We start from the raw sequence: 54,125 nt of genomic DNA on the forward strand, positions 1-54,125 counted from the left end.
CTACCACCTCGGCCCGCTGGAGGTCGAGGTCAAGGAGGGCGTGGCCCGCCTCGTCGAGGGCGGCTCCATCGCCGGTTCGACCCTGACCCTGGACACGGCCTTCAAGCGTTCGGTCACCCTGGACAAGCTGCCGGTGGAGTCCGTGGTCCAGGCGATCTCCGCCAACCCGGCCAAGCTGCTCGGCCTGTACGACGAGATCGGCTCGCTGGAGCCCGGCAAGTACGCGGACCTGGTCGTCCTGGACGCCTCGTTCGACCTCAAGGGCGTCATGCGGCGCGGCGAATGGATCGTCAGCCCGGTCCCCGGGGACGGTTCCTGACGGCCAACCGGCTGTACGGAGGAAGGCGGTCGCCCCCAGGACTGGGCCGACCGCCTTCTCTTTGGCATGATCCCGGCAGCAACAGACCCGGGGGTGCCCATGATCCTGACCGTGACGCTCAACACCGCGCTCGACGTGACCTACCGCGTGCCGAGGCTGCTCCCGCACGCCTCGCACCGGGTCGCCGCGGTCTCCGAGCGCCCCGGCGGCAAGGGGATCAACGTGGCCCGCGTCCTGGCCGCCCTCGGCCACGAGGTGACGGCCACCGGCTTCGCGGGCGGCCCGGTCGGTGATGTCGTCCGGGAGCTGCTCGCGCAGTCCCCGGGCGTGGTGGACGCCCTGCTCCCCTGCGCGGGCACCACGCGCCGCACCCTGGCCGTGGCCGACGACGCCTCCGGCGACACCACGCAGTTCAACGAACCGGGCCCGCTGATCACGCCCGCGGAGTGGGCGGGCTTCCTGGCCCACTACGAGGCCCTGCTGGCCGGAGCCCGCGCCGTGGCCCTGTGCGGGAGCCTGCCGCCCGGCGTGCCGGTGGGCGCGTACGCGGTGCTCGTTCGGGCCGCCCGCGCGGCCGGGATCCCGGTCCTCCTGGACACCAGCGGCGAGGCCCTGCGCCGCGGGGTCGCCGCCCGCCCCGAGATGATCAAGCCGAACGCCGCCGAGCTGGCCGAGCTGACCGGATCGCGCGAACCGCTCCCCGCCACCCGCGACGCCCGCCGCCGGGGCGCCCACGCGGTGATCACCTCGCTCGGCCCGGCCGGGCTGCTGGCCGCCACCCCCGAGGGCACCTGGCAGGCCGCCCCGCCGCGCGCCCTGGCCGGCAACCCCACCGGGGCGGGCGACTCCGCGGTCGCGGGCCTGCTGTCGGGCCTGACGGAGGGCCTGGACTGGCCCGAGCGCCTCGCCCGCGCGGTCGCCCTCTCGGCGGCCACGGTCCACGCCCCGGCGGCGGGAGAGTTCGACCCCCGCACCTACGAGGAGGTACGGGGGTCGGTGAAGGTGACGGCGGCCGGCTAGGGCCTCCGTCTCACCCCTTTTCGAGCCAGAGCTGGTCGAGGTTCACGTCGCACTGGTTGCCGGCCTCGCACGAGATCCTGATCGTGTTCGAGCCCTGCTTGAGCTGCACGAGCGAGTACGTGTTGGTCCAGCCCTTGGCCCAGTCGCCCTCGGGGGCCTTCGAGAAGTTCTTCATGTTGATCGGCCGGGTCTGCACCTCGCCGTTGATGGTCAGCGTGGTGTTGGCGTCCTTGCCCGGCACCCCGTAGGTCATCTTCAGCTTGTACTGGCCCGCCTTGGGGACGTCCAGCGTCCATGTGGCCGCCGCACCCAGCTGGTTCAGGCCGCCCACGTACTGGCCTCCCGAACTCTTGGCGCCCGGCACCGTGTTCTGCAGCAGCGCACCGCCCGTGAGGGACATGCCGGCGCCGGCGAAGTCCGCCTTCGGCAGCTCCGCCTCGGTCGGCTGCGGGGAGTCGCTCGGGGCCGGGGACGACGGGTTCTGCGGGGCGGCCGACTGCTGCTTGCCGCCCGTCGCGTTGTCGCCCTTCTTGTCCTTGTCCTTGTCGCCGAAGGCGACGGCCGCGCCGATGCCGATCACGACCGCGCCGACCACCGCGACGGCCGCGATGAGCAGACCCTTGCGGCTGGAGCCGCCACCGCCGCCGTGGCCGCCGTGGCCGCCAGGGGGCGCGATCGTCTGCGTCTGGTGCTGCGGGGACTGCTGCTGCGGCGGAACGCCGTAGCCGCCCGCCTGGAGCGCCTCAGGGGCCTGGTACTGCGCCTGGTAGGGCGGCTGCTGCGCGGGCACCTGGCCGCGCTGGGCGCCGGCGTTCCTGCGCTCGCCCACCGTCCGCACCTGGTGGTGGGAGGTACGGGGAACACCGGGCTGCGCGCCGGAAGGACCGCCTGCCCCGGGCCCCGGGTAGCCGTATCCACCGCCCGACGTGGGCGGGGCGGCTCCGGCCTCCTGGCCGTCCGCGTAGAGATAGCCGAACGGATCGTCGTCCTCGGGCTTGTTCGCCCCACCGTGCGGGCCGTTGTTCGCGGGCGTAGTCATCGCAGGTCACTCCTTTCGACCCCCGGGAGCCTACCCCGAACAGGTGCGCCCACGGGCGCCCGATCGCCTCAGCCGGCCCGGCGGTGCGCCTTGGAGCGGGACCTCTTCTCGATGTACATCCGCTGGTCGGCCGAGCGCAGCACCTCGTCCGCCGACATGCCGCAGCTGGCCCAGCCGATGCCGAAACTGGCTCCGACACGCACCGCACGGCCGTCGACCCGGATCGGCGGGATGATCGCGCTGCGCAGCCGGACGGCGAGATCGGCGGCGTCCGCCGCGCCCAGCCCGTCGGCGAGGACGACGAATTCGTCACCACCCAGCCGGGCGACGGTGTCACCGTCCCTGACGCCCGTCGTGAGCCGTCGGGCCACCTCGATCAGGACCGCGTCGCCCGTGTGGTGCCCGAACCGGTCGTTGATCGACTTGAAGCCGTCGAGGTCGCAGAAGAGCACCGCGAGCCCCTTCGTCCCGTCGTCGATGTCCGTCGTCGGCGCCACGGTGTGCACGTGGTGGTCGTACGGGCCGTCCGCCTGGGCGGGCAGCGTCCCGGCGTACTCCAGGGGCTCGGACCCCGTGAACCGGTCGGGGCCGTCGGCCTGAAAGCGGTGCTCACCGGCACCACCCGCCTCGCCCCGTACCTCGTACCCGTCGACGTGCCCGGCGTGCGCCTCGCGCCCCTCGTAGGCCGCGTCCAGGGCCTCCACGGCGGTGGCCCGCACCGACTGCGGCCTGCGGCACAGCCGCGCGCCGAGCCGGGACCGCAGCTCGGCGCTGTTGGGCAGGCCGGTCAGCGAGTCGTGGCTGGCGCGGTGGGCGAGCTGGAGCTCGTGCCGCTTGCGCTCCTCGATGTCCTCGACGTGCGTGAGCAGGAACCGCGGGCCGTCGGCGGCGTCGGCGACGACCGAGTTGCGCAGGGAGACCCATACGTACGTGCCGTCGCGCCGGCCCAGGCGCAGCTCGGCGCGGCCGCCCTCGGCGGAGGTCCGCAGCAGGGTGCCGATGTCCTCGGGGTGGACCAGGTCGGAGAAGGAGTAGCGGCGCAGCACCGACGCCGGGCGGCCCAGCAGCCGGCACAGCGCGTCATTGGTCCGCAGCAGCCGGCCGTGCTGGTCCCCGCCCATCTCGGCGATGGCCATGCCGCTCGGCGCGTACTCGAAGGCCTGGCGGAACGACTCTTCACTGGCCCGCAGTGCCTGCTGCTCGCGCTCCAGCCGGACCAGGGCGCGCTGCATGTTCGCGCGGAGCCGGGCATTGCTGATCGCAATCGCCGCCTGGAAGGCGTACATCTGGAGCGCCTCGCGGCCCCAGGCGCCGGGCCGGCGGCCGTTGCGCGGTCTGTCCACCGAAATGACACCCAGAAGTTCCCCTCCGGACGCATACATCGGCGCATAGAGCCGGTCCTCGGGGTGCCACTCGTCCTCGAAGCGCGGCTCGGGGCCCTCCGTGTGCCACTGGGGGACGTCGTCCTCCATGAGCACCCAGCCCTCGGTGTGCGGGATGAAGCGGAGGCCGTCCCAGTTCTCACCCATCGTCAGGCGGCGTTCCCAGGAACTGCGGGAGCCGACGCGGCCGGTGATGAGGGCCTCAGCGGCGGGGTCGCCCGCGAAGGCGGCGACGACCAGATCACCGTCGGGGCGTACGAGGTTGACACAGGCGAGTTCGTAGCCGAGGCCCACGACGATGCCGTCCACGACGGTCTGCAGAGTGTCCGCCAGGCTCCTGGCCGTATTGAGCTGGGCCACCACCCGGTGCAGCTGCCGCAGGGTCGCAAGACGGACGTACGGCTCCGACTCGGTCTCCATTGCTCGCTCTCCCCGAGACCTCGACAGCAACTCCAGGTTTGTCATCGGCGTTTCGTTGCGGTGTCCCGTCCACTGAATCACAGTGAGCTGTGCCGCAGGTACACAGGGTCAACAAATCTTGCCTTCTGTGACTCAAGTCACATGAGATGAATAACGGCGCGCTGCTGGGCGTCACCACGGGGAGCGCTCCCTCGTATTTTCGTGAGCAAACGATACGCCGGGGCCTAGGCCGAGGGGCGGGGACGCGACTCGGACCAGGGCCCGATGTGCGCGCCGGAGGGCGGGATTAGCGTTCCAGCGTGCTGAAGACGACGCCCGTGACCACCCTGCCCGATGCCAGCCCCCATGCTGAGGGGGTGAGCAACGACGAGTTCCGGGCAGCCATGTCCCGGCTGGCGGCGGGCGTGTGCCTGATCACCGCGCACGAGACCCCCCTGACGGCGGACGGCCCGCGCGGCGAGGACGTCGGCATGACGGCGACCGCCTTCATGTCCGTGTCCCTGGATCCGCCCCTCGTGGTGGTGAGCCTGCGCGAGGGATCCCGGATGGACGACCTGCTCGCGGAACAGCCGCTGTGGGCGGTCTCGCTCCTCGCGGACCACCAGCTCCAGGTCGCCGGCCGCTTCGCCATGAAGGGCCGGATCAGCGACCGGCTGCTCTTCGCCGACCTCCCCTGCGTACGCGGCGAGGCATCGGGCGCACCGCTGCTGAGCGGCGCGCTGGCCACCCTCGAATGCCGTACGGAGAACCGCGTCGAGGCGGGCGACCACACCCTGGTCATCGGTCGCGTCCTGACCGCCGCCATGCCCTCTCCGGACGGACAGCCGCTGACGTACTTCCGCGGCCGCTACCGGCACCTGGGCCAGTAGTCCCGCGCAGGGGCGGCCCTACCAATCCCGCCCGGTCCGGCCCCGCTTGGTCTCGGCCCGCGCCTTCTTCTCCCGCAGCCGCCGCTCGTTGATCCCCCGGGGGATCTTCGTCGGCCGGCGCGGCTTCGGCGGCGGCGCCGTCGCCTCGGCCAGCAGCGAAGCCAGCCGGACCAGCGCCATCTCCCGGTTGCGGAACTGCGAGCGGTGCTCGGAGGCCCGTACGGTCACCACCCCGTCGACCAGACGGGAGGCGAGCCGCTCCAGCGCCCGCGCCTTCCACACCTCGGGCAGCGCGTTCGTCGCCGCCAGGTCGAAGAGCAGCTCCACGCGGGAGTCCGAGGTGTTCACGTGCTGGCCGCCCGGTCCGGAAGACCGCGAAAAACGCCAGGCGAGCTCGCCCTCGGGGAGCACGACCGAACCGCGGATGACATGGGGACCAGACATGCCTCCTATGATCCGTGCCCGCCCCCGCCCCGTCACCCTGATTTCACACGGGAACCCGCCGGGCCCCTCGTGGCGTTATAGGGGTGAGCGGTAACTTGACCGCCTGTACGTGCATGTCGGATGAGGAAAGGGACATTCCCATGGCTGTCAGCCTGTCCAAGGGCGGCAACGTCTCGCTCACGAAGGAGGCCCCCGGCCTCGCTGCCGTCACGGTCGGCCTCGGCTGGGACGTCCGTACGACCACCGGTGTCGACTTCGACCTCGACGCCTCGGCCATCGCCGTCAACGCGACGGGCAAGGTCGTCTCCGACGGCCACTTCGTCTTCTTCAACAACAAGTCCACCCCGGACCAGACCATCGTCCACACCGGTGACAACCGCACCGGCGAGGGCGCGGGCGACGACGAGGCCATCAAGGTCAACCTCGCCGGCCTCCCGGCCGACGTGGACAAGATCGTCTTCCCGGTCTCCATCTATGACGCCGAGGCCCGCAGCCAGAACTTCGGCCAGGTCCGCAACGCGTACATCCGCGTCGTGAACCAGGCCGGCGGCGCCGAGATCGCCCGCTACGACCTCTCCGAGGACGCGGCGACCGAGACCGCCATGGTCTTCGGCGAGCTCTACCGCAACGGCGCCGAGTGGAAGTTCCGCGCGGTCGGCCAGGGCTACGCCTCCGGCCTCACCGGCATCGCGCAGGACTTCGGCGTCAACGTCTGAGTCCCGCCCCGCGGCGGACGTCACCGCCGCGGCACAAGCCCCCTCCCGGCCGGGGAGGGGGCTTCGCCGTGGGGCGGCCAGGCGGGTGATCGCCCGTGAGGGCTACCTGGGGCGGTCCGTCCCGTACAGCCACACGTCCCAGACCTTCTTCAGGTCGTGCCCGGTCTTCTCCTCGGCGTAGGCGGTGAAGTCGGCCGTACTCGCGTTCCCGTGCCGGTGGTCGGCCGCCCAGCCGCGCAGCAGGGCGAAGAACTTCTCGTCGCCCACCTCCTGGCGGATCCGGTGCAGCACCATCGCGCCGCGCGCGTACACCGGCCTCGCGGAGATGTCCCCGGGCCCGGGCGGGGCGGCCGGCGGGAAGGCGTCCCAGCCGGGGCCGGCGTCCTCGTCGACGTCCGTGTCGCCGGCCAGGAACGCGTCGAACTCCTGCTGTGCGGTGGTCCCGCCGTGGTCCTCGGCCCACAGCCACTCCGCGTACGTCGCGAAGGCCTCGTTGAGCCACATGTCCTTCCAGGACTTCGGCGACACCGAGTTGCCGAACCACTGGTGGGCGAGCTCGTGCACCAGGGTCTCCTCGTCGGTCGCGCCGGGGAAGACGGGCTTGGTCTGGGTCTCCAGCGCATAGCCGAGGGTCCCGGCGGGCAGCACGACCGCTCCCGCCGTACCGAAGGGGTACGGGCCGAACCGGCCGGCGCCCCACTCGACCATCTCCGGCAGCCGCGCGAGGACCTTCCCGCTCGCCGCCGCCTCATCGGGCGCCACCGCGTTGTACAGCGCGATCCCCGACGCGGTCCGCCCCGTCTCCACCCGGTACCTGCCGACGACGGCGGTCGCCAGATAGCTCGCCATCGGCTCCGGGCTGTGCCACGCGAACACGGTCCGCCCGTCGGCGTCGGTGGTCCGCGAGCGCAATTCGCCGTTCGACACGGCCTCGTAGCCCTGGGGCACCGTGATCGTGATGTCGTACGCGGCCTTGTCGCTGGGGTGGTGGTTGCCCGGGAACCAGGCCATCGAACCCACCGGCTCGCCGACGCCCACCGCGCCGTCGTCCGTGGTGATCCAGCCCTCCTTGGCACCGTCGGTGTCGGTGAGGGCCTTCGGCCTGCCGGAGTAGTCGACCTCCGTGACGAAGACCTCGCCCTTCTTCAGGTCCTCGGCCGGGCGCACGGTCAGCTCGTTGCCGGTCCGGTTGTACCGGGCCCCGGCGCCCTGCACGGTCACGCCCTCGACGTTCAGGCCGCTGAGGTCGAGGTTGAAGGCGCTGAGCCCCTGCTCGGCGCGGGCAGTGATCACCGCCGTGCCGTGCAGCCGGCCGTCGGCGGGGTCGTAGTCCAGGTCCAGCCCGTAGTGCTCGACCTGGTAGCCGCCGTTGCCGGCCTTGGGGAAGTACGGGTCGCGCAGCCCGGAAGCACCCGGCCGCCCCTGCACGGCGCCGCCCGTACACCCCGTGGTGAGGGCGAGCAGGACGGCTGCGGCAAGGGCGGCGAGGCGGGGAAGAGCGCGGTGTTCCACGCACTCGATCCTAGGCTGGCGGGATCCTGACTACTTGGCGAGGGCGTCGACGCCGGCCTTGGCGAACTTCTCGTCCAGGTCGCCGCTCGGGGCGCCGGCCACGCCGATACCGGCGACCGGGGCGCCGCCCGCCTGCACCGGGGCACCGCCGCCGAGGAAGAGGGTGCCGGGGATGTCCTTCAGGTTCGGGGTCTGGGCGAGGCGGCCCACGAGCACCGAGGTCGGGGCGTTCCAGGACACGGCGGTGAAGGCCTTGCGCTGCGCCGACTCGTAGGACTGCGGGCCCGCGCCGTCGCCGCGGAGCGTGACGATGGTGTTGCCGTTGCGGTCCACGACCGCGACCGTCACCTTCTGGTTCTCGCTCTGGGCGGCCTGCAGCGCGGCCTGGGCGGCGCGGGTGGCGGCGTCGACGGTCAGGTGCGTCGAGGTGGTGAAGTTCTTGTCGCTCGGCTCGGCCTTCTTCGCGGAGGCGGCGGCCGGAGCGGCGGGGGTGGCGCTGGCGCTGACGGCGCCGAAGGTCCCGGCGCCGAGCAGGGCGACGAGGGCGGTACCGGTGAGGACGCGGGTGCGGGTGTTCATCTCTGCTCCTGAGGACGGTGACGCGGTGACTGGTACAAGCCTGTCGCCGGACCCCCCGCCACCCCGTCGGCGTACCGGCTCCCACCGGCTGCCGCAGCGGCTGACCCGGGGGTCATCCGATCGGTCGATGCGCATCGCCGCCACGACCGTATTGGCTGGTCACGCCGGACGGACCGGCCCGGCCGGTCCGTCCGGCCCCGCCGGAGGCGGAGCCCGGGCAACGGCGCCGCGGGCGAGAATGGACGTACGCCCCCACCCCAGGAGCCCCCGGTGAACCACCCCGCGCGCAAGCCAGACACCCGCACGCTGGCCACGGTCGCGCACACCGCGTTCTTCCTGCTCCTCGGCGCCTCGCTGGCCCGTTTCCTCCTCCACCACCCCGGCGAACCCCGCACGCCGTGGGTCATCGCCCTCAGCATCACCCTGGCCCTCCTGTACGTACTCGGCCCCGCGGTCGGCGCCGCCCCGACCGCACGGCGGACCCTCTGGCTCGGGCTGATCGTCAGCACCTGGGTGGTCCTGGTCGTCCTCGCGCCGAGCTTCGCCTGGTGCGCCGTACCGCTCTTCTTCACCGCCCTGCGCACCCTCCCCTCGCGCGCCGCGATCGTCCTCGTCGCCCTCCTCACCGCCTTCGTGGTGATCGCCCAGCTGAAGCTGGCCGGGTCCTTCGACCCCAACCTCCTCCTGGCCCCGCCCGCCGTCGCCGCCCTCGCCACCGCCGTCTTCGTGCACATGGAGCGCCAGACCCAGGCCCAGAGCGCGCTGATCGACGACCTGATCCGCACCCGCCGCGAACTGGCCGCCACCGAACGCCGCGAAGGCACGCTCGCCGAACGCCAGCGGCTGTCCATGGAGATCCACGACACCCTCGCCCAGAACCTCTCCAGCCAGCAGATGCTCCTCCAGGCCGCCGACCGCACCTGGGACACGGACCCCGCCACGGCCCGCGCGCACGTCCGCACCGCCACCGGCATCGCCGCCCGCGGCCTCGCCGAGGCCCGCCGCCTGGTCCACGACCTGGCCCCGGCCGAACTCGCGGACGGCACCGGACTCGCCGACGCCCTGCGCGGCCTGGACGCCGGCCCGGACATCGAGGTCCGCTTCCACCTCGAAGGCACCCCGGCCGCACTCCCCGACCGGGTCCAGTCCGCCCTGCTGCGCATAGCCCAGGGCGCGCTGGCCAACGTCCGCGAACACTCGGACGCCCGGACGGCCGCGCTCACCCTGAGCTTCCTCGGCGACCAGGTGGTCCTGGACATCGCCGACGACGGCCACGGCTTCACACAGCCCCGGGGCGAAGCCGGGGACCGCGGCCACGGCCTCCCCGCCATGCGCGCCCGCGTACGCCAGCTCGGCGGCACCCTGACCGTCGAATCCACGCCGGGCGAGGGCACCGTCCTCTCCGCGGCCGTCCCCCTGGAGCCCACCGGATGACGACGATCCTGCTCTGCGACGACCACGTGGTGGTCCGCGCCGGACTCCTGGCCCTCCTGGGCAGCGAGCCCGACATCGAGGTCCTCGGCGAGGCGGGCAGCGGCGAGGAGGCAGTCGCCCTGGCCGCCAAGCTCCGCCCCGACGTGGTCCTCATGGACCTCCAGCTCGGCGAGGGCATCGACGGGGTCGAGGCCACCCGCCGCATCACCGCCCTCCCCAGGCCGCCGCACGTACTGGTCCTCACCACCTACGACACGGACGCCGACATCACCCGCGCCATCGGCGCGGGCGCGACGGGTTACCTCCTCAAGGCGGAACGCCCCGAGGAGCTCTTCGCCGCCATCCACTCGGCGGCCCAGGGCCGCACCACCCTCTCCCCGCCCGTGGCCAGCCGCGTCATGGCGCACATGCGCGGCACCCGCCCCACCCTGACCGACCGCGAACTGGACATCCTCGGCCAGCTGGCCCGCGGCCTCGGCAACCGCGACATCGCCCGCGCCCTCTTCATCAGCGAGGCCACCGTCAAGACCCACCTGGGCCGCATCTACGACAAACTCGGCGTCGACACCCGCGCGGGCGCCGTCGCGGTGGCGAAGGAACAGCGCCTCCTGCCCTGACCGGCGGGGGGGCACCGGAGGTCGGGACGCGTCCGTACCCGTGACACCATCGGATACGTGCTCGACATCGGCTACTCCCTCTCCCGGCGCTTCCCCGACCCCCCGCAGACCGACTACCGCTCGGCGGACGTCCACACCCTGCGTCACGACCTGTTCTGCGGGGACGTCTACCTCGCCGACACCAACGCGGACCGGGAAGTGTCCACAGCCTGGGGATGGGTACCCGTACTGGACTTCGCCTGGGCCCTGTGCGACATCGTCGAGCAGCTCGACCAGGACCCGCGCGGCAGCCGCTCCGCCAACCGCCAGTACGCCGAACTCGACTTCACCGAGTCCACCGACCGGATGCTCTTCGAGCGCCGCTTCGGCTGGGTCGACGTCGAGGCCGACTGGATGCCGGGCGACGAGGAGCCGCTGACCTTCAGCCACCGCCTGCTGCGCCGCGAGGCCCGCGACTTCCTGCACGACCTCATCGCCGACCTCGTCGACATGCACGACGCCCTCGCCGACAACCCCGCGATCTGGATGCTCCAGTCCCGCTTCCCCCGCGTCCCGGCCTGACCCGTACCCCGGCCTCGCCCGCCCGGCCGGCCTCGCCCGGCACGGCACGGCACGGCACGGCACACGCTGGGGCGCGGCTCCGCCGCCCGGGCCCGAGGGCCCGCTACGCGATCACCCGCACCCCCAGCTGCGCCGCCATCGCGGGGGCCAGCTCGAACAGCTGCCCCGGGCTGATCACGGCCCCGGCCAGGGCCTCCACACCCCGGGCGATCTCCAGCACACCGGCGGGCCGCAGATCCACGTCCGTCATCCGCACCCCGTTGAAATCCACCCCCCGCAGCGCGCAGTCGCGGAACTCCACCCGCTCCAGCACCGCGCCCGCGAAGTCCGGCTCCACGAGCACGCACCCCTCGAAGACCACGTCGCGCAGCCGTGCCTCCCGCAGGTTCAGGTAGTCGATCTTGCCGCCCCGGACCACCACCCGCTCCAGCACCGCCCCGTGCAACTGCACCCCGCCCAGCCGCGCGTCCACCAGCTCCACGTCCCGCAGCGAAGCCCCCGACAGGTCGGTCCCCACCCCCCGGACCCCCTCCAGCACCGAGTCCAGGATCCGCGCCTTCGCCAGGCCCGCCTCGTCCAGCGCGCACCTGCGCACCGCGCAGTCCATGAACCGGGCCCCGACCCCCTCCTGCCCCGCCAGGTCCAGATCCGCGAACTCCAGCCCGTCGTAGTCCCCGTCCGGCTCCAGCCCGGCCCCCTGCCACACCGCCAGCTCCGGCAGCCGCACCTGCGGCCGCCGCGCCGCCTTCACTGTCTCCTGCTGCCCTTTGCGCGCCATGGATCCATCGTGGCGCAGCGCACTGACAACACCCGGCAGTACCGGCAGCGCCTTGACCTCAACCGCGGTCGAGGTCCAAGGCTTGCGCCATGGACACCACGGGCACCATGAACGCCATCCGCCTGCACGCCTTCGGCCCCGCCGAGAACCTCACGTACGAGGCCGTCCCCACCCCCGTCGCGGCCCCCGGCCAGGTCCGCATCGCCGTGGCCGCCGCCGGCGTCCACCTCCTCGACACCACCCTCCGCCAGGGCATCCAGGGCCCCGCCCCCGCCCTCCCCGAACTGCCCACGGTCCCCGGCCGCGAGGTCGCCGGCACCGTCGACGCCCTCGGCCCCGGCACCGACCCCTCGTGGCTCGGCCGCAGCGTCGTCGTCCACCTCGGCTTCGCTCCCGGCGGCTACGCCGAGTACGCCGTCGCCGACGCCGACCGCCTGCACCCCGTCCCGCCCGGCCTCGGCCCCGCCGAGGCCGTCGCCATGATCGGCACGGGCCGCACCACGCTCGGGATCCTCCAGTTCGCCGGACTCGGCCCGGACTCCACCGCCCTGATCCCCGCCGCCGCCGGCGGCATCGGCACCCTGCTCGTCCAGTACGCGAGGAACGCCGGAGCCACCGTCATCGCCCTCGCCGGAGGCCCCGCCAAAACCGCCCTCGCCGCCGCCAACGGCGCCCACCTCGCCGTCGACTACACCGCCCCCGACTGGCCCGACGCCGTACGCGCCCACGCGCCCGGCGGCGCCACCGTGCTCTTCGACTCCGTCGGCGGCGCCACCGCCCGCGCCGCCCTCGGCCTCCTCGCCCCCCGCGCCCGCCACCTCGTCTTCGGCTGGTCCGCCGGCCCGCTCACCCTCACCGACGCCGAACGCGCCGACCTCACCGCCCGCGGCATCACCACCCGAAACGTGCTGGGCCCCGCCATGCTCGAGGCCGTCGGCGCCCCCGACCCGCTGCGTGTCCTGGAGACCCGCGCCCTCGCCGAAGCCGCCGCCGGCCGCCTGCGCCCGGCCGTCCAGCGCCACCCCCTCGCCGAGGCCGCGTCCGCCCACCGCGCCCTTCAGACCCGCGCCACGACCGGCAAGGTGGTCCTGGAGCCCTAGGAAGTGCCCTGTCGGCCGCCCGCGCCCAGCTCGGCCAGCGGCCCGTCCGTCAACCGGTACACCGACCACTCGTCCTGCGGCCGCGCACCCAAGGCCTCGTATAACGCGATCGTCGGCGCGTTCCAGTCCAGCACCGACCACTCCAGGCGCCCGTAGCCGCGCTCCACGCAGATCCGCGCCAACTCCCGCAGCAGCGCCTTCCCGTAACCGCCTCCGCGCGCGCCCGGCCGCACGTACAGGTCCTCCAGATAGATCCCGTGCACGCCGCGCCACGTCGAGAAGCTGAGGAACCACACCGAGAATCCGACGACCTCCCCCTCGGGCGACTCGGCGACGTGCGCGAACGCCGCGGGCCGCTCCCCGAACAGCGCCTCGCGCAGCTGCTCCTCGGTCGCCCGCGCCTCGTGCGGCACCTTCTCGTACTCCGCGAGCTCACGGATCATCGCGCGAATGGCGGGAACATCGGTGACTTGAGCGCTACGAATCATCCCCGCACCCTAGAGCCGGCCGCCGCACCCCGCCCCAGCAGCACGTCGGCCATGGTCAGTTGCTCCTCCTGGAGCCGCAACTCCCCGTCCGCCACGTCCCACAGGCAGTTCTGCAGCACCCGCCCCAGGGTCCACGCCCGCGCCCGCTCACGGTCCAGGCCCAGCACCTCCGTCATCAGGTCGAACCGCCACCGCACCTCGTCCACCGCGAAGTTGTTGCCGATGGCCGGCAGCAGATCGAAGCCCGGGTCCCCGGCCAGCGGCTTCGGATCGATCGCCAGCCACGCCCCCCGACCGCCGCCGTCGGCGCCGCCCAGCACGTTGTCGTAGTGCAGGTCCCAGTGCAGCAACCGGTCCCCGGGCTCCCCCACCACCTCGGCCACCGCCGCCGCGCAGTCCCGCACCACCCGGCGGTCCCGTACGTCCTCCAGCCGCGCCAGCGCCCCCGGCACCGCCTCCAGCATCCCGGCGGCCATCGCGCCGAGCCCGCGCAGCCCCACCGGGGCCGGCACCGCCGTCAGCCGGGCCAGCAGCTCCGCGACCACGTGGACCGCCCGCCGGGAATCCCGCTCCGCGACCGCCGACAGGTGCCGCCCCTCGTCGAGCCGCTCCAGCAGCATCGCCCCGGTCGCCTCGTCGTGCTCCAGCAGCCGTACGGCGCCCGCCCCGCCCCACGCGCGCAGCGCGACCGGCTCCCCCGCGCTCTCCTCGTCGACCAGTTGCAGCTTCAGCGCGGCCGGCGTGCCGTCCGGGCGCTCCACCGGCAGCACCAGAGCCGTCACCCCGTGCATCCCCGGCCCCGTGCGCCGCAGCTCCCACCGCTCCAGGAACCGGCCCGCCAGCGCGGGCAACCCGGCGATGAACTCCCGCCCCGCCGCCCCGTTGAACCTGGCCTGCGCATCGGCCAGGGCCTCCGGAACCTCCACCACGTCCGCCATGTCCGCCCTGCCCCACGTATGTCGGCCACGAACCGAAACCCTCATCCAAAACGCAGCAAACCCCCCACCACCCTACGGCCCCCGCCACCCCTCCCACATCGACCATCCGGCCTGGAAACACGCCCCGAAGCACGACAACCAGTCCCTGGACACCCGTCCGAAACGGGGTGTAGCAACTCCCCCATGACGATCAACGGCGGCATTTCCTTCTGGTACGCGACCGACCACACCACCCCGGCCGCCCCACCCCGCGCACCCCTCACCGCCGATGCCGCGGCCGACGTCGTCATCGTGGGCGGCGGCTACACCGGCCTGTGGACCGCCTACTACCTCAAGGCATCCGCGCCCGACCTCCGCGTCACCGTCCTGGAGCAGAAGTTCTGCGGCTACGGGGCCTCCGGCCGCAACGGCGGCTGGCTCTACAACGGCATCGCCGGCCGCGACCGCTACGCCACGCTCCACGGCCACCAGGCCGCCCTCCGCCTCCAGCGCGCCATGAACGAGACCGTCACCGAGGTCATCGACGTCGCCGCCAAGGAAGGCATCGACGCCGACATCCACCGCGGCGGCGTCCTCGAAGTCGCCCGCACCCCCGCCCAGCTCACCCGCCTCAAGGCGTTCCACGACGCCGAACTCTCCTTCGGCGAGACCGACCGCGAGCTCTACGACGCCACCGACACCCGCGCCCGCATCGACATCGCCGACGCCGTCGGCTCCACCTGGACCCCGCACGGCACCCGCATCCACCCCCTGAAGCTGGTCAAGGGCCTGGCCGCGGCCTGCGAACGCATGGGCGTGGTGATCCACGAATCCACCCCGGTCACGGACATCTCCCCCCGGAAGGCGGTCACCCCGTACGGCACGGTCCGCGCCCCGTACGTCCTGCGCTGCACGGAGGGGTTCACCGCCGCCCTCAAGGGCCAGAAGCGCTCGTGGCTCCCGATGAACTCCTCGATGATCGTGACGGCCCCGATCCCGGAGTCGACCTGGAAGCAGCTGTCCTGGTCGGACGCGTCACTCCTGGGCGACATGGCCCACGCCTACATGTACGCCCAGCGCACCGCCGACGGCCGCATCGCGATCGGCGGCCGCGGGGTCCCGTACCGCTTCGGCTCCCGCACGGACAATGACGGCCGCACCCAGCCGGCCACCATCGACTCCCTGCGCGACCTCCTCTTCTCCTTCTTCCCGGCCCTCACCGGAACGGAGATCACCCACGCGTGGTCGGGCGTCCTCGGCGTCCCGCGCGACTGGTGCGCCACCGTCACCCTGGACGCCACCTCGGGCCTGGGCTGGGCGGGCGGCTACGTCGGCTCGGGCGTGGCCACCACCAACCTCGCCGGCCGGACCCTGCGCGACCTGGTCCTCGGCGACTCCACGGACCTGACCACCCTCCCGTGGGTGGGCCACCGCGTCCGCCGCTGGGAGCCGGAGCCCTTCCGCTGGCTCGGCGTCCACGCCCTCTATGCCGCCTACCGCGAGGCGGACCGCCGCGAAAGCCTCACCCACCGCCCGGCGACAACGCCCCTGGCCCGCCTGGCGGACCGCGTCTCGGGCCGCCACTGACCCCATGGAAAAAGGCCCCGGGTGATCACCCGGGGCCTTCCCCTTCCGCACGGATCCCCTTGGCCGTCAAGCCGCTGAGCTGGGATGGAGCCCCCTGTCGGATTCGAACCGACGACCTACGCATTACAAGTGCGTTGCTCTGGCCGGACTGAGCTAAGGAGGCACGACACCCACCCGCGAACCCACCGCGAGCGGAGCCGCCATCACTCTACACAGGGCCCGATTCCCCAAGCCATCGCATTGAAGACGCACCCGGAACCACCCACGCGCACGTTCGCCGGACGGACTGGTGTACCGCCGTAGCGGCTCGGAAACCCGCCGGGCACCCGGCCCCCACCGCGCCCGGTCCGACAAATCGGGAGCCCTGGGGTGCTGACAGGAGGCGTCGCGACGGGTAGCGTCGAGCGGAGTCCAGTTGGCTGGACTAGACCTTCCACTCGGATCGTCCGGCACGTTCCTGCCGGTAGAAGGGATTCATCACTCATGGCTTCTGTCACTTTCGACAAGGCGACCCGGCTGTACCCCGGCGGCGACAAGCCCGCCGTCGACCAGCTGGAGCTGGAGATCGAGGACGGCGAGTTCCTCGTCCTCGTCGGTCCGTCCGGCTGCGGCAAGTCCACCTCGCTGCGCATGCTCGCCGGCCTGGAGGACGTCAACGGCGGCGCCATCCGCATCGGCGACCGCGACGTCACGCACCTGCCGCCCAAGGACCGGGACATCGCGATGGTGTTCCAGAACTACGCGCTCTACCCGCACATGTCCGTCGCCGACAACATGGGCTTCGCGCTCAAGATCGCAGGCGAGGACAAGGCCACCATTCGCAAGAAGGTGGAGGACGCGGCGAAGATGCTGGACCTCACCCAGTACCTCGACCGCAAGCCGAAGGCACTGTCCGGCGGCCAGCGCCAGCGCGTCGCCATGGGCCGCGCCATCGTGCGCAAGCCGCAGGTGTTCCTCATGGACGAGCCGCTGTCGAACCTCGACGCCAAGCTCCGCGTCTCCACCCGTACGCAGATCGCGGCGCTCCAGCGCGACCTCGGCATCACCACCGTCTACGTCACCCACGACCAGGTCGAGGCCATGACCATGGGCGACCGCGTGGCCGTGCTCAAGGACGGGCTGCTCCAGCAGGTCGACACCCCGCGCAACATGTACGACCGCCCGGCGAACCTCTTCGTCGCGGGCTTCATCGGCTCCCCGGCCATGAACCTGGTCGAGGTCCCGATCACCGACGGCGGTGTGAAGTTCGGCGACAGCGTGGTCCCGGTGTCGCGCGAGGCGCTGTCGGCTGCGGCCGACGCGGGCGACCGTACCGTCACGGTGGGCGTGCGCCCGGAGCACTTCGACATCGCCGAGTCCGGCGGTCTGACGATCGTCGTGAACGTGGTCGAGGAGCTCGGCGCCGACGGCTACGTGTACGGATCGACGGCCTCGGCCGCGGGTTCGCAGGACCTCGTGGTCCGGGTGGGCGGCCGCCAGGTGCCCGAGAAGGGTTCGAGCCTGCACGTGGTGCCGCGGGCCGGCGAGATCCACGTGTTCTCGACCTCCTCCGGCGAGCGGCTCTCCGGCTGACACCGCCCGGACGGTGAAACGGTGGGAAGGGGCGTTCCGTTGGACGGGACGCCCCTTTCCGTGTCGCGCCGCCGCCGTGCCGGAACCCCGGCAGACCGGGCCATTCGGCCCCACCCGTCAACCCTCAATTCGAAAAGCCACGTCGAACCATCCCCCGTCAGGGTGACTAAATGTCGCCCGTTCTTCACCGAGCGCTACTCTCGCCTTCGTGACCCACACTGCCCGCCGTATCGGCCGTTCCCTCGCCCTGGTCCTGCCCGTCGTCCTGGTCCTGTCCGGGACCCTCGCGGTCACGATGGTTCCCTGGGCGGACACTTCGTCCTCCCAGATCCTCACCGCCGCCGCCGAGGACGTCTCCGTCCCCGCGAAGCCGCGCGCGGCGCAGGACCTGCTGCGCGACAAGCTCGTCGGCGAGATCCAGCAGGGGCAGGAGCCGGGTGACGTCCTGACCCACCTCCAGCAGGAGGTGGACAAGCGGCCGTCGCTGGCCGCGCACTGCGTGGGTATCGCGCGGGCGCTGGGACGGGCGGCCGTGGACGCGTACGGTCCGACGAAGGCCCAGTCCTTCTCCCGCCCCGTGTGCGACACCTCGTACGCGACCGGTGTCGCCTCCATGGGCTGAGCCGCCGCGTCCCTACGCTGGCCGGCATGACCGACGCCGAACCCGCGCCTCCCGCACGCCGATCCGCCCGCTCCGCCCGCTCCACCGGCTCCGCTTTTCCCGCAGCCGCGTTCCCCGCAGCGCCCTCCCAGGCAGTCGTCCTGGCGGGCGGCCAGGGTTCGCGGCTGCGGCCGTACACGGACGACCGCCCCAAGCCGATGGTCGAGATCCCGGGGACGGGGGTGCCGATCATCGGGCACCAACTGGCCTGGCTGGCCTCGGAGGGGGTCACGGACGCCGTGGTCTCGTGCGGACATCTCGCCGGTGTGCTCCAGGAGTGGCTGGCGGAGGCGGTGTTGCCGCTGCGCGTGACGACGGTGGTGGAGGAGGAGCCGCTGGGGCGGGGCGGGGGCCTGAAGTACGCGGCGCGCCATCTCCCGTACCCGGACCGGCCCTGGTACGCGACGAACGGGGACATCTGGACCCGTTTCTCGCTGCGCGAGATGGCCGCGTTCCACGCGGAGCGCGGCGCGGTGGCGACGCTCGCGCTGGCCCGGCCGCGGATTCCGTGGGGGGTGGTGGAGACGAACGAGTTCGGGCAGGTGCTGGACTTCATCGAGGCTCCGCCGTCGCCCTATCCGGTCAATGCGGGCGTGTACGTCTTCGGGCCCGAATTCGCCGCGCTGCTCCCGGACTTGGGGGACCACGAGCGGACCACGTTCCCGCGGCTGGCGCGCGAGCGCCGGCTAGCGGGCTTCCCGCTGCCCCAGGGGGCCTACTGGCGGGCGATCGACACGGCGAAGGACCTGATCGAGGCCGCACGGGAGTTGGAGGCGCAGACGGGCCCCTGAAGCCCTTCACAGGCCCACGTGCCACATGTCGCACGGCACACGCGGAGGGGCCCGGCACGCCGTGCGTGCCGGGCCCCTCCGTCCGTCGAGGCTGCCAGAAGTGGTCAGCCGGTGCTCAGCCGATGATTCCGCCGATGAGGCCGGGCTGCTTCGTCGGGGACCCACCGCTCGTGGACCCCGAGGAAGTGACCGGCGCCTTCGGAGAGCTGGACTGCCGCGGCGTGCTGCGCGGGGTCTGCCTGCTGGTGGTGCCCTTCGACGCGCTGGGCGACTCGGAGCGGGATCCGGCGGTCTCACGGGCGGGGGCGCCGGAAGCGGTCTTGCCGGACTTCGCGGCCGGTTCGGACGGGGTGGCCGAGGGCTGCGGCTCCTTGGACGACGGCTGTTGGGTGGGCTGCTGGCTGGGCTGCTGCCTGGCCGGCGCCTTCGGCAGCGGGCGGCCCGGCAGGTAGTTGCTGGGGGCCTGGCCCGGTCCGGGCACGGTGACCACGGTCGTGGAGCGGACGGCGCCGCCGAGCAGCGAGCCGATGAGCAGGGTGAGCCCGCACACGACGGTGGCCATGACGGCTCCGCGGCGCAGTACGCGCCGACGCAGCCGCCAGACCTCTGAGCGCGGCCCGAGGGTGCGCCAGGCTTCGCCGGCGAGGCGGCCGTCGAGGGAGTAGACCGGCGCGCCCGCGATGATCAGGGGGCTCCAGGCGGCGAGGTAGATGATGTCCGGCGCGTCGTAGGCCGGGACGGTCTTCCAGCTCACCGTCATCAGCAGCGCGGCGGAGAGCAGCGCCCCGAAGCAGGCGGCGAACCGCTGCCACAGGCCGAAGACGGTCAGCACGCCGACGATGACCTGGAGGAACGCCACCGTGAGGCCGGCGCCGACCGGGTGCGCGAGCGCGAAGTCGCGCAGCGGTTCGGCCAGGGCCCAGGGGTGGAGGGTGTGCAGCCAGGTGACCATGGAGCCGCGTTCGCCGCCGTCGAAGTAGACGGGGTCGCACAGCTTGCCCATGCCGGCGTAGATCGAGATGAAGCCGAGGAAGACGCGCAGCGGGAGCAGCACGACGCCGAGGTTCATCCGGCGGCCCGGGTAGTAGGAGGCCTGTGCACGGGCGTCGGGGCCGGGGCCGGGGCCGGGGCCGGGCCGCCGGGAGTCCTCGCCGGGACGGGTGCCGTGCGGATCGCCGTACGGCAGGTCCCGTACGGGGGCCATCGGGCGCGTCTCGTCGGGGTACCCGTAGGTGCGCTGGCCGATGACGGTCGGCGTGGCCAGCGTGTCCTCGGCGAGGTCGTGGGCCAGGTCGAGGCGCGGGATGACCTGGGTGGCGACGCCGTCGTACTCGTCGTGGCCGCGAACGGCCTGGAGGAGTCCGCCCATGGCCGCGGAGTCGCCCGCCTCCGACCTGCCGCTCCAGACCACGGGTGATCTGCGGCGGGTGGCTCCGGCGGCGGCGACCACGGCGCCGCCCAGGACGGCTGCCCGGCCGGGGGCGTTCGCGGGCTTGGAACGCGCGCTCGGGCTCGGTGCGAGCCGCACGCGGAAGCTGGCGTGGTTGACGATGACCTGTGCGGGGTCGCACGGCACCTTGACCATGCTCAGCGCGGGCTGGTCGTCGAACCCTGACGTTCTGGTGTCCACACTCATCTAACCGAGTGATCAGTGTTTAGGACACTGCCTTGACACCAGGGATGTGTCCGAGACCCGTCAAGATCAAGCCACCCCGCCCATAACGGGCGGGGTGACACGCTCACGGGTCTCTTTTCGTGAGCCAAGTGGATCAAGCGGATCGCGCGGATCAGGGCCGGTCAGACCCATCCGGGCCGATCCGGGCCGATCCGGGCCGATCAGACGCGACCGCGGCCCGCCCGGCGGCGCGCGGCCTCGTAGAGCACGACGCCGGCGGCGACACCGGCGTTGAGGGACTCGGCACCGCCCGGCATCGGGATGCGGACGAGGTAGTCGCAGTTCTCGCCGACGAGGCGGCCGAGGCCCTTGCCCTCGGAGCCGACGACGATGACGACGGGGCCGCCCAGCACCTCCAGGTCCTGCACCTCGTGCGTGCCCTCGGCGGCGAGGCCGACGACGGTGATGCCGGCCTTCTTGTAGTCCTGGAGGGCGCGGGTCAGGTTGGTGACGCGGGAGACCGGGGTACGGGCGGCGGTGCCGGCCGAGGTCTTCCAGGCGCCGGCGGTCATGCCGGCGGCGCGGCGCTCGGGGATGACCACGCCGTGGCCGCCGAAGGCGGAGACGGAGCGGACGATCGCGCCGAGGTTGCGCGGGTCGGTGACGCCGTCGAGGGCGACGATCAGCGGCTCGTCGCCGTTGTCGTACGCGGCGGCCGTGAGGTCCTCGGGGTGCGCGTACTCGTACGGCGGGACCTGGAGGACCAGGCCCTGGTGGTTGAGCCCGTTGGTCATGCGGTCGAGCTCGGGGCGCGGGGCTTCCATCAGGTTGATGTTGCCGCGCTCGCCGGCGAGCTGGAGGGCCTCGCGGACGCGCTCGTCGTTGTCGATGAACTGCTGGACGTAGAGGGTGGTGGCGGGAACGCCGTCGCGCAGCGCCTCGAAGACCGGGTTGCGGCCGACGACCATCTCGCTGGTGCCCTTGGGGCCGCCGCGGCGGGGGGCGGGGCGGCGCTTGGCGGCCTGGCGGGCCATGGCGTTGGCGATGCGGTTCGCCTTGTGCTTCTTGCGGTCCTCGGCCTTGGGCGTGGGGCCCTTGCCTTCCAGGCCCTTGCGCCGCTGGCCACCGCTGCCGACCGTGGCGCCCTTCTTGTTGGACGTGCGGCGGTTCCTGCGCTGGCTGTTCCCGGCCATGACCTCTACCTGTTTCGTTGATGCTGCGATATGTACGTATGAAGAGTGTGCCGCCCGGAGCGCCGGGCGGCACACCAAGTTCAGCTGCGCGGGCTCAGCGGGGGCCGAGCGTCCAGCGCGGACCCGTCGGGCTGTCCTCGATGACCAGTCCGGACTGCTGGAGCTGGTCGCGGATGGCGTCGGCCGTCGCCCAGTCCTTGCGGGCGCGGGCGGACTCGCGCTGCTCCAGGACGAGGCGCACGAGGGTGTCCACGGCGCCGTGGAGGTCCTCGCCGCGGTCGGCCTCGCCGGCCCAGTGCGGGTCGAGCGGGTCCAGGCCGAGGACGATGAGCATGGCCCGCACCTCGGACAGCCGGGCGATGGCCGCGTCCTTGTCGTCGGCGGCGAGCGCGCTGTTGCCCTGGCGGACGGTGGTGTGGACGATGGCGAGCGCCTGCGGGACGCCGAAGTCGTCGTCCATGACCTCGGCGAAGGCGGGCGGGACCTCGGCGGCGGGCTCGACGGCCCCGCCGGCCTTCTCGATCACGCGCTGGTAGAAGCCCTCGATGCGGGCGAAGGCGGACTCCGCCTCGCGCAGGGCCTCCTCGCTGTACTCGATCATCGAGCGGTAGTGCGGGGTGCCGAGGTAGTAGCGCAGGACGATCGGGCGCCACTGCTTGACCATCTCGGAGACGAGGACCGAGTTCCCGAGGGACTTGGACATCTTCTCGCCGGACATGGTGACCCAGGCGTTGTGGACCCAGTACTGGGCGAACGCGTCGCCGAAGGCCTGGGCCTGCACGATCTCGTTCTCGTGGTGCGGGAAGATCAGGTCCAGCCCGCCGCCGTGGATGTCGAAGGCGCTGCCGAGGTACTTGTGCGCCATCGCGGAGCACTCCAGGTGCCAGCCGGGACGGCCGCGGCCCCACGGGGTCTCCCAGTCCGGCTCGCCGGGCTTGGACGCCTTCCACATGGCGAAGTCGCGGGGGTCGCGCTTGCCGGTGATGCCCTCCTCGGCGGGCTGGCGCAGGTCGTCGATGTCCTGCTTGGACAGCGCCAGGTAGCCGGGGAAGGAACGCACGTCGAAGTAGACGCTGCCGTCCGCCTCGTACGCGTGGCCGCGCTCGATGAGGCCGCGCATCATCTCGATCATCTCGGGCACGTGGCCGGTGGCGCGCGGCTCGTAGGTGGGCGGGAGGCAGCCGAGCGCGTCGTAGCCGTCGTTGAAGGCGCGCTCGTTCTCGTAGCCGATGGACCACCAGGGGCGGCCCTGTTCGACGCCCTTCTTGATGATCTTGTCGTCGATGTCGGTGACGTTGCGGATGAAGGTGACGTCGAGGCCGCGGTAGGTGAACCAGCGGCGCATGATGTCGAAGTTCAGGTAGGACCTGACGTGCCCGATGTGCGGGGCCGCCTGCACCGTGGCGCCGCACAGGTAGATCGAGACGCAGCCCGGAGTGAGCGGGGTGAAGTCGCGGATCTGCCGGGCGCTGGTGTCGTACAGGCGAATAGTCACGGCATCCAGGGTAGTGCGCGTATAGCAGTGCCCCGCGACCCTTTGGGGCCCCGGGGCACCTTTGTTGCCGAAGAAGTGCCGACTCCGGGCGTTTTCAGGCCTGGTTCGTCCGGTACACGAGGGCTGTGGCGATCGCGGCGAGCCCTTCGGCCCGGCCGGTGAGGCCCAGTCCGTCGGTTGTGGTGCCGGAGACGGAGACGGGGGCGCCCGCCGCGGCGGCGAGCGCCTTCTGCGCCTCTTCGCGCCGTTTGCCGATCTTCGGGCGTACGCCGATCACCTGGATGGCGATGTTGCCGATCTCGAAGCCCTCGGCGCGGACGATGCGGGCGGCCTCCGCCAGGAGGGTGACGCCGGCGGCGCCGGACCACTCGGGGCGGGAGGTGCCGAAGTGCGCGCCGAGGTCCCCGACGCCGGCGGCGGAGAAGAGGGCGTCGCAGGCGGCGTGCGCGGCGACGTCGCCGTCGGAGTGTCCGGCCAGGCCGTCCTCGCCCTCCCACAGCAGCCCGGCGCACCACAGCTCGCGTCCGGCCTCGAAGGCGTGCACGTCGGTGCCGATGCCGACGAGCGGGATCAGGGGACTAGTAGGCATCGGTGGCCCTCCTGCGGGCGAGTACGGCCTCGGCGAGGACGAGGTCGAGGGGGCGGGTGACCTTGAAGGCCTCTTCGTGGCCGGGGATCACCACGACGGTGACGCCGAGGCGCTCCACCATGCCGGCGTCGTCGGTGGCACCCTCGCCGTCGGCCGTGCCCGCCGCGAACTCGTCGTGCGCGCGGCGGAGGGTGGTGAGGTCGAAGCCCTGCGGGGTCTGTACGGCGCGCAGCCGGGCCCGCTCGGGAGTGCCGAGGACGGGCTCGGGGTCACCGGGCTTGCCGGGCTCGACCTCCTTGACCGTGTCGGCCAGCGGCAGGGCGGGGACCACGGCGGGGGCTCCGTCGCGGACGGCGTCGACGACGGAGTCCACGGTGTCGACGGGGACCAGGGGGCGGGCCGCGTCGTGCACGAGTACGGAGGTGATGTCCGGGGGAAGGGCGTCCAGGCCGGCGCGTACGGACTCCTGGCGGGTCTCCCCGCCGGGGACGACCAGGATCTCGGTGCGGTCGGGCAGCGCGTGCTCGTCCAGCAGCAGCCGCACCTCGGCGGCGCCGTCGGACGGGGCGACGACGACCACGAGGGAGACCGCGCGGGAACGGGCCATCGCGCGGACGGCGTGGATGAGCATGGGGGTGCCGCCGATGGCCCGCAGGGCCTTGGGGGCGCCGGGGCCGAGGCGTACCCCGCGGCCGGCGGCCGGGATCACGGCGGCGGTGCGGTGGGGGCGCGTTTCGTCAGACATCAGTAGCTCCGAGCCAGGTTTGTGACTTCGGCCGACATGGGTATGGCCCTGGGGGTACCCCCCGGCACGCCAGTGAAGAAGATCATGGAAACAGACATGCCGCAGCGCCCGGCGACAGCCCCTCGTGAAGGAGAGGCAGCGTCATCGGGCACCACGGCACAACTGTGTACACACTGTTTTGATGAACTTCGATGAACGGGAACTCGCGTCAGGACGCGAGAACCTCGTCGAGGAGGGCCTCGGCCTTGTCCTCGTTCGTGTTCTCGGCGAGCGCGAGCTCGCTCACCAGAATCTGACGCGCCTTCGCGAGCATGCGCTTCTCACCCGCGGAAAGCCCGCGCTCACGCTCACGACGCCACAGGTCACGCACCACTTCGGCGACCTTGATGACATCGCCAGAAGCGAGCTTCTCCAGATTTGCCTTGTAGCGCCGGGACCAGTTCGTCGGCTCTTCTGCATACGGTGCGCGGAGCACCTCGAAGACCCGGTCCAGCCCGTCCTGGCCGACTACGTCGCGAACGCCGACGAACTCCGCATTGTCCGCAGGCACACGAACCGTCAGGTCGCCCTGAGCGACCTTGAGCACCAAGTAGGTCTTGTCCACGCCTTTGATCTGACGAGTCTCAATGGCCTCGATCAGCGCGGCCCCGTGATGGGGATAGACCACGGTGTCGCCAACCTTGAACGTCATGTGACAGGTACCCCTTCCGTGGCTATCCAGGGTAACACGAGAACTGACTGTTATGAATGGCGTTTTCGCAGGTCAGGGCACATCTCGGGGCTTGACAACAGCGACACGAACGTGCTGCGGAAGGCTTCCGGAGGGGGGTATTCGCAGGTCGGGGGTGCTGTGCGGACCAGGCGAAAGGGCCACGCTACACCCGCCCGGCACCCTGGCCACTGTGGCGTACGTCCCGTTTTGCCGGTTTCGGGGTCGGGAAACCGAACTACTCCGTTCGACTGGCGGGCGCCCGCACGCAGCGGGTTCCGGCCCAATCCTCAATTGATCACGAAGAGGCGTTCGGGCGAATCCGGGAATTGATCACGGGGTGCCCGTCGCACGATATGCGCGCGCCGCAAGATCGGCGCGGCGAAGAGCCCGGGGAACGGCACCGGGAACGGTACGAGGAACAGCACGGGTAACAGCACGGGTAACGGCACCGGAATGCAAGATCGCGGGGCGGGCGGGACACCCCGCCGGGAGCGGCCAGCGCACTGCGGAGGGTCGGGTGCGGGGGCGGGGCGGCGGCTCGGTAACCTAAGCGCGCTGACACACCCTTAGAGCGGCTTTACCTCGGCCGTTCCGAGAGCCCACCCGCCCCTTCCGTTCGTCCAAGGAGTTGCCGCCGCCGTGAGCCGCAGCCTTCGACGCGGCGCCCTCGCCGCCACTGCCGTCGTGTTCTCGATCGCCTCGCTGGCCGCATGCGGTGCGGGCAACGACGCGCAGACCCTCCAGATCAAGCCGGACAACGCCGCCGTCACCAAGGGCGAGATCAAGATCCAGAACGCGCTGGTCATCAGCCAGGGCGCGAAGGACAAGAAGGGCCCCTCTGCCGTCTCGGCGACGCTCTTCAACTCGGGCACCAAGGAGCAGACCCTCGACGGCATCACCCTCGCGGGTGGTAAGGGCAAGGTCGTGCTGAAGGCGGCCGAGGGCACCGGCAAGGTCACCGTGCCGGCCGGCGGCTCCGTGGTACTGGGCGGCAAGGGCAACGCCTCCGCCGTCATCGAGGGCGGCTCCGAGGCCGCCAAGGACGGCGACGTGCAGGGTGTCGTCTTCCAGCTGAGCAGCACCGGCGACGTCGCGCTGGAGGCCTTCGTGGTCCCGGCCACCGGCTACTACGCGCCCTACGGCCCCACCGCGGCCCCGGCCCCGGCCGCCGGCTCCACCCCGTCGGGCAGCCCCTCGGGCACCCCGTCCGGCAGCCCCTCGGGTGCCGCCACCGGTGCCGCCTCGGGCAGCCCGTCCGGATCGCCCTCGGGCAGCGCCGCCGGCACGACGCCGTCGGGCGCCGCCTCGCACAGCGCGGGCCACTGAGTCACGTAGCGGCGTACGCGTACGCACACGGGAAGGGCCCCGGTCGCATCGGCGACCGGGGCCCTTCCCGCATTCACGGCTGCAGCGCGGTGCGGCCGGACGGCTCGGCCTACGGCTCGAACTTGTAGCCGAGGCCGCGCACCGTGACCAGGTAGCGCGGGGCGCCCGGGTCCGGCTCGATCTTCGCGCGCAGGCGCTTGACGTGGACGTCGAGGGTCTTGGTGTCACCGACGTAGTCGGCGCCCCAGACCCGGTCGATCAGCTGCATGCGGGTCAGCACGCGGCCCGCGTTGCGCAGCAGCATCTCCAGCAGGTCGAACTCCTTCAGCGGGAGGTCCACCTTCCCGCCGGCGACGGTGACCACGTGGCGGTCGACGTCCATGCGTACGGGGCCCGCCTCCAGGGCCGCCGGGGTGACCTCCTCCGGCTCGCCGCGGCGGCGCAGGACCGCGCGGATGCGGGCGACCAGCTCCCGCGAGGAGAAGGGCTTGGTGACGTAGTCGTCGGCTCCTATCTCCAGCCCGACGACCTTGTCGATCTCGCTGTCCTTGGCGGTCACCATGATCACGGGGACGTTGGAGCGGCCGCGCAGCTGCCGGCACACCTCCGTGCCGGGCAGCCCGGGGAGCATCAGGTCGAGGAGGACGAGGTCGGCGCCGTTGCGCTCGAACTCGTCGAGCCCGTCGGGCCCGGTCGCGGCGATCGCGACCTCGAAGCCCTCCTTGCGGAGCATGTAGGACAGGGCGTCGCTGAAGGATTCCTCATCCTCGACGACGAGCACTCGGGTCACGGAAGGACCTCCGGGGCAGGGATGGCTGTTGCTGATTCAGGCAGGGGCGGTGCGGAGGCGGAGGCCGTCGCCGAGGCCGACGCGGCCGCTTCGGGGAGTCGCAGCGTGAACGTGGAGCCCTGGCCCTCCGAGCTCCACACCGACACCTCCCCGCCGTGCGAGGCAGCCACGTGCTTCACGATCGCAAGGCCGAGGCCCGTTCCTCCCGTAGCACGGGAGCGGGCCGGGTCCACGCGGTAGAAGCGCTCGAAGATGCGCTCGCGGTCCTTTTCCGGGATGCCGATGCCCTGGTCGGTCACGGCGATCTCGATCAAGTCTCCTCCAGGTGCCGCCACCCTGCGTCCGGCTATGCCGACGCGGGTGCGGGCGGGGCTGTAGTTGACGGCGTTCTCGACCAGATTTCCGAGGGCGGCGGCGAGCTGTCCGCGGTTGCCCCAGACGCGCAGGTCGGCGGTGCCGCCCGCGGCCATCGTGATCTGCTTGGAGGACGCCGTGTGCCGGCACCGGTCTATGGCCTCGGCCACCAGCGTGTCCACGCGGACGGGCTCGGCGTCCTCCAGCGGGTCGTCGTTCTGTACCCGGGAGAGGTCGATGAGCTCCTGCACGAGGTTGATCAGACGGGTGGCCTCGATCTGCATGCGGCCCGCGAAACGGCTGACCGCTTCGGGGTCGTCCGAAGCGTCCATGACGGCCTCGGACAGCAGGGAGATCGCGCCGACCGGCGTTTTCAGCTCGTGCGACACATTGGCGACGAAGTCGCGGCGTACGGCCTCGATGCGACGGGCCTCGGTGAGGTCCTCAACCAGGAGGAGCACCAGGCGGGAGCCGAGCGGGGCGACGCGCGCCGAGACGGCGAGGGCCTCGCCGCGGCCGGTACCGCGCCGGGGGAGGTCCAGCTCGACCTGGCGTATCTCCCCGTCGCGGCGGGTGTCACGGGCCATGTGGAGCATGGGTTCCACGGCGAGTTTCCCGCCGCGCACCAGCCCGAGGGCGTACGCCGCCGAGCTGGCCTTGACCACCGCGTCGCCCTCGTCCAGTACGACGGCGGAGGAGCGGAGCACGGAGAGGACGGTGTCCACGCCGGGCGGGAGCACCGCGTTGATGTCGGGGCGCATGGAGCTCCGGGTGGGGCGGGCCTGGTCGCGCTCGCTCCAGCGGAACGCCAGCATCGCGATCACACCGGTGCAAAGACCGGCGATCGCTGCAGCTGCGGCGACCGCCGCGTTCACGTCCATGGATCCAGGTTAAGCAGGCGCGACGACACTTCCACAGCCGTTCGGGTGGCGCCTCGAACAGTCGTCGCCCAGAGTTCACCGTGGCGACGGGGTTGATTCACTTGTGGTGCCGAAGTCGGACGCGTTCGCGGCTCACCGTGTCAACGTGGGGCAGAAGGCCGCCCCGGCCCGCCCCGGGCAGTACCGCAGTAACAGGTCGAGAGAGGGACACGAGACATGCGCGACGCGTACCACGAGGAACTGGACTCGATCGGAGAAAGCCTGGTCGAGATGGCCCGGCTCGTCGGTTCCGCGATCGGGCGGGCCACGACGTCCATGCTCGACGCCGACCTGAAGCTCGCCGAGAGCGTCATCGCCGCCGACCAGAAGGTCGACGACCTCCAGCACGACCTGGAGGCCCGCGCCATCGCGCTGCTGGCCCGGCAGCAGCCGGTCGCCACCGACCTGCGCATCGTCGTGACCTCGCTGCGGATGAGCGCCGACCTGGAGCGCAGCGGCGACCTGGCCCAGCACGTGGCGAAGCTCGCCCGGCTGCGCTTCCCGGACACCGCCGTGCCGCGGGACCTGCACGCCACCATCCTGGAGATGGGACAGCTGGCGCAGCGGCTGATGGCGAAGGCCGCCGAGGTGATCATCACCAAGGACGTCGACCTCGCCCTCCAGCTGGAACAGGACGACGACGAGATGGACCAGCTGCACCGCACGCTGTTCCAGCACCTGATGGACGACCGCTGGAAGCACGGCATCGAGACGGCGGTGGACGTGACGCTGCTGGGCCGCTACTACGAGCGCTTCGCCGACCACGCGGTGTCGGTGGCCAAGCGCGTGGTCTATCTGGTCACGGGCGAGCACGCGGACGAGCTGCAGCCGCCGACCCAGGTCGAGGGCGTCTGACCGTACGGGGCACGGGCCGGGCCCGGCCGGCACCGTCGGGCCGGTGAGCCCCAATGCGCCGTTGACGCGCCGGTGTGGCTGGGCATGAATGAGGCGAGGCGGTCCATCGTGCGAAGTCCCGTACGCCGCCCACGAGGAGGAACCATGCCCGATTCCCCCGTACCCATCACCCCGGAGCAGGAGCAGCCGACGAGGCCGGACCCACTGCGCCTCCCGCTGCTCGCAGCCTGTGGCTGCGGCTCGGGCTGCGGCTGCGGCTGCCAGTCCGGCGCCCCCTGCCAGTGCGGCGGCTGACCCACCGGCCTGCCCGCCCGGCGCAGCGCACACCAGGGGCCCCGTCCGATCCGCTCGGACGGGGCCCTTCGCCACGCCCGGGTCCGGCGCGGCCCGGACGGCACGCCGCGCCTACGATGCCCGCGGGGGCGGATCCGTAGCGCAGAGGTCGTCGCGCGCGGTCTCCAAAACCGCGAGGACGCCGGTTCGATTCCGGCCGGGTCCGCCCTTCCGCCCCCGCAGACAGCGAAAAGCCGGGGTGGTCTCCTCGTCCTAGGGCCTGTCCGAGGGGTCGCGTCACCGACCCCGCACCCGACAGCACCGTCACCCGAATGGCCCAACATGACGTGCCACCCACATGGGTGAAGATCAAGCTGGCTAGTGACCCAACCGCGGCAATCCGTGAAAGGGGAAACACATGCGAATTCGACGAATCCTCGCCGCCGTCATCGCCACGGCAGCCCTCGCCGGACTCGGCCTCACAGGCGTCGCCACCGCCGCCGCCACCGCACAGGGTGCCCCATCCACCGTCACCCCATCTGAGTGCAAGCAGGGCGGCGGAACGCCCGATCTGACGGACAACATCTGCAAGGGCGGTACCCACAACGGGGAGTCGGTCGACTGAACCCCACAAGGCGCCCCGCAGCCACGCGCCGCGGGGCGCTTCCGCGCGAGCGTGGCCGGGAGAGTCGCAGGGACTGTGGCCCGGGGCATGAGAATGCCTCCCACCGGCGCCGTATGCGCAGGCGGGAGGCATGATCACAAAACCTACTTCTTCTTGCCCTGGTTCTTGACGGCCTCGATGGCGGCCGCGGCCGCGGCGGGGTCGAGGTAGGTGCCGCCCGGGTTGAGGGGCTTGAAGTCGGCGTCCAGCTCGTAGGAGAGCGGGATGCCGGTCGGGATGTTCAGACCCGCGATGTCGGCGTCTGAGACGCCGTCCAGGTGCTTGACCAGCGCGCGCAGGGAGTTGCCGTGCGCGGCGACCAGCACCGTGTGGCCGTCCAGCAGGTCCGGGACGATCGAGTCGTACCAGTACGGGAGCATGCGGACGACGACGTCCTTGAGGCACTCGGTGCGCGGGCGCAGCTCCGGCGGGATCGAGGCGTAGCGCGGGTCCTCGGACTGCGAGAACTCCGTACCGTCCTCGAGGGCCGGCGGCGGGGTGTCGTACGAGCGGCGCCACAGCATGAACTGCTCCTCGCCGAACTCGGCGAGGGTCTGGGCCTTGTCCTTGCCCTGGAGGGCGCCGTAGTGGCGCTCGTTCAGGCGCCAGGAGCGGTGGACCGGGATCCAGTGACGGTCGGCGGCCTCGAGCGCCAGCTGCGCGGTGCGGATCGCGCGCTTCTGGAGCGAGGTGTGCACGACGTCGGGGAGCAGACCGGCGTCCTTGAGCAGCTCACCGCCACGGACCGCCTCCTTCTCGCCCTTCTCGTTGAGATTGACGTCCACCCAGCCGGTGAACAAGTTCTTCGCGTTCCACTCGCTCTCGCCGTGACGGAGGAGGATCAGCTTGTACGGTGCGTCGGCCATGCGTACGAGCCTAATGGACGTGCCGGGCCGCTCGCGCGCGGTGTCCACGCCCGCCCGATTGACGGCGGGCGTCAATCCAGTGGCGCCGCGGGACACGTCACTCGTAATGTGCCTGGAGCCGAAGAGACGCTTACATCACCCGGGGGGATTCCTTATGTCCGCTGCCAGTTTGAGACAGGCCGCCCGGGAGAGCGTGTCGGGTCTGCCGCGTGCGTTCTGGTGGCTGTGGGTGAGCACCCTGGTGAACCGGCTCGGGGCCTTCGTCGCCACGTTCATGACCTTGTACCTGACGCTGGACCGGGGCTACTCGGCCTCCTTCGCGGGACTCGTGGTCGCCCTCCACGGGCTCGGCGGTGTGATCTCCTCGCTCGTCGCGGGAGTGATGACCGACCGGCTCGGCCGACGGCCCACCCTGATGGCCGCGCAGGCCTCGACCGCCTTCTCCGTCGCACTGCTGGGCTTCATGGAGCACCCGGCGTCGATCGCGGCCGTCGCGCTGCTGGTCGGCATGACCTCCAACGCGTCCCGCCCGGCCGTGCAGGCGATGATGGCCGACATCGTCCGCCCCGAGGACCGGGTGCGGGCCTTCGCGCTCAACTACTGGGCGATCAACCTGGGCTTCGCCGTCTCCGCGACCGTCGCCGGCTTCGTGGCCGAGTACAGCTACCTGGCCGGGTTCCTGGGCGAGGCGGCACTGACGCTGCTCTGCGCGGTCCTCGTGTACGTGAAGCTGCCCGAGTCGCGGCCGGAGAAGGGCGACGCGGCCACGGAGGCGGCCGAGGCGGAGATCGGGCTCGGGACGGTGCTGCGCGACGGGCGCTACATGGGCGTGGTCGGGCTGTCGTTCCTGATCTCGCTGATCTTCATGCAGGGGTCGTTCGGGCTGCCGCTGGCGATGGGGGCGGCGGGCTTCAGCACGGGCGACTACGGCATGGCCGTCGCCGTGAACGGCGTACTGATCGTGCTGCTGCAGATCCCGGTCACGCGGTTCATCGAGCACCGCGACCCGCAGAAGCTGCTGGTGATCTCGGCGCTGCTGGCGGGGTACGGCTTCGGGCTCACGGCCTTCGGCGGCTCGATCGGGGTGATCGCGCTGACCGTCTGCGTGTGGACGCTGGCTGAGATCATCAACTCGCCGACCCAGATGGGCCTGGTCGCGCGGCTCTCCCCGCTGCACGGGCGCGGCCGCTACCAGGGGATGTACACGCTGTCCTGGGCGGTGGCCTCGCTGATCGCGCCGCTGCTGGCGGGCTTCGTGATCGACCGGTTCGGGGCGGGCTGGCTGTGGGGGACGACCGCGGTCCTGGGGACGGTCGCCGGGCTCGGGTACTGGCTGCTGATGCGGGGCCTCCCCGAAGGGGACGCGGGTACGGGCACCGGAGCCGAGGGCGGGGTCGCGACCGCCGCCGCGGGCGCGCCGCTCCCGGCCACCGCCGAGGCGTAGGGCCCCGGCGGCGGCCGGGAGCACCGGCCGGGTCAGGACGGCTGCGTCAGGACGGCTGCGTCAGGTGCTTGAACGCGTCGAGGTTGTACGTCGGTTCGCCACGGGACACGCGCCACTCGTACTCCCGGCGGATCGCGCTCGCGAAGCCGAGTTCCAGCAGGGTGTTGAAGGCGCCGTCCGCAGCCTCCAGGACCGTGCCGAGCAGGCGGTCGAGGTCGTCCGGGGTGACCACGGACAGCGGGAGCCTGGCCGTCAGGTAGACGTCACCGAGGCGGTCGACCGCGTAGCCCATCCCGTACAGCTTGAGGTTGCGCTCCAGCAGCCAGCGGTGGACACCCGCCTCGTTCTCGTCCGGGTGGCGGATCACGAAGGCGTTGACCGACAGAGAGTGCCGGCCGACCCGGAGCGAGCAGGTGGTGCTCAGCTTGCGGGTGCCGGGGAGCTGGACCACGTACGAGCCCGGCTCGGGGCTCTCCCAGCTCAGCTCCGCACCGGTCAGGGCGGTCTCGATGGTCGCGGCGATATCGGCGGTGTCAGCCATGGTGGGAGCGTACGCGACGGCGGTGATCATGCATGGCCGCGGTGTACACGTCGGCCGTGCCGCTCGCGGCGGTGTCCCAGCCGAAGAACTGCGCGTGCCGCGCGGCCGCGGCGCCCATCCGGTCGGCGAGCCCCGGCTCGTCGACGAAGCGGCGCAGCTCCCGCGCGTAGTCGACGGGGTCGTGGCCCGGTACGAGGATGCCGGTGACCCCGTCGTCGACGGCGACGGGCAGTCCGCCGACCTCGGCGGCGAGCACCGGCGTGCCGCTGGCCTGCGCCTCTATGGCGACGAGCCCGAAGGACTCGCTGTACGAGGGCATGACCAGCACGGACGCCGCGCGGAACCAGTCGGCGAGCCCGTCCTGCGCGACCGGCGGGTGGAAGTGCACGAGGTCGGCGATGCCCAGCTTCGCGGCGAGCTTCTGCAGGCCCTCCGGCTTGGCGAGGCCGCTGCCGCTGGGGCCGCCGACGACGGGGACGAACAGACGGCTGCGCATCGCGGGGTCACGGTCGACCAGCTCGGCGACCGCGCGCAGCAGGATGTCGGGGGCCTTGAGGGGCTGGATCCGGCCGGCGAACAGCGGGATGACGGCGTCCTGCGGCAGGCCCAGGCGGGCGCGGGCGGCGGCCCGGCCGTCCCCGGCGGTGAAGCGGTCGAGGTTCACGCCGGGGTGGACGACGGCGACCTTGCCGGAGTCGGCCTCGTAGTAGCGGACGAGTTCGTCGGCTTCCTCGGCGGTGTTGGCGATGAGCCGATCCGCGGCGGCCACGATCTGGGTCTCGCCGATGACGCGGGCGGCGGGCTCGGGCGTGTCGCCCTCGGCCAGCGCGGCGTTCTTGACCTTGGCCATGGTGTGCATGGCGTGCACGAGCGGTACGCCCCAGCGCTCGGCGGCGAGCCAGCCGACATGGCCGGAAAGCCAGTAGTGGGAGTGGACGAGGTCGTAGTAACCGGGGCGGTGACCGGCCCAGGCCTGCATGACGCCGTGGGTGAAGGCGCACAGCTGGGCCGGGAGCTCCTCCTTGGCGAGGCCTTCGTACGGGCCCGCGTCCACGTGCCGTACCAGGACCCCGGGGGCCAGCTCGACCACCGGCGCCAGGCCGCCCTCGGTGGCCCGGGTGAAGATCTCGACCTCGATGTTGATCGCGGCGAGGCGCTTGGCCAGCTCCACGATGTACACGTTCATCCCGCCCGCGTCGCCGGTGCCGGGCTGGTGCAGCGGCGAGGTGTGCACGCTGAGCATGGCCACCCGGCGGGGCTTGCGGTGGTGGCCCACGGCCGGCAGGCGCAGCCGCGGCGGTTCGTGGCGGGTCGCGCGGGCGGCGGCGAGACGGCCGCTGATGCGGGACACGTACTGGCTCAAGGGAGCAGTTCCTCTCGCTCGGACGGCCACTCGGACGGACGGACCGGCCACACGGACGGCATGACTGCAAGGGCACGCTCGGCACCCTGCAAGCAGTGCAACCCGGACGGCCGCCCCGCGCATTCCGGGGTCCGGCGGTTTTCCTCGATGTTTCTTGATCGGCCAGGGGAAGAGGCCGGGTTTTCATCCGGCGAGGGCGCTCCGCTTAGGCTCGGCTCATGGCCTCCCGCACCACCCCGACCCCGAGCCGCGTCCCCGGCCGCCCTGTGGGCTCGGTGACGCGCGGGACGACGAACCCGAACCGGTTGCGCCGGATGGACCGCTGGATCGCCGCCACGCACGGGGCGGCGCTGCGCCGCGCGCAGGCGCCGGTCGCGGTGGACCTCGGCTACGGGGCCGCGCCCTGGACGGCGGTCGAGCTGCTGGCGCGGCTGCGCGAGGCGGCGCCGCGGGTAAGGGTGGTCGGCATCGAGATCGAGCCCGCGCGGGTCGCGGCGGCGAAGCCGTACGAGTGTGAGGGGCTGAGTTTCCGCCACGGCGGCTTCGAGGTGCCGCTGGACGGGCCGGGCGGCGGGGAGCGGCCGGCGCTGATCCGCGCGGCGAACGTCCTGCGCCAGTACGACGAGGAACAGGTCGCTGCGGTGTGGGAGCGGCTGTGCGCGCGGCTGGCCCCGGACGGGCTGCTGGTGGAGGGGACCTGCGACGAGATCGGGCGGCGGCACGTGTGGGTCGCGCTCGGGCCGGAGGGGGCGCGCACGGTGACCTTCGCGACCCGGCTGGGTTCGCTGGAGCGCCCTTCGGACCTGGCGGAGCGGCTGCCGAAGGCGCTGATCCACCGCAATGTGCCGGGCGAACCGGTGCACGCGTTCCTGCGCGACTTCGACCGGGCGTGGGCGGCGGCCGCTCCGTACGCGTCGTACGGGGCCCGGCAGCGCTGGATCCGGACGGCGCGGGCCCTGTCGGGGGATTGGCCGCTGGCGGACGGGCCGGGGCGGTGGCGGCAGGGGGAACTGACGGTGCGCTGGGAGGCGTTGCGCCCGACGGGGTGAAAGCGGCGCCGTGGGGAACCGGTGATACGGATCGCCCGTTGAGCCGTCAGGGATGGGGTCCGTTGGGGCGGACAAGATCGGAAGGACGCCCGCGAGGGTGTTGCAATTCATCGACTCGTGGCACCATCCCGAAGGCGGCGATAAGTTACTGACGAATAGTCAGATTTCCTGCACAGTGATGCGGGGTCTGACTCGGGTGCCTGGGGGGACCATGGGGGCCGAAAGGCGACAGCGAGGCGCAAGCGCTCTCGTGCTGCTGTGCGCGATGGCGGTACTGACGGCGCCGGGCCTGGCGACGGGCACGGCGTATGCGGCACCGGCACCGGCGGTACCCGCCACGCCGGCCGCGCCCGCGCCGGAGCCGGGAGCCAAGTCCCTGGAGCAGGTCCGCAAGGAGATAGAGGACCTCTATCACCAGGCGGGCGCCGCCACGGACGCCTACAACCTCGCCGAGGCCGAGGCCAAGGCCCAGTCCGACAAGATCGTCGAGATCGCCAACCTGATCGTCGCCGGCCAGGAGCGGATCACCACCCTGAAGAGCCGTGCGGGTGCGGCCGCGCGCGCCCAGTACCGCTCGGGCGGACTGCCGGCGGGCGCGAAGCTGGCGCTGAGCGACGACCCGGGCAAGTTCCTCGACGGGGCGGGCCGGCTGAAGCAGGGCGAGAAGGCCGCGTCGGACATGCTGGCCGAACTGGACCGGACGCAGAACGACTTGAAGCAGTACGCGCAGGAGGCGAGCGCGCACTGGGCCACGCTGGAGGCCAATCGGCTGAAGCAGGAGGCCTCGAAGAAGGCGATCGAGGAGAAGATCAAGGCGGCGGAGGAGCTGGAGAACAAGCTCGAAGCCGAGGAGAAGGCCCGGCTGATCCAGCTGGAGCAGGAAGCGCAGTACAAGGCGCAGACGGCGTGGCTGTCGACGGGTGCGATGAAGGACGTCAACGGCGCGGCGAGCGAGGCCGGGAAGCGGGCGGTGCAGTTCGCGACGACCCAGATCGGCAAGCCGTACAAGTGGGGAGCCGTGGGTCCGGATTCGTTCGACTGCTCCGGCCTGACCTCCCAGGCCTGGCTGGCGGCGGGCAGGGGGATCCCGCGCACCTCGCAGGAGCAGCTGCGGCTGCTGCCGAAGGTCGCGGTCAAGGACATGCGCCCGGGCGACCTGATCATCTACTTCGACGACGCGAGCCACGTCGCGATGTATATCGGCGACGGCGCGATGGTCCACGCCCCGCGCCCCGGCCGGAACGTGACGATCGCGGGCGCGGGCTCCATGCCGATCAAGGCGGTCGTCCGCCCGGACGCGTAGCCCTCGCCTGGCCGGCACACGGGTTCGGGTCCGCGGGCACTCCCCCGCTGCTCGACACGCCCCCGGCCCGACACGGCCCTGCCCGGCCCTTCCCCGGCCCGGACCTGCCCCCGGCAGGGCCGCACGAAGCCCTGGCCAGGCCTGCCCAGGCCCGGCGCCGGATACCGAACCCTGACGGAAGCCGCACGGACCCCTCGCGGGCAGCCCCGCAGCGCCGGGCTGCGGGAACTCCCCCGCGCTCCGGCGCGGCCCGGCGGGCGGCGGAGGCAACCGATCAGGCGGCCGATACGTCTCGTTGGACGGGACGAACGCGGCCCCCGCGTGACCTTTGTCATCCAGTGAGGCCGATTTTCCCCCGCGATAACGGCATATGACCGTGGCCTTGGCCCAGAACGGCATTCCGCTCACCGGTCCTGGAGGCTAGGGTCTGCCGGACGAGCGCACCCTCGGGGGGAGGGAAGGAACCGGAGACGATGCCCGTACCCGTACCGCGGCAGAGGGAAATCCCGGCCACGGAGAGCGGTCAGGCCGTTCTGCACACCGCCGCACCGCCCCTCACGGAGGCGCCTGCGGAGGCGACCGCGCAGCCGACCCCGCACACGACCTCGCTGACCCTCCTGGTCATCGCGGACGATCCGACGGGCGACCTCACGGTCCCCGAGATCCTCGACGCCGACGGCCACCGCATCCGGCTCCGCACCGCCCGCAACCTCACCGAGGCCGCGCGGCTGCTCACGCCCGACGTCCACTGCATCCTGCTCGACCTGTCCCTCCCAGACACGGGCCCCCGTACGACGTCACCGTCGCCGTCCACATCGGCCGCCGCCACGGCCACCGCCACCGTGGACCGGCTGGCGGCCCTCCGCCAGGTGCTCCGGATCGCACCGCGCCACGCCGTCCTCGTCCTGACCGCCGAGGACGACGCCGAGCGTGCCGCCGAGGCCGTCAGCGCCGGCGCCCAGGACTTCCTCTTCCGGGACGAGCTGGACGGCAGGCTGCTGAGCCGCGCCATCCGCTACGCGGTGGAGAGAAAACGGGCGGACATCGCCCAGTACAAGCTTGCAGAATCGAAACTGCGCGCCCAGGAGAACGCCCGCCTGGAACGCGGGCTGCTTCCCAACCCCCTCCTGGAGGGCTCCGACCTCCGCTTCGCCGCCCGCTACCGCCCCGGCCGCAGCCGGGCCCTCCTGGGCGGCGACTTCTACGACACCGTCCGCACCCCCGACGGCACCGTCCACGCCATGATCGGCGACGTCTGCGGCCACGGCCCCGACGAGGCCGCCCTCGGCGTCGAGCTCCGCATCGCCTGGCGCGCCCTGACCCTGGCCGGCCTGTGCGGCGACGACCTGCTGGCCACGCTCCAGGAGGTCCTGGAGGTGGAGCGCCCCTGCGAGGAGATCTTCGCGACGCTGTGCACCGTGGACATCTCGCCCGACGGCCGTCGTGCGGGCCTGTGCCTGGCCGGGCACCCGGCGCCGCTGATATCCAGGCCGGGCCGCCCCGCGCGGCTCCTGCCGTACGAGAACAGCGGCCCGGCACTGGGACTCCTGCCCAAGGCCCGCTGGCCCCGGCGCCAGGTCGAGCTCGGCGGCACCTGGAGCCTCATGCTCTACACCGACGGGCTGATCGAGGGCCGGATCGGCGAGGGCAAGGAGCGCCTCGGGCAGGACGGCATGGTCGAGATGATCAACCGCCACCTGGACCGCGGGCTGAGCGGCGAGGGGCTGCTGGAAGCCGCCGTCACCGAGGCGCGCCGCCTCAACGGGGGCGAGCTCACCGACGACGTGGCCGTGGTCCTGCTCTCCCGCGCCGAGTCCTGACGGCAGGCGTGCCGTCGGGCGCGACTGCGGGCGCGACGGCGGGCGCGGCTACCGCCCGCCGTTGTACGGCCCGTACGGCCCGTCGCTGCTGCTGCCGCCGCTGCGCCGCCCGCCGCCCGAGACCTGCTTGAGCGCGGGGCGTACGTCGACGAGGAACACGATGGTCGCGACCAGGCCGGCGATCGTCAGGAACAGCATCCCGGGCAGGAAGAAGTCCACGACCACGGTGATGCCCAGAATGACCAGCCAGAAGGTCTTGGTCTGCTTGCCGGCCGCCCGGTACGCGTCCTCGCGGGCCACCAGCGCGAAGCCGAAGGCCACCACGGCGAGCACCAGCATGGCGAGCCCGAGCAGCGGGATCACGCCTCGATCGAACCCGTCCATCAACATCGCTTCGACCGCCTTCTCATGCTCGTTCTCCGCACGCCTGATTCCACGCTACCGGCACAAACGCCCTCATGAACCACAACGGGCCGGACACCCTCAAGGTGCCCGGCCCGCCGTCGGTCATGCGGTTCAGCTCTCGTCGCCCGCCGTAACGGTGGCCTTCTTGGCCGTGGCCTTGCGCGCGGCGGTCCGCTTCGCGGCGGGCTTCTCCTCGCCGGTGGACGCCTCGGCGGCGGCCGGCTCGGCCTCGGGCGCGGGCTCGACGGCCACGGCGATCTCGACGATCTCGTCGGAGACCTCGCCCCGCCAGGCGCGGACGGCCTGCTCGCCGTGCTCGGCGACCTTGTCGTAGGTCTCCTTGGCGCGGACCGCGTACTCGGCGGCGACGCCGACGCCGCGCAGCGCCAGGTCCTGCGCGGTCTCCCCGAGCTTCTTCGGGTCGATCGCGCCGAACACCTCGGCGACCTTGGCGGTGACCGCCTCCTGCGCTTCCTTGGCGGCCTCCTTGGCCTTCTCCTGCACGACCTTCGGGTCGGTGTTCTTCACGGCCTCGATGCGCGCGGGGGCCTCGGCGCGCAGCTGCTCGATGAGCCCCGGCACCTTCTTGGCCTGCTGCACGGCGAGGTCGGCCGTGCCGGCCGCGAAGTAGAGCGGGGTGGGGTCGGTGAGGGTCTTCTTCAGGTCATCGGCGATGGCCATGTGCTGGTCCTCCCGGATCAAGTTCAGTCCGTCGTCTTCGACGGGGTCTCTTCGTCGGCGTCATCAGGCGTGTCGAGCGCGTTCTCCTTGCGGAACGACTCGTAGATCTGGAGCAGCACCTGCTTCTGCCGCTCGTTGATGGACGGGTCGGCGAGGATGACGGCCCGCGTCTCCACCTCGTCCCGGTCCCGCTCATCGAGGATCCCGGCCTGCACGTACAGCGTCTCCGCGGAGATCCGCAGCGCCTTGGCCAGCTGCTGGAGGATGTCCGCGCTCGGCTTGCGCAGCCCGCGCTCGATCTGGCTCAGGTACGGATTCGACACCCCCGCGGCGTCGGCCAGCTGCCGCAGCGAGAGCCGGGCCTGCCGACGCTGCTCACGGAGGTACTCGCCGAGGTTTCCGACGTTGAGCGTTGCCATGTAGGGAATCCTGCCCGATTCTGCTAACTATTGCAAGCAGACGCTTGCAACATCTCCCACCCGTACAGCGGTCAGACCGCGGCGACGACCACCGTCGCGTACAGCTCCTCCGAGGTCGCCACGCGGGTCGCGAGGCCCGCCGAGGTCAGGGCCGCGGCCGTCGACGGGCACTGGCGGGCGCTCGTCTCGATCAGCAGGTGGCCGCCCGGGGCCAGCCAGGGCAGGGCGCCCGCCGCCACCCGGCGGTGGACGTCCAGGCCGTCCGCGCCGCCGTCCAGGGAGACCAGGGGCTCGTGGTCCCGGGCCTCCGACGGCATGAAACCGATCTCCTCCGTCGGCACGTACGGGGCGTTGACCACCAGCACGTCCACCCGCCCGCGCAGCGACGCCGGGAGCGGGGCGTACAGGTCGCCCTCCCACACGCTGCCGCCGTACGGGGCCACGTTGCGCCGCGCGTACGCCAGCGCCGCCGCGTCGATGTCCGCCACGTGCAGCTCCACACTGCCCGCCGCCCGCGCCGCCACCGCCGCGCCCAAGGCGCCGACCCCGCAGCACAGGTCCAGCACGACGGCACCGGGCCGGGCCAGCGCCACCGCCTGCGTCACCAGGAACTCGGTGCGCCTGCGCGGTACGAAGGCCCCCGCGCCCACCTCCATCCGCAGCCCGCAGAACTCGGCCCAGCCCACCACGTGTTCCAGCGGTTCGCCGCCGACCCGGCGGCCCAGCAGCTCCGCCAGGTGGCCGTCGTCCCGGGCGGCCGCGACCAGCAGGTCCGCCTCCTCCTCCGCGAAGACACAGCCCGCCGCACGCAGTTGTTCCACGACAGTCGTCAAATACCTCAGTCCTCGGTGCTCACTGTCCGGTCATCTCGAACGATCAAACGATAGGGATCAGAAGACGTCCGGGCACCACGGCCGGCGCGCCGTGCGGAACACCGCGTCGGCCAGGGCCAGCGCCCCCGGCCGCTCCTCGGCCACCCGGCCGAGCGCGCCCAGCCGCACCGCGGACTCGTCGCCCAGGTACAGGCATCCCAGCGCGGACACGTCCAGCCGCAGGTCCGCGGCCTCCTCGGTCCGCTCGCACGTCCCCGCGCCCGCGTCCAGCCGGTAGCGGCCGCCCGCCGGGCCCGCCGCGTCCGTCACGTCGAGCACGATCACCCCGCCCACCGCGTACGTCCGCGCGCTCAGCGCCCGTACGACGTCGAGCAGCCGCACCCACAGGAAGTCCGAACAGGTCAGGGACCGGGCGGAGCGCGGGTCGGGCAGCAGGTGCGTGACCAGGTCGTCGGGGGCCCGGTAGCCGGTGCGGACCTTGAGCACCCAGTCGATGGAGCACAGGAAGTGCCACAGCGCCCGCTGCGCCTCGGGGGTGACCGCCAGCAGGTCCCGGACCTGCACGGTGTTCTGCGGGACCTTCGCGTCCGTCCAGTTGTCGTCGGCCTGGTAGGTGACCAGGCCCGCCACCTCGCCGGCCGCCGTGCGGTACACGGCGTGGAACTTGTCCTTGTACGGGCGGTGCGACATCTCCTCCAGGCCGGTCACCAGGCTCCACCAGCGCTCGTCCCGGTCCACCGCGCCGTGCGTGACCGAGCGCAGCCGCTCGTGCAGCTCCGGGCCCACGCGCCGGACCTCGGCGGCGTCCGCGAAGTCGATCCGGCCGCCGTCCAAATCGGGGGGCAGGTGCCGGTCCAGTCCGGTCCGCGGTACGTCGATCTCCCATTCCGAGACCGAGGTGGCCGCCCCGTAGCCGTACCGCCCGTAGATCGGGTACTCGGCGGCGATCAGCGTCGACAGCACGTCCCCGCGGGCGTGGGCGGCGGCGAGCTCCGCGGCCATCATCCGGGTCAGGATGCCCTGGCGGCGGTGCGTGGCCAGCACCGCCACGTTCGAGACGGCGCTGGCGGGAACGGCCGCCCCACCGGGCACGGTCAGCTCCTGCGCGAAGGAGCGGAAGGCCGCCACGCAGCGGCCGGTGCCGGTGTCGAACGCACCCTGGATACGGGTGAGGTCGCTGTACTTGGCCCGCTGGGCGACATCGGACTCCGTCACCCGGGCCGTGCTCAGGAACCCTGTGTTCAGGGTGTTCAGCCACTCGTGGAGTTCGGATTCGGCGATCGGCCGGACGTCAGTACTCATAGCGATCCACGCTAATCGCCGGTCCTGCCCAAGTCGCCCGGTTTTCCCGCGCCGTTCGAGCCCTGCGCGCCCTGCGGGCCCTGCGTGACCTCCCGCGCCTCAGACCAGCAGGTCGTCCACCTGCGCCTCGCCCTCCCGGTACCGCCGGGTGATCTCCGCGCTGCACTCGTCCACCGTGCGCTGGAGCTGCTGGCGGCGCCGCGAGACCTGCTGCTCGTAGCGGATCAGCTTGCCCATCCCGTCATAGAGCTCGCCGTCCGTGCGCGCGCCGAGGTCCGAGAGTTCCACGTCGGCCAGCATCTCGGCCGCCAGCAGCCGGTACTCCTCGCTGTGCGGGGTACCGAGCGTGACGTGCCGGGCCGAGGCACTGCGGCTGGAGGGCGCGTCGGCGAGGATCTCGGAGAGCCGGTCCACCACCGGCGTCTCGGGGTCGGTACGCCGCGCCAGCTCGGCCCGCAGGATGTCGATGCGGCCTTGGAGCAATCTGCGTACGTAGCTCAGGTCGGCCTCGTCGCGCTGCGCGTCGCGGCGCAGCGCGCGCAGTTCCGGCAGCCCGAGCGCGCTGGTCGACGCGATCGCCACCGTGGTCGTTCCCAGTGCGTCGGAGGTGCGCTGCGCGGGTGGTCTTACCGCGGCAGCGGACATGGACGCGGGCGATGCAGGTACGGAGGTACCAGAAGTATTCATACGAACGAGCCCGTCCCCTCGACCGGTGCGGCGCACCCGCACCGCCTGCGTGCATCGTGCCACTCTCCGTGGTGCCGGTGCAGTCCCACGCCACCCGATCGGCCCCTGATGGGTGCACGCCTGGTACACAGGTGGTATGCGAGCTGTGGTGCAGAGGGTGGACGGCGCGAGCGTCGTCGTGGCCGGCGAGACGGTGGGCGAGATCGTCGGCGAAGGGCTGTGCGTGCTGGTGGGGGTGACCCACGACGACACCCCGGAGAAGGCGGCGGTGCTGGCGCGCAAGCTGTGGTCCGTGCGGATCCTGGAGGCGGAGAAGTCCTGCAGTGACGTGGACGCACCGCTTCTGGTGATCTCTCAGTTCACGCTGTACGGAGACGCCCGCAAGGGCCGTCGCCCCACGTGGAACGCGGCCGCTCCGGGACCGGTGGCCGAGCCGCTGGTGGACGAGGTCGTGGCGCAGCTGCGGGCGCTGGGCGCGACGGTGGAAACGGGCCGGTTCGGCGCGGACATGCGGGTCTCGCTCACCAACCACGGCCCGTTCACCATCGTCATCGACGTCTGAGCCGCGGCGGCTACGGCGCTACGACGACCTCCTGCGCGGCGGCCGTCTTGCCGGCCAGCAGCGGCGCGTCCACCGGCACGTTCCGCTTGACCAGCGCGAGCGCGATCGGGCCCAGCTCGTGGTGGCGGACGGCGGTGGTCACGAAGCCCAGCTGCCGGCCCTCCTCCCCGTCGGCGGCGAGCCGGACGGGCGCGCCGTGCGCCGGGAGGAGCACCTCGGAGCCGTCCAGGTGCAGGAAGACCAGGCGGCGCGGGGGCTTGCCCAGGTTGTGGACGCGGGCCACCGTCTCCTGGCCGCGGTAGCAGCCCTTCTGCAGGTGCACGGCGGTACCGATCCAGCCCAGCTCGTGCGGGATGGTGCGGTGGTCGGTCTCCAGGCCGAGGCGCGGCCGGTGCGCCTCGACGCGCAGCGCCTCGTAGGCGAGGAGACCCGCGGCCGGGCCGTGCGAGGCGGCGAAGGCCTCCAGTTCGGCGCGGGGCAGGAAGACGTCGCGGCCGTGCGCGGTCTCCCGTACGACGAGCTTCTCGTCGACCTCGGCGATGGAGCCGGCCGGCAGGTGCACGACCGCGAACTCCTCGGTGCGGTCGGCGACTTCGACGCGGTAGAAGAACTTCATGGACTCCAGGTAGGCGATCAGCTCGCCCTGGGTGCCCGGCTCCACGTGGGCCCACGTGGTCTCGCCGTCGTCGACGAGGTAGAGCGCGTGCTCGATGTGGCCGTGGGCGGAGAGGATCAGCGCCTCGGTGGCCTGCCCGGCCGGCAGTTCGGTGAGGTGCTGCGTCAGCAGCAGGTGCAGCCAGCTCAGCCGCTCCGGTCCGGTGACGGTGACGACTCCGCGGTGCGAGAGGTCGACGAAACCGCGGCCGTCCGCGAGGGCGCGCTGTTCGCCGTACAGCTCTCCGTAGTGGGCGGCGACGTCCTCGTCACGGCCTTCGGCCGCTACGGCGCCGGGGAGATGGAGCAAAGGGCTGCTGGTCATGGGACCAAGCGTACGACCCGGCCGGGACGGGGCCCGCGCTGCCTATGCGTGGCCGTCGCGGTGCTTGGCGGCGCACTTCTTGCACAGACCGAAGATCGCGAAGTGCTTCATGTCGGTCTCGAACCCGAAGGTGTCGCGGAGCTTGGCGGTGAACTCGGCGGCGATGTCCACATCGGCCTCGATGACGTCGCCGCAGTCGCGGCAGACCAGGTGGATGTGGTGGTGCCGGTCGGCGAGGTGGTACGTGGGCGCGCCGTGGCCGAGGTGGGCGTGCGAGACGAGCTTCAGCTCCTCCAGCAGCTCCAGCGTGCGGTAGACCGTGGAGATGTTGACGCCGGAGGCGGTCTTGCGCACCTCGGCGAGGATCTCGTCCGGGCTGGCGTGCTCCAGGGCGTCGACCGCTTCCAGGACAAGCTGGCGCTGCGGGGTCAGGCGGTATCCGCGCTGCCGCAGGTCGGTCTTCCAGTCGGTACCTTCGGTGCCTTCGCTGCTCACCACCCGGCCAGTGTAAGCGCGCGAAGGGGACCGCGGGCTTCGCCCGAGGTCCCCTTCCTGCACAGCCTGTGGATATGTCCGACCGGTCCGATCCGGTCAGCGGAAGAAGGCGATGCCGTCGTCCGGCATGTCCGGGAGGTTGCGCGCCATCTCGGCGACCTCCTCGGGCGTGACGACCTTCTTCAGCTGGGCCGACATGTACGGGCGCAGCTCGACGTCCGGGGTGGCCTTCTCACCGACCCACATGAGGTCGCTCTTCACGTAGCCGTAGAGCCGCTTGCCGCCGCTGTGCGGGCGGGAGGCGGCGGTGCGGGCGACCGCGTCGGTGACCAGGTCGATCTGGGGCTTCTGGTCGGCGAGGTCTCCGTACCAGATCTCGACGACGCCCTGGTCGCGGACCATGACGATCTCGACCCTGCGCTGCGTGTCGATGCGCCAGTAGCCCGACTCGGACTCCAGCGGACGCACCTTGTTGCCCTCGGCGTCGAGCACCCAGGTGTGGGAGTGGTACTCCAGGAAGTCCCGGCCGTCGTGGCTGAAGACGACCTCCTGGCCGAAGTTGCACTTCTCCTCGCCCGGGAAGTCGAAGACTCCCGCACCCTCCCAGTTACCGAGGAGGAAGGCGAGGGGGACGAGTCCCGGATTCAGGTCGGACGGGATCTGGATCATGATTGGCTGCTCAGGCGATCTGTGGGAGGGGTTCCGGCGCGGTCAGCTGGGCGGATGCTCAGCGCTGACCCTGGTACAGCTTCTTGACGGCCAGGCCGGTGAAGGCGAGGACGCCGACGCAGACCAGGACCAGCAGGGAGGTGAAGACTGCCTCAAGCACGGGGTGCTCCTCGGAGGATTCGTTCGGGGGAGGTACGGCCGGTCCCCAAGCCTACTGGCCCGGGGACCGGCGCACTGTGTGAGGTGGGCCGAACCGCTCGTCGCGGGGATCAGCCCAGCAGCTGGTGCTGCAGGATCACCGTCTGGTGGAACGGGACGGTGGCCACCTCGCCCTTGCGGGTCTGGAGGATCACTGCCTGGATGTCACCGGACTGGATGCACGCGGCCTTGACCTGCTCGTCGCCGAACGGGGCGGACTCCTTGCGGACCGAGATCCCGCGCAGGTTCGGCTGGGGCTGGGCGTTCTTGGCCTTGGCCCAGTCGCCGTCGGCCTCGATCCGCTTGACGCCGTTCAGCCTCAGGTCGGCGTCGCAGCCCTTCCACGCGTCCGTGAACCCGGACGCGTGGAAGCGCAGCAGGTAGATCCGGGTGCGGGTGCCGTCCGGGGTGGTCCAGCCGCGCGCCACGATCTGGCGCAGGCCGTTGTCCGTGAAGTCCCGCTTCATCCCCTCGCGCGCGCTGGACTCGTATTCGTCCAGGAAGGTGTCCGAGGACACCACCGAGTCCTTCTCCAGCTTCAGCGCGGCGTCCGGGGCGGACCCCTTCGGCGCCGGCAGGAGCAGCTCCGTCAGACCGGCGTAGTGGATGCCGTCCGGGTTGTCCTTGGCGAAGGGCAGGGCGGCGCCGGGGGGCAGGGTGGGCTTGGCCAGTGCCGGGTACACCCAGCGGCCGTCGTCCTGGGTGGACAGGCCGGGGATGTCGGTGCGCTCGGGCTGGGCGATCCCGTACGCGACCCCCGTGCCGGCGGCGGCGAAGACGACGACGGCGGCGGTCCACCGCAGGAAGGCGAACAGCCTGCGGCGGTCCTTGGGCGCCGGGGCCTCGGCAGCGGCAGCGGCCTCAGCCGCGGCCTGCGGCGCTGCGAGGGATTCCGCGGGGGCGGCGGCGGCCGGGGCCTCGGTGGTGTTCTGCTCGGTCACACGGACTCCCCGGGGGACTTCAGGTGGCTCAGCTGGTTCTTGAAGAAGCCGACGGCATCGGAGGTCTGGAAGGGCGTGCGCCCGTACGCGCGGAAGTTGACCAGCACGTCCCCCTGGACCGCCACGCAGTAGAGGGAGTCGACCTTCTCCTTCTTCTCGTTGTCCTTCTCGTCCTCACCGACGGCCAGCAGGGAGCACTTGGCGTCGGGGAAGCCGTCCACCTTCGGCGCCTCGCGGCCGTCGCCGGCGAATTCGAGGAGCTTCTTGGTGATCTCGGAGAACGTCCCCAGGGCCTGCGGATCGGCCTGCATGATGCTGACCTCCACGACCAGGTCGCCGTGGCGCCCGGTGTAGCCGCGCCCCGCCAGGCCCTTCAGCTTCAGGCCGGCCAGCATGTCGTCGCGCTTCTTGCGCTCCGAGCTGGACAGTCCTTCCCGTGCTTCCTTGAGGGTCTCGACGGCCTTCTCGCCGGAGACGAAGAAGTTGTTGCCGTCGCCGTCGAGGTCGGGGCCCGGCGTGAAGCCGCCCGGAACCGGGAGCAGCTTGCCCGTGAGGGCGTTCGGGGGTACCTCCGCGGCCTCCTCGGCCGTCGGGACCCGCTCACCCGCGGCCACCCAGTAGGCGGTGGGCGCGGTCCTGTCGGCGCCCGCGATCGCGGAGAAGCCCCAGACGCCACCGCCCACGAGGACGGCGGCGGCCACGCCCGCGGCGATGAGGGCGAGCTTCTTACGGCCCACCGTGCGCGCGGGCTTCGCGGGCTCGGGAGCCGCGGCCGGGGCGACGGCCTCTGCCGACGCCTGAGCGGGGGCCTGAGCCGGGGTCATGTCGTTCTGCGGCTCGGTCACAGTCGCTCCAGCTGTCGCTTGGCCAGGTCGATGACATCGCTCTGGGAGATGTTCCTGCCGCGCTTGTCGTTGTAGAAGACCTCCACGACGATGTCGCCGCGCCGGACGATGGCCCGGGACTGGCGCAGCGGGTAATAGCCCGGCTTCTCGCGGAGTTCCGAGAAGACCCAGACGTGCCCGAGGTCCGCGGGGACGCCCGGGATGGCCGCACCGCCGTTGCCCGCGAACTTCTTCTCGGACATGTAGCCCGACTGGTCCCGCTGGAACTCGTTGGCCCCGGCGAAGTCGTTGAACTGCACCAGCCGGACCTCCGTGACCCGGTCGTCCTCTTCCCACATCTCGGTGGCGACCCGCCGGAAGCTGTCGCTCGCCAAGTCGCTGAGGGCCGGGCCCGGCCGTTCGAAGTGGGTCGCGAAGGAGTCGAGGGTGTCGTAGCCGGGTTCCTCGATGATCTTCGCCCCGCCCGGTGCCTCGATCAGCAGCTTGCTGATGTCGTCGTCGGTCTTGTGCCAGCGGTTGGCGTTGATCGTCTTGTTCGTGGTGGCGTCGTCCGGCACGAGCGCCTTCGGCGTCACCAGCTTCTGCTGGGCCAGCGGCGGCAGCGGGGTGGGGTCGCGGTGGTACTGGACCGCGTAACCGGTGACGGCGCCGGCGAGGACGCCGAGTGCGGCCGCGCCCGCGATCAGGAGGGTCGTACGGCCGGGGCGGCGGCGCGGGGCGGGCGCGGCGGCGGTCATGTCCGCCGTGTCCGGTGTTTCCCGTGTTTCCGGCGTGTCCGGCGTGACCGGCGTGTTCGATTCCGGGCCGGTCTCCCCCTCTTTCCGCTGCTCAGGGAAGGTCTGCTCGTGTTCCAAAGGTTCCCCCACAGGACATGCGACGCGGGTTCGATTACCCGCGCGTACCCATGACCCGATCTTGGGGGGAGCAGTTGTATGAATGCTTATTACATTCTTATCTCGCTGGGTTCGCGCCGCGCTGTCAGTCCTCGTGACGGCGCTTTCCGTCCAGTTCGTCCCACCACTCGTCGGACTTGGGATCGCCCGAGGGGTCGTCCCACCAGCGGTCGTCCGGGCCGCGCCGGTTGGCGATCATCGCGGCGACCGGCGGGATGACCATGGCGACGACGCACATGGCCACCGCGGCCTCGACCGAGAGCAGGCGCACGAAGGCCCAGGCGGAGACGAAGAGGAACAGGCATCCGCCCATGAGCAGGAAGTAGACGCGCCGGCGCCGGGCGTACATGCCTCCAGCGTAGGGCCGGGCCCCGCGAAGGCAAGGCCGCGCGGACGGCACGAAGGGCCGCACCCCGGTCCAGTGGCGTCCAACCCCCTGGGGACCCCCCGGACGGAGTCTGGGGGAGGGTGCGGCCCTTCGGCCGGTTCAGCTGTCGATCAGACCGCGATCGCCACGTCCGTCACGCCGCCGGCCTCGGCGACGACGACCCTGTGGTCCGCCGTGGCACCCGGGACGAGCGCACGCAGCGTCCAGGAGCCGGTGGCCGCGTAGAAACGGAACTGGCCGGTCGCCGAGGTCGGGACCTCCGCGGTGAACTCGCCGGTCGAGTCCAGCAGGCGGACGTAGCCGGACACCGGCTCGCCCTCCTTGGTGATCTGACCCTGGATCGCGGTCTCACCGGGCTTGAGCGTCGCGAGGTCGGGCCCTCCGATGGGTGCTCCACACATGTTCTCTGTCCTGTCCTAGAGAGTCGTACTGGCTTCTACGGGCCCTGCGTGCCCTGCAGGGTTACTTGTTGGCGCCGAGCTCGATCGGCACGCCGACCAGGGAGCCGTACTCGGTCCACGAGCCGTCGTAGTTCTTGACGTTCTCCTGGCCGAGAAGCTCGTGCAGGACGAACCACGTGAGCGCGGAGCGCTCGCCGATGCGGCAGTAGGCGATGGTGTCCTTCGCCAGGTCGACCTGCTCCGCCTGGTAGAGCGCGGTCAGCTCGTCGTCCGACTTGAAGGTGCCGTCGTCGTTGGCGTTCTTCGACCACGGGATGTTGCGGGCGCTCGGCACGTGGCCGGGGCGCTGCGACTGCTCCTGCGGGAGGTGGGCCGGGGCGAGCAGCTTGCCGGAGAACTCGTCGGGCGAACGGACGTCGACCAGGTTCAGGGAGCCGATCGCCGCCACGACGTCGTCGCGGAAGGCGCGGATCGACGTGTCCTGGGCCTTGGCCTTGTACTGCGTGGCGGGGCGGTTGGGGACGTCCTTGCCGTCGACCAGGTCGCGGGAGTCGAGCTCCCACTTCTTGCGGCCGCCGTCGAGGAGCTTCACGTCCTGGTGACCGTAGAGCTTGAAGTACCAGTAGGCGTAGGACGCGAACCAGTTGTTGTTGCCGCCGTAGAGGACGACGGTGTCGTCGTTGGAGATGCCCTTGGCGGAGAGGAGCTTCTCGAAGCCCTCCTGGTCCACGAAGTCGCGGCGGACCGGGTCCTGGAGGTCCTGCCTCCAGTCGATCCGGACGGCGTTGGTGATGTGGTTCTTGTCGTAGGCGGACGTGTCCTCGTCCACCTCGACGATGACGACATTGGCGTCGTTCAGGTGGGCCTCGACCCAGTCGGCGTCTACGAGGACGTCGCTGCGGCTCATGGTGTTCTCCTCCGGGGCAGTGTGCGGCGGGGCTTGCGGATACTGCTGCAAACCGGCTGGACCGGCTGCGGGTGTTGCTCGTGCGTGCGTCCGGGTACCTCGAAGTTCTCCCCCGGTGCGGGGAGGCTCAGGGGATCAGGAGGCAGGTGCGGTCACGCGGGAAAGGCCGTCGTCCGGCTGATGGAGCGGATGCGCTCACATGTCACATGGATCGACAGAGCATGGCGGCGACGCGACACAGGTCTACTGCCCGCCGCTTCGTGAGGTCCGCCTGCTGATGCTTCATAGCCATGGATCGTAGGGACGAATCAGCCGCCCTGTCACCGGTGTGTCATATTCCGAGACAGGATCGTCCGCATAGTGGGATAGGAGCTCTACGGACGGCCGCCGCGCCGCCCTCCGGAGCCGCCCTGCGGCCCGTCCTTCTGCGGATCGGACCGCTCCGTCTCACGATCCGGCCAGTGCCACGTCCGTACCGCCCAGCGTGAGGTGCACACCGGCCTCGTCCGAGGTCAGGGCGGACAGGTGCAGCCCGGACGGCAGCCCGCTGTCGAGGGCGCGGTCGAAGTCGGTCTTCTTGCGGATCTGCTTCTCGACGCCGGGGATGCCCTCGCCCGGCACCTCGTCGGCGCGCACCCGGACGATCCGGCCGCCCTTGCCGTCCTGCGCGTCCTCCAGTGTGATGGTCGACACCACGCTGCGCGAGAGCGTCTTGCCCAGGATGTCCACCGACGCGGTCACCTTCACCTTGCCCGGCGCCCCGCCGTAGGAGAGGGTCGCGCCGCTCTGCGAGGCCGCGGTCAGGTCCGCGTACGTGATCAGGCCGGTGCCCTCGGCGCGCTTGGCCGTGCCGCCGGTGTAGTCCCCGTTCAGCTTCACGTCGCGGAAGCTCGCGTCGAGCTCGGAGAGCCGCGTCTTGCGGCCCTCCGCGGCCACGTCCACGCCCCGGAGCTTCAGGTCCACCCGCTCCAGGTCGTGGCTGAGCGCCTGGGTGAGGAACGGGAATCCGTGGATCTCCACCTCCGCGGTCCCGGCCAGCCCCTGCCGGGCCTGGATCCGGTCGGCCAGCCGGTTCTCGGCATAGCCGACCGCCCAGCGGTCCGCCCCCGCGAACAGGGCCCCCAGAACCACTCCGATGATCACTACGGCGCGCAGGAATCGCACGTGCCACTCCCCCTACTAGTCGGTACGTGCGTTCTAGTGGACCATGTCCGTTGTCGGGGACAGATCAGCCCACCACCCGGCCGATCAGGTACACGGCGGGTGCGGCGGCCGCCAGCGGCAGCGCGACACCGGCCGTCATGTGGACGAACTTCGACGGGTAGTCGTACGCCGCCACGCGCAGCCCGATCAGCGCGCACACCCCGGCGGCGAGGCCGAGCAGCGCCCCGCCCACCCCGATGTCGGTCAGCCCGCCGACGGCGATGCCCGCACCACAGGCCGCGGCCAGCGAGACGCCGACGGAAGCCGGGGTGGGCAGCGGCAGCGCGCGGGCGAACACGGCGACGGCGACGGCGGCCGCGCCGACGGTGACGGCGGCGGTGTCCGCGGCCAGGTAGCCGGCGCAGACGATGGCGAGCGCGGCCGAGGCCACCGAGGCCATCAGGCCGTACATCCGCTCGTCGGGGTCGGCGTGGCTGCGCAGCTGGAGCACGAGGGTGAGCAGCACCCAGGCTCCGAGGGTGCCGATGATCGCGCCGGGGCGGAAGGCCTCGTCCACCGCGAGCACGGCCACGTCGGCGACGACGGCTCCGGCGAAGGCGAGGGCGATGCCCTGGCGGGCCGGCCACATGCCGTTGAGGCGGAACCAGCCGGCCGCGGTGAGGCCCTGGAGGGCGACCAGCGGCAGGAGCAGCGCGTACTGGCCCAGGGCCGCGGCGACGGCGAGCAGCACGCCGAGGACGGCGGTCAGTATGGCCGGCTGCGGACCGGGGTCGATGATCGGCGACCGGCCCTCGGCGCGGGCCTGGGCCGGGTCGACGGCGCGGACGGTATTGCCGCCGAGGGTGGGCGGGGAGTACTCCGGCTCCTCCTCCGGAGCCTCCGGCAGCCCCGGGACCGGGACCGGGACCGGGACCGGGACCGGAGCCGCGGCGGCCTGCGGCGGGAGGTAAGCGGTCTGCTCGGCCGGGGCCTCGTGGGACCAGTCCTGGCCCGGGGCCGGAGCCTGGACCTCGTCGCGGAACCACCCCTCCGGCGCGGCCGACTGCTGCTCCGGCTGGGCGGGATCCGTGTACGGCGGCAGGTACGCCGTCTCGGCCGCCCACTCCTGGGCCGGCGCCGGCGCGGGAACGGGAGTGGCCTCGTCGCGGAACCAGCCGTCCGGCGCCACCGGCTGCTGCTGGTGCTGCTGCGCGGGTTCCGTGTACGGCGGCAGGTACGCCGTCTCGGCCGCCCATTCCTGGGCCGGGGCCGGGGCGGGAACGGGAGTGACCTCGTCGCGGAACCAGCCCTCGGGCGCGACCGGCTGGTCCGCCGCCCCGCCCAGCGGCGGCGGCACCGGCTGATAGCCGGTGTCCCAGGTGTCGGCCTGCCAGGTCTGGGTCCCGTACGGGTCCTGCTGCTGCGCGTACTCCTGCTGCTGGTGCTGGTGCTGGTGCTGCTGGTGCTGGTGCTGCTGTTCTTCAGGCGTGCTCATGGCTCCCGCTCACCCGCCCGCGAACGGCGGGAGCACCTCGACGGTGCCCCCCTCGGTCAGCAGGACGGAATCGTGCGGGCGCTTGCCCACAGGCTCATCGTTCACGAGGAAGGAGCAGCGCAGCAGGACCCGGGTCAGCTCCCCGGGGTGGCGTTCCCGCACGCCGTCGAGCGCCTCGGCCAGTGTGCGCGCCGAGTACGGCTCCTCCGCAGTCTTGGCCGCGGCCTTGGCCGCCGCCCAGTAGCGGATGGTTCCGGTTGCCACTGCAGCTCCTATCGTCGGCTCTCTACCGTCGGCCTCCATGATGACCCCTCCCACCCCGCACTCCGGTGCGCCTGCGCGCGCCCCGTATGCGCCCGGCACGCCCGGCGGTACCGCTCGGCGGACCCCCGATCCGGTGAAACCGGGGCATACGCAGGGCAGGGGCGTGGCAGGAACCACAGAATGGGAAGGGACACAGGCCTCGGCCACACAACGGCCAGTGGGCTATTCTGCTGCGAAGAGGATCCGGGCAACGTTGCCCCCGGGTCCTTTTGTGCTTTCAGCACGTTGAACGAACCGAGAACAGACGAGAACGAGAACGACGGCATCCGTCCGGGCCCCAGGGCGCGGGGCCGGGCGGACACCGCACAGACGCACCACGTACGAAGCAGTACCGCGCACGTCCTCGACGGGACCGAGGAGGAACCGACGTGATGGACCAGCGAACCGTGTTCGACCGACCGACCGGCACCGGGCGGGGTGGTCGGGCATGAGCTCACTCCTGCTGCTGACCAACGCCCTGCAGCCGTCCACCGAAGTGCTGCCCGCCCTCGGCCTGCTCCTGCACAACGTGCGGGTGGCCCCCGCCGAGGGCCCGGCCCTCGTGGACACCCCGGGTGCCGACGTCATCCTCGTGGACGGCCGCCGCGACCTGCCGCAGGTGCGGTCGCTGTGCCAGCTGCTCCGCTCCACCGGGCCGGGCTGCCCCCTCATCCTCGTCGTCACCGAGGGCGGCCTCGCGGCCGTCACCGCCGACTGGGGCATCGACGACGTACTCCTGGACACCGCCGGCCCCGCCGAGGTCGAGGCGCGGCTGCGGCTGGCCACCGGCCGCCAGCAGCTGGGCTCGGACGACTCCCCCATGGAGATCCGCAACGGCGACCTGTCGGTGGACGAG

The 54,125-nt window shown here is 71.9% G+C and carries 60 protein-coding genes and 2 tRNA genes (2 of these 62 cut by a window edge); 23 read left to right on the forward strand and 39 right to left on the reverse strand.

What is annotated here, in order from left to right; genetic code table 11:
• Window positions 1-319: the final stretch of an N-acetylglucosamine-6-phosphate deacetylase gene (gene nagA / locus OG737_RS12945; protein ID WP_328926345.1), read on the forward strand. Its footprint begins 845 nt before the window's first position; 319 of the gene's 1,164 nt are visible here — the last part of the coding sequence; its start codon lies beyond the left edge, outside the window; it ends in the stop codon at window positions 317-319.
• A 99-nt stretch (window positions 320-418) separates the two neighbouring features.
• Entirely contained in the window at window positions 419-1,339 is a 921-nt protein-coding gene (locus OG737_RS12950) for a 1-phosphofructokinase family hexose kinase (RefSeq protein ID WP_328926346.1), read from the forward strand.
• A gap of 10 nt (window positions 1,340-1,349) precedes the next feature.
• Here the strand turns inward: OG737_RS12950 and OG737_RS12955 are convergent, their stop codons facing one another.
• Window positions 1,350-2,378, reverse strand: a complete 1,029-nt coding sequence (locus OG737_RS12955) for a CBM35 domain-containing protein (protein WP_328926347.1) — start codon at window positions 2,376-2,378, stop codon at window positions 1,350-1,352.
• 68 nt (window positions 2,379-2,446) lie between these two features.
• Complete coding sequence (gene cdgB, locus OG737_RS12960) at window positions 2,447-4,180, reverse strand: diguanylate cyclase CdgB (RefSeq protein ID WP_405921533.1); 1,734 nt, start codon at window positions 4,178-4,180, stop codon at window positions 2,447-2,449.
• Window positions 4,181-4,479: 299 nt separating this feature from the next.
• Between cdgB and OG737_RS12965 the strand changes: the two genes are divergently transcribed.
• Window positions 4,480-5,049: a flavin reductase family protein gene (locus tag OG737_RS12965; RefSeq protein WP_328926349.1), complete on the forward strand. Its 570-nt coding sequence runs from the start codon at window positions 4,480-4,482 to the stop codon at window positions 5,047-5,049.
• An 18-nt stretch (window positions 5,050-5,067) separates the two neighbouring features.
• Here OG737_RS12965 and arfB read toward each other — a convergent pair whose 3' ends face one another.
• Window positions 5,068-5,493, reverse strand: coding sequence for an alternative ribosome rescue aminoacyl-tRNA hydrolase ArfB (arfB, locus tag OG737_RS12970; protein ID WP_328926350.1), 426 nt, complete (start codon window positions 5,491-5,493; stop codon window positions 5,068-5,070).
• 140 nt (window positions 5,494-5,633) lie between these two features.
• Between arfB and OG737_RS12975 the strand changes: the two genes are divergently transcribed.
• On the forward strand, window positions 5,634-6,209 hold the full coding sequence (locus tag OG737_RS12975) for a TerD family protein (protein WP_328926351.1): 576 nt from the start codon (window positions 5,634-5,636) through the stop codon (window positions 6,207-6,209).
• Between the two features lie 102 nt (window positions 6,210-6,311).
• Here the strand turns inward: OG737_RS12975 and OG737_RS12980 are convergent, their stop codons facing one another.
• Window positions 6,312-7,721 (reverse strand): M1 family metallopeptidase, encoded by a 1,410-nt coding sequence (locus OG737_RS12980; RefSeq protein ID WP_328926352.1) that lies wholly within the window; start codon window positions 7,719-7,721, stop codon window positions 6,312-6,314.
• A 30-nt stretch (window positions 7,722-7,751) separates the two neighbouring features.
• Window positions 7,752-8,300, reverse strand: coding sequence for a heme-binding protein (locus tag OG737_RS12985; protein WP_328926353.1), 549 nt, complete (start codon window positions 8,298-8,300; stop codon window positions 7,752-7,754).
• A gap of 270 nt (window positions 8,301-8,570) precedes the next feature.
• Here OG737_RS12985 and OG737_RS12990 point away from each other — a divergent pair, with 270 nt between their 5' ends.
• Genes OG737_RS12990 through OG737_RS13000 form a run of 3 tightly spaced genes read left to right on the forward strand, consistent with a single transcriptional unit; the run spans window position 8,571 to window position 10,912 of the window.
• Window positions 8,571-9,734, forward strand: a complete 1,164-nt coding sequence (locus OG737_RS12990; protein WP_405921534.1) for a histidine kinase — start codon at window positions 8,571-8,573, stop codon at window positions 9,732-9,734.
• A complete protein-coding gene (locus OG737_RS12995) occupies window positions 9,731-10,351 on the forward strand; it encodes a response regulator transcription factor (RefSeq protein ID WP_328926355.1) in 621 nt (206 codons plus the stop codon). Before OG737_RS12990 ends, OG737_RS12995 begins: the two co-directional genes overlap by 4 nt.
• 57 nt (window positions 10,352-10,408) lie before the next feature.
• Window positions 10,409-10,912, forward strand: coding sequence for a hypothetical protein (locus OG737_RS13000; protein WP_328926356.1), 504 nt, complete (start codon window positions 10,409-10,411; stop codon window positions 10,910-10,912).
• 103 nt (window positions 10,913-11,015) lie between these two features.
• Here OG737_RS13000 and OG737_RS13005 read toward each other — a convergent pair whose 3' ends face one another.
• On the reverse strand, window positions 11,016-11,690 hold the full coding sequence (locus OG737_RS13005; RefSeq protein WP_328926357.1) for a pentapeptide repeat-containing protein: 675 nt from the start codon (window positions 11,688-11,690) through the stop codon (window positions 11,016-11,018).
• 107 nt (window positions 11,691-11,797) lie between these two features.
• On the opposite strand from OG737_RS13005, the gene OG737_RS13010 reads away from it, so the two are divergent.
• Window positions 11,798-12,790, forward strand: coding sequence for a zinc-binding dehydrogenase (locus tag OG737_RS13010; RefSeq protein ID WP_405922419.1), 993 nt, complete (start codon window positions 11,798-11,800; stop codon window positions 12,788-12,790).
• On the opposite strand, the gene OG737_RS13015 is transcribed toward OG737_RS13010, so the two are convergent.
• Together OG737_RS13015 and OG737_RS13020 are read right to left on the reverse strand one after the other, a co-directional pair.
• Entirely contained in the window at window positions 12,787-13,278 is a 492-nt protein-coding gene (locus tag OG737_RS13015) for a GNAT family N-acetyltransferase (protein ID WP_405921535.1), read from the reverse strand. The genes OG737_RS13010 and OG737_RS13015 overlap by 4 nt on opposite strands.
• Window positions 13,275-14,216, reverse strand: coding sequence for an aminoglycoside phosphotransferase family protein (locus OG737_RS13020; protein ID WP_405921536.1), 942 nt, complete (start codon window positions 14,214-14,216; stop codon window positions 13,275-13,277). Before OG737_RS13020 ends, OG737_RS13015 begins: the two co-directional genes overlap by 4 nt.
• Window positions 14,217-14,399: 183 nt before the next feature.
• Between OG737_RS13020 and OG737_RS13025 the strand changes: the two genes are divergently transcribed.
• The gene (locus OG737_RS13025) at window positions 14,400-15,782 is read left to right on the forward strand and encodes an NAD(P)/FAD-dependent oxidoreductase (RefSeq protein WP_405921537.1); all 1,383 of its coding nucleotides are present in this window, start codon (window positions 14,400-14,402) and stop codon (window positions 15,780-15,782) included.
• Window positions 15,783-15,867: 85 nt separating this feature from the next.
• Here OG737_RS13025 and OG737_RS13030 read toward each other — a convergent pair.
• Window positions 15,868-15,945: transfer RNA gene (locus OG737_RS13030), tRNA-Thr, on the reverse strand.
• Window positions 15,946-16,265: 320 nt separating this feature from the next.
• On the opposite strand from OG737_RS13030, the gene OG737_RS13035 reads away from it, so the two are divergent.
• From OG737_RS13035 to OG737_RS13045, 3 genes are all read left to right on the forward strand, one after another.
• A complete protein-coding gene (locus OG737_RS13035) occupies window positions 16,266-17,354 on the forward strand; it encodes a sn-glycerol-3-phosphate ABC transporter ATP-binding protein UgpC (protein WP_328926361.1) in 1,089 nt (362 codons plus the stop codon).
• Window positions 17,355-17,562: 208 nt separating this feature from the next.
• The gene (locus tag OG737_RS13040) at window positions 17,563-17,976 is read left to right on the forward strand and encodes a hypothetical protein (RefSeq protein WP_328926362.1); all 414 of its coding nucleotides are present in this window, start codon (window positions 17,563-17,565) and stop codon (window positions 17,974-17,976) included.
• A gap of 26 nt (window positions 17,977-18,002) precedes the next feature.
• Complete coding sequence (locus tag OG737_RS13045) at window positions 18,003-18,806, forward strand: nucleotidyltransferase family protein (RefSeq protein ID WP_328926363.1); 804 nt, start codon at window positions 18,003-18,005, stop codon at window positions 18,804-18,806.
• A gap of 115 nt (window positions 18,807-18,921) precedes the next feature.
• Here OG737_RS13045 and OG737_RS13050 read toward each other — a convergent pair whose 3' ends face one another.
• The 6 genes from OG737_RS13050 to OG737_RS13075 form a co-directional block, all read right to left on the reverse strand.
• Window positions 18,922-20,442: a DoxX family membrane protein gene (locus OG737_RS13050; protein WP_405921538.1), complete on the reverse strand. Its 1,521-nt coding sequence runs from the start codon at window positions 20,440-20,442 to the stop codon at window positions 18,922-18,924.
• Window positions 20,443-20,642: 200 nt separating this feature from the next.
• Window positions 20,643-21,614 (reverse strand): 23S rRNA (guanosine(2251)-2'-O)-methyltransferase RlmB, encoded by a 972-nt coding sequence (gene rlmB, locus OG737_RS13055; RefSeq protein WP_328926365.1) that lies wholly within the window; start codon window positions 21,612-21,614, stop codon window positions 20,643-20,645.
• Between the two features lie 94 nt (window positions 21,615-21,708).
• The gene (gene cysS / locus OG737_RS13060; protein WP_405921539.1) at window positions 21,709-23,109 is read right to left on the reverse strand and encodes a cysteine--tRNA ligase; all 1,401 of its coding nucleotides are present in this window, start codon (window positions 23,107-23,109) and stop codon (window positions 21,709-21,711) included.
• A gap of 94 nt (window positions 23,110-23,203) precedes the next feature.
• Complete coding sequence (gene ispF, locus OG737_RS13065) at window positions 23,204-23,698, reverse strand: 2-C-methyl-D-erythritol 2,4-cyclodiphosphate synthase (RefSeq protein WP_328926367.1); 495 nt, start codon at window positions 23,696-23,698, stop codon at window positions 23,204-23,206.
• Window positions 23,688-24,443 carry a 2-C-methyl-D-erythritol 4-phosphate cytidylyltransferase gene (ispD, locus tag OG737_RS13070; RefSeq protein ID WP_328926368.1) on the reverse strand — a complete coding sequence of 252 codons (756 nt, stop codon included), beginning with the start codon at window positions 24,441-24,443 and terminating at the stop codon, window positions 23,688-23,690. The genes ispF and ispD overlap by 11 nt, the downstream gene beginning before the upstream one ends.
• Window positions 24,444-24,651: 208 nt before the next feature.
• Window positions 24,652-25,134 (reverse strand): CarD family transcriptional regulator, encoded by a 483-nt coding sequence (locus tag OG737_RS13075; RefSeq protein WP_003953493.1) that lies wholly within the window; start codon window positions 25,132-25,134, stop codon window positions 24,652-24,654.
• A 660-nt stretch (window positions 25,135-25,794) separates the two neighbouring features.
• Between OG737_RS13075 and OG737_RS13080 the strand changes: the two genes are divergently transcribed.
• The gene (locus OG737_RS13080; RefSeq protein ID WP_328926369.1) at window positions 25,795-26,481 is read left to right on the forward strand and encodes a DUF461 domain-containing protein; all 687 of its coding nucleotides are present in this window, start codon (window positions 25,795-25,797) and stop codon (window positions 26,479-26,481) included.
• 109 nt (window positions 26,482-26,590) lie between these two features.
• On the opposite strand, the gene OG737_RS13085 is transcribed toward OG737_RS13080, so the two are convergent.
• Entirely contained in the window at window positions 26,591-27,271 is a 681-nt protein-coding gene (locus OG737_RS13085; RefSeq protein WP_030387286.1) for a response regulator transcription factor, read from the reverse strand.
• Window positions 27,268-28,506: an ATP-binding protein gene (locus OG737_RS13090; RefSeq protein WP_328926370.1), complete on the reverse strand. Its 1,239-nt coding sequence runs from the start codon at window positions 28,504-28,506 to the stop codon at window positions 27,268-27,270. The genes OG737_RS13085 and OG737_RS13090 overlap by 4 nt, the downstream gene beginning before the upstream one ends.
• 216 nt (window positions 28,507-28,722) lie before the next feature.
• Here OG737_RS13090 and phoU point away from each other — a divergent pair, with 216 nt between their 5' ends.
• From phoU to OG737_RS13110, 4 genes are all read left to right on the forward strand, one after another.
• The gene (gene phoU / locus OG737_RS13095) at window positions 28,723-29,400 is read left to right on the forward strand and encodes a phosphate signaling complex protein PhoU (RefSeq protein WP_190187206.1); all 678 of its coding nucleotides are present in this window, start codon (window positions 28,723-28,725) and stop codon (window positions 29,398-29,400) included.
• A 144-nt stretch (window positions 29,401-29,544) separates the two neighbouring features.
• Window positions 29,545-29,694 (forward strand): hypothetical protein, encoded by a 150-nt coding sequence (locus OG737_RS13100; protein WP_328926371.1) that lies wholly within the window; start codon window positions 29,545-29,547, stop codon window positions 29,692-29,694.
• Window positions 29,695-29,824: 130 nt separating this feature from the next.
• Window positions 29,825-29,899, forward strand: a tRNA-Trp gene (locus OG737_RS13105).
• Between the two features lie 192 nt (window positions 29,900-30,091).
• Window positions 30,092-30,298: a hypothetical protein gene (locus OG737_RS13110; RefSeq protein ID WP_328926372.1), complete on the forward strand. Its 207-nt coding sequence runs from the start codon at window positions 30,092-30,094 to the stop codon at window positions 30,296-30,298.
• Between the two features lie 143 nt (window positions 30,299-30,441).
• Here OG737_RS13110 and OG737_RS13115 read toward each other — a convergent pair whose 3' ends face one another.
• Window positions 30,442-31,203 (reverse strand): phosphoglyceromutase, encoded by a 762-nt coding sequence (locus OG737_RS13115; RefSeq protein WP_328926373.1) that lies wholly within the window; start codon window positions 31,201-31,203, stop codon window positions 30,442-30,444.
• A 154-nt stretch (window positions 31,204-31,357) separates the two neighbouring features.
• On the opposite strand from OG737_RS13115, the gene OG737_RS13120 reads away from it, so the two are divergent.
• Complete coding sequence (locus OG737_RS13120; protein ID WP_328926374.1) at window positions 31,358-32,647, forward strand: MFS transporter; 1,290 nt, start codon at window positions 31,358-31,360, stop codon at window positions 32,645-32,647.
• Between the two features lie 46 nt (window positions 32,648-32,693).
• Here the strand turns inward: OG737_RS13120 and OG737_RS13125 are convergent, their stop codons facing one another.
• Together OG737_RS13125 and mshA are read right to left on the reverse strand one after the other, a co-directional pair.
• Window positions 32,694-33,188 (reverse strand): YbjN domain-containing protein, encoded by a 495-nt coding sequence (locus tag OG737_RS13125; protein ID WP_328926375.1) that lies wholly within the window; start codon window positions 33,186-33,188, stop codon window positions 32,694-32,696.
• Entirely contained in the window at window positions 33,181-34,551 is a 1,371-nt protein-coding gene (gene mshA / locus OG737_RS13130) for a D-inositol-3-phosphate glycosyltransferase (RefSeq protein ID WP_405679621.1), read from the reverse strand. The genes OG737_RS13125 and mshA overlap by 8 nt, the downstream gene beginning before the upstream one ends.
• A gap of 218 nt (window positions 34,552-34,769) precedes the next feature.
• On the opposite strand from mshA, the gene OG737_RS13135 reads away from it, so the two are divergent.
• From OG737_RS13135 to OG737_RS13145, 3 genes are all read left to right on the forward strand, one after another.
• Window positions 34,770-35,600, forward strand: a complete 831-nt coding sequence (locus OG737_RS13135) for a class I SAM-dependent methyltransferase (protein WP_405679619.1) — start codon at window positions 34,770-34,772, stop codon at window positions 35,598-35,600.
• Window positions 35,601-35,811: 211 nt separating this feature from the next.
• Window positions 35,812-36,903, forward strand: a complete 1,092-nt coding sequence (locus OG737_RS13140) for an NlpC/P60 family protein (RefSeq protein WP_328926377.1) — start codon at window positions 35,812-35,814, stop codon at window positions 36,901-36,903.
• 473 nt (window positions 36,904-37,376) lie between these two features.
• Window positions 37,377-38,723 carry a SpoIIE family protein phosphatase gene (locus OG737_RS13145; protein WP_328926378.1) on the forward strand — a complete coding sequence of 449 codons (1,347 nt, stop codon included), beginning with the start codon at window positions 37,377-37,379 and terminating at the stop codon, window positions 38,721-38,723.
• A 48-nt stretch (window positions 38,724-38,771) separates the two neighbouring features.
• Here the strand turns inward: OG737_RS13145 and OG737_RS13150 are convergent, their stop codons facing one another.
• The 6 genes from OG737_RS13150 to OG737_RS13175 form a co-directional block, all read right to left on the reverse strand.
• On the reverse strand, window positions 38,772-39,113 hold the full coding sequence (locus tag OG737_RS13150) for a DUF2516 family protein (RefSeq protein ID WP_328926379.1): 342 nt from the start codon (window positions 39,111-39,113) through the stop codon (window positions 38,772-38,774).
• A gap of 126 nt (window positions 39,114-39,239) precedes the next feature.
• Window positions 39,240-39,809: a hypothetical protein gene (locus OG737_RS13155; protein WP_328926380.1), complete on the reverse strand. Its 570-nt coding sequence runs from the start codon at window positions 39,807-39,809 to the stop codon at window positions 39,240-39,242.
• A gap of 23 nt (window positions 39,810-39,832) precedes the next feature.
• Entirely contained in the window at window positions 39,833-40,228 is a 396-nt protein-coding gene (locus OG737_RS13160; protein ID WP_405921540.1) for a helix-turn-helix domain-containing protein, read from the reverse strand.
• A 71-nt stretch (window positions 40,229-40,299) separates the two neighbouring features.
• Window positions 40,300-41,061, reverse strand: coding sequence for a putative protein N(5)-glutamine methyltransferase (locus tag OG737_RS13165; protein ID WP_405679616.1), 762 nt, complete (start codon window positions 41,059-41,061; stop codon window positions 40,300-40,302).
• A 57-nt stretch (window positions 41,062-41,118) separates the two neighbouring features.
• A complete protein-coding gene (locus OG737_RS13170; protein ID WP_405921541.1) occupies window positions 41,119-42,363 on the reverse strand; it encodes a GNAT family N-acetyltransferase in 1,245 nt (414 codons plus the stop codon).
• A gap of 99 nt (window positions 42,364-42,462) precedes the next feature.
• The gene (locus OG737_RS13175; protein ID WP_328926383.1) at window positions 42,463-43,050 is read right to left on the reverse strand and encodes an AmfC protein; all 588 of its coding nucleotides are present in this window, start codon (window positions 43,048-43,050) and stop codon (window positions 42,463-42,465) included.
• A gap of 136 nt (window positions 43,051-43,186) precedes the next feature.
• On the opposite strand from OG737_RS13175, the gene dtd reads away from it, so the two are divergent.
• Window positions 43,187-43,612, forward strand: a complete 426-nt coding sequence (dtd, locus tag OG737_RS13180; RefSeq protein WP_328926384.1) for a D-aminoacyl-tRNA deacylase — start codon at window positions 43,187-43,189, stop codon at window positions 43,610-43,612.
• 10 nt (window positions 43,613-43,622) lie between these two features.
• On the opposite strand, the gene OG737_RS13185 is transcribed toward dtd, so the two are convergent.
• The 13 genes from OG737_RS13185 to OG737_RS13245 all read right to left on the reverse strand — a co-directional run bounded on the left by OG737_RS13185 (window position 43,623) and on the right by OG737_RS13245 (window position 53,230).
• A complete protein-coding gene (locus tag OG737_RS13185) occupies window positions 43,623-44,591 on the reverse strand; it encodes a folate-binding protein (protein ID WP_328926385.1) in 969 nt (322 codons plus the stop codon).
• A 42-nt stretch (window positions 44,592-44,633) separates the two neighbouring features.
• Window positions 44,634-45,089: a Fur family transcriptional regulator gene (locus tag OG737_RS13190; RefSeq protein WP_328926386.1), complete on the reverse strand. Its 456-nt coding sequence runs from the start codon at window positions 45,087-45,089 to the stop codon at window positions 44,634-44,636.
• 93 nt (window positions 45,090-45,182) lie between these two features.
• Complete coding sequence (locus OG737_RS13195) at window positions 45,183-45,755, reverse strand: FABP family protein (protein WP_328926387.1); 573 nt, start codon at window positions 45,753-45,755, stop codon at window positions 45,183-45,185.
• 269 nt (window positions 45,756-46,024) lie between these two features.
• Window positions 46,025-46,894, reverse strand: coding sequence for a hypothetical protein (locus OG737_RS13200; RefSeq protein ID WP_328926388.1), 870 nt, complete (start codon window positions 46,892-46,894; stop codon window positions 46,025-46,027).
• Window positions 46,891-47,739, reverse strand: coding sequence for a hypothetical protein (locus OG737_RS13205; RefSeq protein ID WP_405921542.1), 849 nt, complete (start codon window positions 47,737-47,739; stop codon window positions 46,891-46,893). The genes OG737_RS13200 and OG737_RS13205 overlap by 4 nt, the downstream gene beginning before the upstream one ends.
• The gene (locus OG737_RS13210) at window positions 47,736-48,476 is read right to left on the reverse strand and encodes a hypothetical protein (RefSeq protein WP_328926390.1); all 741 of its coding nucleotides are present in this window, start codon (window positions 48,474-48,476) and stop codon (window positions 47,736-47,738) included. Before OG737_RS13210 ends, OG737_RS13205 begins: the two co-directional genes overlap by 4 nt.
• A 241-nt stretch (window positions 48,477-48,717) precedes the next feature.
• Window positions 48,718-48,981, reverse strand: coding sequence for a DUF3099 domain-containing protein (locus OG737_RS13215; RefSeq protein WP_328926391.1), 264 nt, complete (start codon window positions 48,979-48,981; stop codon window positions 48,718-48,720).
• A gap of 149 nt (window positions 48,982-49,130) precedes the next feature.
• Window positions 49,131-49,421 (reverse strand): DUF1416 domain-containing protein, encoded by a 291-nt coding sequence (locus tag OG737_RS13220; protein WP_328926392.1) that lies wholly within the window; start codon window positions 49,419-49,421, stop codon window positions 49,131-49,133.
• Window positions 49,422-49,482: 61 nt separating this feature from the next.
• Entirely contained in the window at window positions 49,483-50,328 is an 846-nt protein-coding gene (locus OG737_RS13225; RefSeq protein WP_328926393.1) for a sulfurtransferase, read from the reverse strand.
• Between the two features lie 202 nt (window positions 50,329-50,530).
• Complete coding sequence (locus OG737_RS13230; protein WP_350875872.1) at window positions 50,531-50,620, reverse strand: Ms5788A family Cys-rich leader peptide; 90 nt, start codon at window positions 50,618-50,620, stop codon at window positions 50,531-50,533.
• Window positions 50,621-50,775: 155 nt separating this feature from the next.
• Entirely contained in the window at window positions 50,776-51,492 is a 717-nt protein-coding gene (locus tag OG737_RS13235) for a DUF2993 domain-containing protein (RefSeq protein ID WP_328926394.1), read from the reverse strand.
• 64 nt (window positions 51,493-51,556) lie between these two features.
• On the reverse strand, window positions 51,557-52,966 hold the full coding sequence (locus tag OG737_RS13240; protein WP_405921543.1) for a hypothetical protein: 1,410 nt from the start codon (window positions 52,964-52,966) through the stop codon (window positions 51,557-51,559).
• 9 nt (window positions 52,967-52,975) lie between these two features.
• Window positions 52,976-53,230 carry a MoaD/ThiS family protein gene (locus tag OG737_RS13245; RefSeq protein WP_328926396.1) on the reverse strand — a complete coding sequence of 85 codons (255 nt, stop codon included), beginning with the start codon at window positions 53,228-53,230 and terminating at the stop codon, window positions 52,976-52,978.
• Between the two features lie 487 nt (window positions 53,231-53,717).
• On the opposite strand from OG737_RS13245, the gene OG737_RS13250 reads away from it, so the two are divergent.
• Window positions 53,718-54,125, forward strand: partial view of a response regulator transcription factor gene (locus OG737_RS13250; protein WP_328926397.1) — the 5' end (the start) only. 420 nt of this gene lie beyond the right edge of the window; the window shows 408 of its 828 coding nt (coding positions 1-408); the start codon lies at window positions 53,718-53,720; the stop codon falls past the right edge of the window.

It is taken from the genome of Streptomyces sp. NBC_00122 (assembly GCF_045160845.1).
In the GTDB taxonomy this organism is placed as follows: Bacteria; Actinomycetota; Actinomycetes; order Streptomycetales; family Streptomycetaceae; genus Streptomyces.

Coding starts and splice junctions, on each gene's coding strand:
- OG737_RS13155 (WP_328926380.1), bottom strand. CDS start 39,809: ATGGCCATCGCCGATGACCTGAAGAAGACCCTCACCGACCCCACCCCG.
- OG737_RS13175 (WP_328926383.1), bottom strand. CDS start 43,050: ATGAATACTTCTGGTACCTCCGTACCTGCATCGCCCGCGTCCATGTCC.
- OG737_RS13135 (WP_405679619.1), top strand. CDS start 34,770: ATGGCCTCCCGCACCACCCCGACCCCGAGCCGCGTCCCCGGCCGCCCT.
- OG737_RS12995 (WP_328926355.1), top strand. CDS start 9,731: ATGACGACGATCCTGCTCTGCGACGACCACGTGGTGGTCCGCGCCGGA.
- OG737_RS12950 (WP_328926346.1), top strand. CDS start 419: ATGATCCTGACCGTGACGCTCAACACCGCGCTCGACGTGACCTACCGC.
- OG737_RS13115 (WP_328926373.1), bottom strand. CDS start 31,203: ATGGCCGACGCACCGTACAAGCTGATCCTCCTCCGTCACGGCGAGAGC.
- arfB (WP_328926350.1), bottom strand. CDS start 5,493: ATGTCTGGTCCCCATGTCATCCGCGGTTCGGTCGTGCTCCCCGAGGGC.
- OG737_RS13100 (WP_328926371.1), top strand. CDS start 29,545: ATGCCCGATTCCCCCGTACCCATCACCCCGGAGCAGGAGCAGCCGACG.
- OG737_RS13185 (WP_328926385.1), bottom strand. CDS start 44,591: ATGACCAGCAGCCCTTTGCTCCATCTCCCCGGCGCCGTAGCGGCCGAA.
- OG737_RS13195 (WP_328926387.1), bottom strand. CDS start 45,755: ATGATCCAGATCCCGTCCGACCTGAATCCGGGACTCGTCCCCCTCGCC.
- OG737_RS13120 (WP_328926374.1), top strand. CDS start 31,358: ATGTCCGCTGCCAGTTTGAGACAGGCCGCCCGGGAGAGCGTGTCGGGT.
- OG737_RS12985 (WP_328926353.1), bottom strand. CDS start 8,300: ATGAACACCCGCACCCGCGTCCTCACCGGTACCGCCCTCGTCGCCCTG.
- phoU (WP_190187206.1), top strand. CDS start 28,723: ATGCGCGACGCGTACCACGAGGAACTGGACTCGATCGGAGAAAGCCTG.
- OG737_RS13170 (WP_405921541.1), bottom strand. CDS start 42,363: ATGAGTACTGACGTCCGGCCGATCGCCGAATCCGAACTCCACGAGTGG.
- OG737_RS13015 (WP_405921535.1), bottom strand. CDS start 13,278: ATGATTCGTAGCGCTCAAGTCACCGATGTTCCCGCCATTCGCGCGATG.
- rlmB (WP_328926365.1), bottom strand. CDS start 21,614: ATGGCCGGGAACAGCCAGCGCAGGAACCGCCGCACGTCCAACAAGAAG.
- OG737_RS12975 (WP_328926351.1), top strand. CDS start 5,634: ATGGCTGTCAGCCTGTCCAAGGGCGGCAACGTCTCGCTCACGAAGGAG.
- OG737_RS13045 (WP_328926363.1), top strand. CDS start 18,003: ATGACCGACGCCGAACCCGCGCCTCCCGCACGCCGATCCGCCCGCTCC.
- cdgB (WP_405921533.1), bottom strand. CDS start 4,180: ATGGAGACCGAGTCGGAGCCGTACGTCCGTCTTGCGACCCTGCGGCAG.
- OG737_RS13210 (WP_328926390.1), bottom strand. CDS start 48,476: ATGACCGCCGCCGCGCCCGCCCCGCGCCGCCGCCCCGGCCGTACGACC.
- OG737_RS13240 (WP_405921543.1), bottom strand. CDS start 52,966: ATGAGCACGCCTGAAGAACAGCAGCACCAGCACCAGCAGCACCAGCAC.
- OG737_RS13125 (WP_328926375.1), bottom strand. CDS start 33,188: ATGGCTGACACCGCCGATATCGCCGCGACCATCGAGACCGCCCTGACC.
- dtd (WP_328926384.1), top strand. CDS start 43,187: ATGCGAGCTGTGGTGCAGAGGGTGGACGGCGCGAGCGTCGTCGTGGCC.
- OG737_RS13005 (WP_328926357.1), bottom strand. CDS start 11,690: ATGGCGCGCAAAGGGCAGCAGGAGACAGTGAAGGCGGCGCGGCGGCCG.
- OG737_RS13160 (WP_405921540.1), bottom strand. CDS start 40,228: ATGGCAACGCTCAACGTCGGAAACCTCGGCGAGTACCTCCGTGAGCAG.
- OG737_RS13050 (WP_405921538.1), bottom strand. CDS start 20,442: ATGAGTGTGGACACCAGAACGTCAGGGTTCGACGACCAGCCCGCGCTG.
- OG737_RS13150 (WP_328926379.1), bottom strand. CDS start 39,113: ATGTTGATGGACGGGTTCGATCGAGGCGTGATCCCGCTGCTCGGGCTC.
- OG737_RS13140 (WP_328926377.1), top strand. CDS start 35,812: ATGGGGGCCGAAAGGCGACAGCGAGGCGCAAGCGCTCTCGTGCTGCTG.
- OG737_RS13215 (WP_328926391.1), bottom strand. CDS start 48,981: ATGTACGCCCGGCGCCGGCGCGTCTACTTCCTGCTCATGGGCGGATGC.
- OG737_RS13230 (WP_350875872.1), bottom strand. CDS start 50,620: ATGGCTATGAAGCATCAGCAGGCGGACCTCACGAAGCGGCGGGCAGTA.
- OG737_RS12955 (WP_328926347.1), bottom strand. CDS start 2,378: ATGACTACGCCCGCGAACAACGGCCCGCACGGTGGGGCGAACAAGCCC.
- OG737_RS13220 (WP_328926392.1), bottom strand. CDS start 49,421: ATGTGTGGAGCACCCATCGGAGGGCCCGACCTCGCGACGCTCAAGCCC.
- OG737_RS13020 (WP_405921536.1), bottom strand. CDS start 14,216: ATGGCGGACGTGGTGGAGGTTCCGGAGGCCCTGGCCGATGCGCAGGCC.
- OG737_RS13110 (WP_328926372.1), top strand. CDS start 30,092: ATGCGAATTCGACGAATCCTCGCCGCCGTCATCGCCACGGCAGCCCTC.
- OG737_RS13090 (WP_328926370.1), bottom strand. CDS start 28,506: ATGGACGTGAACGCGGCGGTCGCCGCAGCTGCAGCGATCGCCGGTCTT.
- ispD (WP_328926368.1), bottom strand. CDS start 24,443: ATGTCTGACGAAACGCGCCCCCACCGCACCGCCGCCGTGATCCCGGCC.
- OG737_RS13025 (WP_405921537.1), top strand. CDS start 14,400: ATGACGATCAACGGCGGCATTTCCTTCTGGTACGCGACCGACCACACC.
- OG737_RS13145 (WP_328926378.1), top strand. CDS start 37,377: ATGCCCGTACCCGTACCGCGGCAGAGGGAAATCCCGGCCACGGAGAGC.
- ispF (WP_328926367.1), bottom strand. CDS start 23,698: ATGCCTACTAGTCCCCTGATCCCGCTCGTCGGCATCGGCACCGACGTG.
- OG737_RS13225 (WP_328926393.1), bottom strand. CDS start 50,328: ATGAGCCGCAGCGACGTCCTCGTAGACGCCGACTGGGTCGAGGCCCAC.
- OG737_RS13035 (WP_328926361.1), top strand. CDS start 16,266: ATGGCTTCTGTCACTTTCGACAAGGCGACCCGGCTGTACCCCGGCGGC.
- OG737_RS13075 (WP_003953493.1), bottom strand. CDS start 25,134: ATGACGTTCAAGGTTGGCGACACCGTGGTCTATCCCCATCACGGGGCC.
- OG737_RS13010 (WP_405922419.1), top strand. CDS start 11,798: ATGAACGCCATCCGCCTGCACGCCTTCGGCCCCGCCGAGAACCTCACG.